A 57,671-nucleotide genomic window follows, 5' to 3' on the forward strand; every position below is an offset into this window, starting at 1 on the left:
TCTATATATTGGGAAGAGGAGTAAAACGTAAAGGAACGCGGAGTTGAGCGCAGAGGGACGCAGAGTTTTAAAGCAGTATCCAGATTATTTTGGAACGGCGTTGTTCATTAGGAAAATGGCAGTAAACTGCATCATGAACCATTTCCTGTAGTGTTTCTATATCGTCAGCCTGAGTAAAAATTGACTCAGTTAGAGCTACTGCTGTATAACCGCTATCTGGATCATATTTAACGAGAAATACAATTTCAGTTATAGGTAATCTTTCCATAAATACTAGATTTTAAAGCCCACACTCTTCACATCGTAGTAAAATCGAACTCACTACTAATGTCATCCCAGTAATTCTAAAACATGGTAAATGACCTTTTGGAGCTTTTATAGAGAAGATAAGGTTATCAAACCATACAGGAGACATTTCTTCAAATAAATCTAGAAAAAACAATAATTTCTGTCTTCCCATTTTAAAACGCAACCATCCTACTTCCGAGCCAAAACTACACCAAGCTTCCCAATCTGGCTCCTTACTTCCCTTCATATTTTGCCAGATTTGTTTTTGTACATTGAAACCGAAGTGTCCGTTGCTATATTTATTCCAAAGGTAGTCAATAGCAAAAAGGTCTTCACAAGAAAATTTTTCGATATCTTCTAAATATAGAGAACCTTGCTTTTCTCTATCAGCTATTTTAAGCATGATATCGAAAGTTTCTTCATTAGCGTCTTGCCATCTGCCAGAAGCTAATAGCTCATTAAGTCTAGGAAAAGTTTCTGTTACCGCCTCATTTATATTATGATGGGTCGAACTTTGATAGTTTGGTTGAGTAGCTGTAGTAGTTTTTATATATTTTCTATATCTGGATTTATAAGATGTAGAATTGACAGCATTAATAGTTTTTATTACTTCCTCAGATGATTGATAGCGTTCCTTCACATAATCCTGAATTAACTTATCTAAAACTTGCCCAAAATCATGAGTAATACTTTTATCTTGTGGTAAGTATTTTCTCCATATCCAGCAACCCCTGAGCGCATCATAAAGTTCATCAGAACCATCTGCTTTTGGTAAACATTGGGTTAATAAACGAATACAAGTTACACCCAAACTATAAAGGTCACTTGCAGGGAAAACTTGACCACGCATTTGCTCTAATGGTGTATATCCAGGCGATCCTACTGTTGTACCAACACCTACAAAAGTTTTTGTAATTTGTTTAGAAACACCAAAATCAATTAATATTAACTTGCCATCCAAACGGCGCATAATGTTTTCTGGCTTGATGTCCCGGTGAATTACACCGCGTTCATGGATAAACTTTAGGATAGGCAATAAATCACTTAAAAGCTGTTTTATCTTTTCTTCGCTAAAGGCTCCCTGCTGCTGCAATTCTTGTAATAAATTCTGCCCTTCAATCAACTCTTGTACCAAATAAAGCCGCTTATCCTGTTCAAAATAAGCAATCAAACGGGGAATTTGTGGGTGTTCTCCCAAATCATACAGACGCTTCGCTTCTTGCTTAAATAACTCCGTTGCTTTCTCAAGTGCAGCCGTTCCTTCTAATTGAGGGACAAATTGCTTAATTACGCAAGGTTCATCTATCCTATCTGCATCCCTGGCTTCATAAGTTCTGCTAAATCCACCCTCACCCAAAAGTCGTATTACTCGGAAACGGTTTCTAAATAATGGTGTAAGTGTTTGTCCACACTTAATGCAAAACTTATTGTCATCAGGGTTAAACGGATTTGAACAACTGAAATTAGAACAGTAAAGCATATTTAGGAATAAGCAGATGGTGTCTATGTTCAGTTTTCCCAATTTATGCTTACTGGGTTTCATGAGTCTTGACATTTTTGAGCGGATTTACTTCTAGTGGCGGCTACAGTCTCAAGTTACTTTTGCTAGCGTAGTGATATAAGATTTATCGCTCCCCAGTATGCGGCTGGAAGCAAAAGGATTAATATGGCTCATTTAAATCAGCGTCGTCCCCAAAATGTCAACGGCGATTTTTATGTAGATACTACCTGTATTGATTGCGATACCTGTCGCTGGATGGCTCCTGAAGTATTTTATGATGTTGATGATCAATCGGCTGTTTATCATCAACCAACGAATGAGGCGGAAAGATTAGCAGCGCTGCAAGCACTTTTAGCTTGTCCTACTAGTTCTATTGGCACTGTTGAAAAACCAAAAGATATCAAATCTGTTCAACAAAGTTTTCCAATATTAGTAACAGAAAATATTTACCACTGTGGTTATCATTCTGAAAAATCTTATGGTGCTGCTAGCTATTTAATTCAGCTTCCAGAAGGTAACATTTTGGTGGATTCTCCCCGGTTTACGCCGCCTTTAGTCAAGCGTTTAGAAGAAATGGGGCCAATTCGTTATATGTACCTAACTCATAAGGATGATGTGGCAGATCATCAAAAGTTTGCCGAGCATTTTCAGTGCGATCGCATCCTTCATGTTGATGATATTACTGCGGGTACTCGCAATGTAGAAATACAGCTAACTGGTTCTGAACCATTTACCTTGACACCAGATTTATTAATTATCCCAGTTCCGGGTCACACCAAAGGACACACAGTTTTACTTTATAAAAATAAGTTCCTCTTCACTGGCGATCATCTCGCTTGGTCAGAAAGCTTCCACCAACTAGCTGCATTCCACAATGCCTGCTGGTATTCTTGGTCAGAACAGACTAAATCAATGCGTAACTTGGCTAATTATTCTTTTGAATGGGTGCTACCAGGTCATGGGCGAAGGTTTCATGCTGATAAGGAAACCATACGCCAGCAGATGCACAAGTGTATTGGGTGGATGGAATCTTTGGATTGACCGAATAATTAATAATTATTTAGTCATCTGAAAAAAGCCACGAAAAATCTAACCCCCTTAGCTCGACTTTATCCAATTACGAGTCGTGATGCGTAAAGCCCCGGTGGTTCAGCCGGGGGATACAAGCGAATGAGCCAAATAAATTTGGCTTTAAAAACAGATAAATTCTTTTTAAGATATCATAGGTATGTGCTAAATCTAACTTATATCTATCGCCTAAAACTTTTGCAGTAACAGTCCCAGACCTACGACGCATGGCTAGAAACATCTCGCAGGGTTTGGGATTTTGCGTTAGCACAAAGGAAGGATTGGTATAACTCAAGGTCATGCAGAATCGATGCTTGTAGGATCAATTGTGAATACATGATTCCGGCTGATGCACCGCGAGCAACATTTGCATCTCAATGTAAGGCTTTAACCCAAGCTCGAAAAACTAATCCCGATCTGAATGCAGCACATTCTTAAATGCTGCAACAGGTATTGAGACGATTAGAAAAAGTGTTTATTGGGATGTGGGAATAACGTGAGTTCGATGAACCTCTCCCTCCCAGCCTCCCTCTTCAAAACGCAAAGGGAGGAGCAACGAAAAATTCAGCTTTTTGCCCCCCTCTCCGACACGGAGAGGGGTTGGGGGAGAGGCCAAATAAGACTTGTCGAACTTACGTTAAATGTAATGTTTTTTGGAGTTGGGGTTGCAGTGGGCGATCGCTTTGCAAAACTATACCAGGATGTTCCCAATTGATTACCTCTTGTTCTGCTGGTGAGGAAATATTTGACCACAAAACCCAGCGACTGCCTTGAGGAAGAGTAGCAAGGCTCTGGGGGTTTTGAGTCAGCCAAATCAAAGGATAGCTTTTAGGAACTACTGAACTGGCATCTTCTAATGCTCTGGTTGCTGCTAGGGTTTCTAAAACATAGGCATCGCCTTTGATTAAATCTGTCAATGCTGTCCATAGTTGCACCTGTAATTGCTGTTGCTGTGCATAAAAGTACAGTGATGCTGCGGCAATTACTGCTTGTTCAAAGTTTTCTTCTTCCCAATTACTAGCGCTGTCAAGGGCAATAACTATCTCTTGTCCACCTGTCACCATTTCTAACTCCCGCACCCTTAATTCTCCATAGCGGGCGCTAGTCCGCCAGTGAATCAGACGAGTGGGATCTCCTAGACGATAAGGACGGAGCGATCGCACCAGTCCCGTTGTCGCTGTCTGCAAGGGTCTACCACGAGGATCGCCCCTTTTGCTCTCTTCTTGTCCCATTTCGTCTACCAGGGGGCAGGTAGCCAAGGGTAACACTGTAGGATAGACGATCGCTGTAGCAGCACAATCACGCTGACGGCGACACCAAAACAACCCCAAAGGCGCACCAGAACCTAGTTCGACTGTATGCCAACGATAAACCCCCCGGCGCTGGGTAGGGTGGTAATATATCCAACGGTAACTACCTTGGCTAGGAATCGTTTCGATTGCTTTTTGTACTGGTTTACCTAAGATGAAAGGTAATATATCTTCGATTTGCAACAAGCTTACAGGCTGCTGTGTCTGATTGCGGATTTCTAATTCCACAGTTAGATCATCACCGACTGACACAGGTTGCATGGGACGACGGGTGATGGATAGACCTGTAAGCGATCGCGGCGGTAAGATAGCTGCTACACCCAAAAGGGCAAAACTAATGCCGCTAATGGCGTACAGCCAACCAGCCATCGTATTAATACCTGCTCCAAAAAAACAAATAGCCGTAGCTGCTAGTACCCAACCGCCGTATGCAGGGGCACAAGCACGGGTTTCTAACCAATTGGTGATGGGTTTGATAATTTTCATGTTTCTTTTTTAACCCAACACCACCCGAAATTCACAGTATTTCAGGAGTTTACCAAAAAGCCATAATACTACTATTTACAAAGCTTCAAGCAATTTGAAGGGTGCTAGGTTCAGGTATAGATGAGCCTTCTTGTTATTATACAGCCCAATAATTTTTGCCTTCTGGAAGAGTAAGAATTTCAACGCCATCTTCAGTTACAGCTAAGGTATGCTCACATTGAGCAGAAAGCTTGCGATCGCGCGTTACAGCAGTCCACTTATCGGCCAGAACCTCGACTTCGTAAGTGCCTTCGTTAATCATTGGCTCAATAGTAAAAACCATTCCTGGTCTGAGGCGCTTGCCCTTACCGCGTGTGCCATAGTGGGGAACATCCGGCGCAGTATGGAAAATATTACTAATACCGTGTCCAACGAAATCTCGCACTACAGAAAAGCCTTGTCCTTCAGCATACTCTTGAATAGCTGCACCAATATCTCCAATACGTGCCCCAGGTTTAACTTCAGCAATACCCAAGCGCAAACACTCTTCTGTTACCTCTACCAGCTTTCTCGTTTTTGGGGAAGGGGTACCGACAAAGAATGTCTTAGATGTATCACCGTGATAGCCTTCAAGAATAGGCGTTACATCAATATTAATAATGTCACCTTCCTTAAGGATTTGCTTGGCATTGGGAATGCCATGACAAATTACCTCATTTACACTGGTGCAAATCGATTTAGGATAGCCCTTATAGCCAAGGGGTGCGCTTTTCGCTCCATGCGCTTGCGTCCAACGTTCGGCTTCATCATTTAGTTCAAGAGTGCTAACCCCTGGCTTCACAAACGGTTCGAGATGCTGGAGAAGTTTAGCTGCTAAACGTCCAGCTTGCCGCATTTTGTCTAATTCTCGTTGGGATAAAATAACAATTAGTTCGGTTTTCATTAACTTTTATCTAGATATTTTTCATAAACATAGTTAACCCTGTCTTTGCAGCTCTTTGTGCAGCTTCAGCAACCTTTAGGGTATACAAGCTCTCCTCTGGGGTAACGTATAAAGGAGTACCATCAAAAAGATGGTCTAACACCATACTCGTATCTTTGGCGAACAAACCCCGGCGAGGGCCAACTTCTATAGGTGTTGTTTCCCCTGGCTGGATGAAAATTCCTGTGTCACCATCAAAAATTAAACCACCTTTTTCACCGTGAACTTCAAACTTGCGTTCTGATTTCCAAAGACTTTCACCTTTGCCGTAGACTACTTGAGCTAAAAGCCCACTGTCAAAGGAGAGTTCACTAGTGCAAAAACAGCTTTGGTAGTATTCTGGTTCTATTTGTCCATATCGTTGGTGACAGTTAACTGTAAATACTTTACCAAATAAATCTGTAAGACGATGTATGCGAGACAAGGCACCAATTAAGGGAAAACCGAATAAATCGTGGTTATAAGTCCATTTACGGGGTGCAGGGTTCTGGGGATTGATGGTGCTGTAACGAACATAAAACACTTCACCAATTTTGGCTAAGTTTTGCTTCAAGGCTTGATGCAAACCACCCAAAAGTTCCAGGTGTTCAACGTGCAGGAGTTTTTGTTGTGCTTTGGCTAAGGCAATCAATTCTTCAGCTTCGACTACATCCAAGGAAAGAGGATACTCTACAATCACATCTTTGCCGTTGGTAAGTGCTGCACGAGCGATCGCACCATGATCTCGATTAATAGTGCAAATCACGACTAGGTCTATATCTTGCCGTTCTACTAGCTCTTGCCAAGAACTCAATGCCTCAATCTCGTACTCTTTGGCAAAGGTTTCTGTTTTTTCTGCGGTATGACCAACAGCTGCTATTAACTGTGATCGCGATCGCTCATCATGGAGCAATGCTTTAGCTCGAAACTTTGCCGCATACCCAGTACCCACCAAACCTACACGCACTCTTGCTTTTTCCAAAGCTGCTTCTGAATTATACATGATCCTGACTAGTTCTGTTTTTGATTCTTTCACGCTTCTAGTGGTGAAGTTTTCTCTTTATGGGGAATCGAATGACTTCACCAGTTTAGACTCTACAACATTGGTACTAGAGCGTGTTTTCAAAACTCTAATCACGAAAGCATGAAGGCGTTCATAATCATAAATGTATAATTTGCAACCAGCTTTTCAGATTGGTTAGATGACGGTTGCATTTAAATTTACGGAGTTGCTACGGTATTTTTTAGATTACCAACTCAAAGCTTATTTCTCGCTCATGATATTGAGAAAATCTCTACTTGAGCGAATGAAGCAGCCATGATTTTAAAGGGAAGTCAACGATCTCTTCTGCGTAAGTGCTATAAAAATCGGTGGCATTAATACTATTCATATTTTTTATCTATTAAGATAAGTTTTTCTAATTACATCCCCACTAGGGCAGTAAATAATATAAATAAAACTTATCAGGATTAAGTAACTAAATTTCATTACTAATCGGGTTCAATTTCCAGTTACATAATTTAATTTTTCTCGTAGTATCAGAATTGAAGCAAATTTGAACCAACGGCTACTCCCATAGAATAGCCGTAACCTTTGCCTAAAGATAACTTATACTACCGTTTGCAAAAGAGAGGATTACTCAATGCCAAGTTATAAAGTAACGCTAATCAACGAGGCCGAAGGACTAAACACAACCCTTGACGTTGATGACGATACTTATATTCTAGACGCTGCCGAAGAAGCTGGTCTTGACCTGCCCTATTCTTGCCGCGCTGGTGCTTGCTCGACCTGTGCAGGTAAACTCGTAAAGGGTACTGTTGATCAGGGTGACCAGTCATTCTTAGATGACGATCAAATAGAAGCTGGATATGTACTCACCTGTGTCGCCTACCCTACCTCTGACCTTACAATTGAAACTCACAAAGAAGAAGAACTCTACTAAGAGTTAAGAACCTCAACAATAAATCTCTTGCAAGAGTTACTAACGTTGAAAAAATAGAAGCACCGCATATTGTGTCAACGCCCTTTCAATGCAGTGTCTATAAAGCGACTTTGACAAAAAGCCTAATTTCATGTTGAGCAAGAACACAGGAAATTTTGTGTTCCTGCTTGATTTTTTGATCATGGAGTTTCCCCACTGCGAGGGCCGTGCAGCAGGAAAACACACCAGCTTCTTACGACCGGCTATTTTGCGTTGGAAGAAGACCGCGCTGCCTCCCCTTGACTTTTTGTTGACTCCCGATTCTTAACTGAAAATAGATACACCTTAAATATTGATTATCTCAAAGTTTAGTCTCTTTGCTGAGAGTCTGGATCTGAGTACCAGGATAGTAGAATTGGAGAATTTTTGGACTTGACCAACCTAATTTAGCTAAATTTTGAGCGCCAGTTTGACTCAAGCCGACTCCATGTCCTAATCCACCACCAATAAAGGCGTATCCCCACAGTTCAGGTTTGCCTTTGTTTAAGGGTTCTATGTAAAATAACGTACTTCTAGGGGCAGCAAAGGCACTCCGAACTTCGTCTTTCTGGAGAACAAAGGTACTGTTATCAGTTTTAACGGCAAGTTCAAGGATGCGTCCACTCTGGCTTCGCTTCACTACTGCCATAGCCTGAATTGTCTTAAATTTGGCATGGGGACTGTTTTTCACCTGCAAAAATTTCTGCAAGTCCTTGGTAATATCCTCTAAAGAGGTTTCCTTGTGCCAACGAAACATATCCCACTTGCTTTCATTAAATCCTTGTTGGATATTAATAAATTTTTGGAAATTCTTTTCATCTGCTAAACTCTGCTTAGACAAATTCCAAAAATTAGTTGCAGCATCCAGTACAGGGCGCAGATAGGCACGATCATCGCCATTCCAGACATCACTGAAGGAAGCAGTAACGCCGCCAGTGGTGGAAGAATAAAGGGCATCTACTAGTTCGTTTTTATAGGTTACTACCTTACCCCTGGTTGAGGCGATCGCTTGGTCTGTTTTAGCAGCTGCTCCATTCAGCCCATAATAAACTTGACAGTGAGTATCAGCACACAATTGATAGTTATCTGCGGCGAACCTGCGTAAATTTCTTAAAGCATAAGTCCGAGCGAGAATTGCTTGGGCTTCCAGCGCTGCTGTTGGTGCATCTGTACCTATCTCGTAAGGCACAACCCCACGCAAATAAGTTTCTAAAGGCACTTGGTTAACTAAAGTGTATGTGCCATAAGCATTGGGCTGCAAATTCAGTCGCCCGGCATAAAGACGAGCAGTCTCTGGTTTTTCGCTTTTATTCACCCGAATCAAGTTTTTATCGGTAGTGATTTCTAAATCATTCGGGCTATAGCGGTTATCATCCACCACCCAACTAACTCGCGGCACTTGTTTTAAAATTTTAGTATCAAGATATACTTTTTCATTGGTAGAAGCTTGGATGTTTTGCAATAGTAAGCGTCGCAGTAAAGGAGTGCTATAAACATCTCGTTTTGCCCAAACCTGCCAGCGTTCTGGCTGGGCTATTTCCACTTCTATTCCTTGAGAACGCCATTTATTAGCACTGTCTTCCGCAGTTTCAAAGGTGCGAAATATGCCCAAAACTACTACTTCCTCAACCGTTGGCTGAGGTAAAGCCTGCATGACTGTTTCCAGCTTTACAGGGTTCTTGGTAACTAGGGTTTGTTGTTTGTTGCCCGCTTTAAATTTTAGCTTTAAGCGATCGCCTTTTGTGGGTTCGAGTTGCAGCTTGCCTGTGGGTTGTGAGCCAAATCGCTGCACAATCCCAATTTTCAGCTCCATATCCTGGATGTTACTCTCAGGCCCTGATGCAGCACTCAGTCCCAATAGACAAAATGCGGCCAGCACAGTGTGGGAAAAACGCCAAAATGAAAATTTCATGGCTACCTGATAGCGTTCGCGAAGCGTCTCGGAGAGAAGCGTTAGCGAGTATTCGTTCGTGCAGCGTCTCGTAGAGAGCGTCTTTTGCCCCTTAATGTAGTGTTGGAGCTGATTTTCCAATTGTTTTATAGCGCGGTTTTTTTGTCGCATGAGTGCTCCAATGATACCATTACCAGTTTTGCCCCAAATACTAGTTGCAAAACGAAGTCATAACGATTATGATTTATTTAGAGACACAAAACAGAACTAGTTGGATAAACTCCTTATGGTTAGAGTCCAAGAAATTCCATTAAATCAAATAAAACGGCCATTGCCCCGTGCAAACGATCCTAATAAAGTACAAGCCTTAATGGAATCGATTGCGGAGATTGGGCAGCAAGAACCTATTGATGTCCTAGAAGTAGATGGACAATATTATGGCTTTTCTGGTTGCCATCGGTATGAGGCTTGCCAGCGTTTAGGCAAAGAAACCGTATTAGCCAGAGTCCGTAAAGCACCCCGCAGTGTTTTAAAGATGCACTTGGCATAGAGAATGGGAGTAGGGAGTAAGGAGCAGGGGGAGCAGGGGAGGCAGGGGGAGCAGAGGGAGAATAATAATTACTAACTCCTGACTAATGCCCGATGCCCAATGCCCAATGCCCAATTCCCAATTCCTAATCCCCAATTACATATAACCTAATTAGGAGAAAATTATGTCATCGAAAGTAACAGTCAATAATGTAAATATAGGCATTGACGAGGTGAGTAGGGCTAAAATTGCCGAGGGTTTATCTCGGCTGTTGGCTGACACTTATACACTTTATCTGAAGACTCATAACTTCCATTGGAATGTAACGGGGCCGATGTTCCAAACATTGCATTTGATGTTTGAAACCCAGTATACAGAATTAGCTTTAGCAGTTGATTTAATAGCCGAGAGAATTAGAGCGCTTGGGTATCCCGCACCGGGAACCTACAGCGAATATGCCAAACTGAGTTCGATTCCAGAAACTCCCGGGGTTCCTAAAGCTGTGGAAATGATCGGTTTACTAGTGGAAGGACAAGAAGCCGTAGTCCGAACTGCACGGTCTATTTTTCCTGTGGTAGAGGAAGTTAACGACGAACCTACTGCCGATTTATTAACTCAACGGATGCAAGTACACGAAAAGACAGCTTGGATGTTGAGAAGTTTACTGGAAGAATAGAGATGGGGCATAGGGAATAACGAATAGTGAATAAACTTAATCACCAATTCCCAATGCCCAATTCCCAATTCCCAATTTCCAATGCCCAATTCCCAATGCCCAATGCCCAATTCCCAAAAGTTGCAAGATTTAATGCAACAGGCGGGTATTTCTAGTTTTAAAGCACTGAGTCGCGCTGCTGACGTATCAGAGCGTCAACTTTTGCGGTTACGCCAAGGCAAGCTAGAGCAGATGCGCCTAGATGTACTGCTCAAGCTGTCGCCAGTGCTACAAATTTCATTGAATGAATTAATCGCAACTTTTTCAACTGTAGAGTTTTTAAAAGAGAAAGCGCCGCCCACTGAGGAATTATTAGAAGAAATTACAGATTTAAGAAAAGAGTACCAGCGATCGCAGCAACAAATAGAACAGCAGCGAGAGATAGTACTACAAGAACTCCAGCAGTCGAGTTTGCAATTGCTGGAGTCTTTATTATTGCAATGGCCAACAGCAGCACAGAAAGCGCAGGAGAATCCTCAGCTAGCAGCAGTCAAAATAGTACCATTGGTGCAAAAACCCCTAGAAAAGCTTTTACAAGCGTGGGGAGTGGAAGCGATCGCACCCGTGGGAGCAGAATTACCTTATGATCCCCAACTACACCAATTAATGGAGGGAACTTCACAACCTGGAGCAATAGTGAAGGTACGCTACACTGGCTACCTTCAAGGTGAGAAGCTGCTTTATCGAGCGAAAGTCAGTCCTGTTTAAGGGAGCTAGAAGGCAATTTTTTGCTTTCCTCTAACGCCCCTAAAACTCACTTTTTTGCAATTGCTTGATATTAAAACTTTTCATCCGCCAATGATGATTATTTTAATAATGCTTATTGGACGAATTTCAGTTTTGCAAATAATATGAAAAGCTGGAACTTTTGCTTGTATAAGACTCATATTTCATCTTTTAAAATTTAGGTTATTTTTACTTTGCTATTTACTAGTAATTATGTAATTTTTAGTTAAATAATAGAATAAGCACTAACACAAAAATATTTATAGTTTATTTTTATTTTCTTTGATATTAATTATCAATAACTATTTAGTAATAAACTATGATTTTTCCTTGTAAGCATTTTTAAATTTTATAGTATGGGTATATAATAGCAAAATCAGAGCATTTTTTACAAAAATTCAGTGCAACATAATTATGAAAGAACAAGTAAAAGTTATTAAGCTCAGTGGTAATTTAAATGCCACAACTTCACAAAACCTCCGACAAAATATTACTGAAACTTTAGAAGATGGTACAAAAATTGTGTTAGTTGATTTTCAAGATGTCACATTTATGGATAGTTCAGGTTTGGGAGCTTTAGTATTAGCTTTCAAAACTTTGCGGGCCGCGGATAGTCAGCTTTTTCTCTGCTCAATTAATGAACAAGTCAGAATATTGTTTGAACTAACTAATATGGATAAAGTATTTGAAATATTTCCTAGCCAAGAGGAATTTAATCAGGTATTAGTCTCAAAGACTTAATTAATCAAAGTTCATTTGCAAGATAGATAAATCATCATCAAAAGCATCTTTGGAGTTCAGAGCGATTAAATAACTCAGTATGTGATCAAGTTGGCAATCAACAGGATGTTGTAAGCTAACAAGTAGCTGAATAAAAGCATCCAAACTCCAAAGTGTGCCATCTGATTTAGTGATTTCATAAGCACCATCACTAAAAATATAAAGGGTACTAAATTCTTCAATATTGCAAAATCCATCAACATATTTTGCTTCTGGAAACATCCCAACTGGCATACCGGGAGTTTTCAAGAGTTTAACTTCAGATTTTCTTGGAGATATACCAGTTACTAAAATTGCTGGTGGATGACCTGCACTAGCATAAACTAACTGGCGGTTGGTTAAGTTGTAAACTCCGTACCAAATTGTAAAGTATTTGTCATTTTGATAATTCATCTGAAAGGTATCATTCAAAGCCTTCAAAACATCGCTAGGTTGATAATAATTTAGGCCTTTGAGCGCACGGGAACGCAGCAGGTTCAGCACTGAAATAGAGGGAAGAGTAGCTTTGAGTCCATGTCCTGCAGTATCAAGTAAGTAAATTGCTAAATAATTATCATCGAGCCAATAGTAATCAAAACAGTCACCGCCGAGTTGCCGTGAGGGAATGAATCGGAAATTTATATTGAAGGGTTCAGTCATGGGAAAAGGCAGTAGCGATCGCACATATTCTGCGGCTTCTGACATTTCTGATTCTAAAAGTAACTTTTGAGCCTGCAAATCTCTACTCAATTGATGCAGACGTAATCCAGCTCTTACTCGTGCTTGTAATTCGTTATGCTCGATAGGTTTAGAGATAAAATCATCAGCACCAGCATCTAGACCTTTGACGCAATCGGCAACGGAATCTAAAGATGTTAATAAAATAAAAAATGTGGTAAAAAATTTAGGATCTGTCTTAATGTGGTGGCAAACTTCCAGACCATTCAACCCTGGCATAATCCAATCACAAATAATTAGTGCTGGACGGTAAGCCAGTGCCTTTTCTATGCCTTCCTCACCGCTACTAGCAGTAACTACCTCATAACCCTGTTTTTCCAACATCCTTTTCAAGAGTGTTTTTATTGAATAATCATCATCAATTATTAATATTTGAAACATAGAAAGTTGTAGTAAACAGTAATTAATAAATTTCTGTAAAAATAAATAAAAAAAATGATATGGGCTAATGAGTTAGTAGTATTAATAAATAAATACTACTAACTCATTTTTATTTTTCGTCGACTTCAGGATTTTTTAAGAGTCATAAAACATTATGGGGGTGCAACAGGGTTCACCCACAAGAGGATGGTATTTTTTAGCTGGTTCAAGTCGCGGTATGCTTCTTGTTTGAACCATTGGCCTAAAGCATCAAAGGGGGTGAAAGATGTTCCAGGTTGCCATTTAATGTCTTGACCTAAAGGTGTTGTGTGAGTTCCTGGTAACGTTTGTGTTGTCACCATCTCATTAAAGCGTTCTTGTAAGATTTTGGTTAAAGCTGCGGATTGGTCAATGGTGTCATTGCTAAATTTTATTAATAAATTGCGCCTGATGTTATAACGCTCTTGGACAAGCTGGTTGGTTTCCAATGGTGAGGGGGTAAACTCGATTTTCAAAGTAGAATTAAATTGTTCTACTAAGGGGATAGCTTCTTTAGCGGCGTAGTTGTTGAAGGATATTAAAATGTTGCCTGCGCGTTCTACTTTAAAGAGGCTACCAATCAGCAAGTGAAGTTTACAACCCATACTGTGCCCAATGCCGTAGATGGGGTAGTAAAGCTTGCGTAATGCCCCAGAATCGTGTAGGCGTTCGAGGGTGCGATCAAAGTTTAGTAGCACAGATTTTGCGATCGCAGTATGATCCAAGGTGTTGACAAAAGGCGTAGCAATTACAACATAACCTTTACTTGCCAGTTGCTCAAGTAACCAGCGATAAGTGATGTGCGGTGCAGTGGCGACAAATGCACCTCCTAAAAAATGGATGATACCTATGGGATTTCGGGGAATGATTACCCAGTTGCCTCTGACTTCTTTCCAGTCCATGCCGATAAGCGATCGCTTTCTTGTATATTCTTTATGTTAGACCGGGGATCGCAACCGTGGGAAGGATTATAGAAAAAGCCATTGAGAATGTCTGACGAATAAAGCGGAAGCCAATCCATTCAGCAACGTCTATGAGCTTACTAGGGAGCATCTACGCGTTCTCCAACTCACGTCTTTTACAGACATTGCATAAGTATCAGTTTTAACGCTGAGTCTGTAATCTTTTCATTTCGTGTTGCACATCTAATGCAATCTGCAATGCTTCATTGAGTAATCTTCCATGCTCAGTAGCCTGTTCATTTACTTGCATGGCTGTTAAAGTTGCTAAATTGTTGACAAATAGCTCTGTATTACTAAGGATAAAGCTCTTATTCTCTCTCAGAATTCTTTCTGTCTTCAAAGCGCGAACTAAATCCGATTTAGTGAGTTTTAGCGCTTCGATCACACTCGCTCTTTCCTTTATAAGCACTTCTGGATTGCCAGCTTCTTCTATTTGATCATTAATATCTATAGCTCTAATAACAGTATTATATCTTTCAACATCGCTTAACAGGATTTGCAGAGAATTTGTCATATTAAGTTTGACAATTTTGTTTTTGCTTTTCCATACTAAATATAAGATAATCTGTGTAAAACCGCTAACCCATAGCCCTAAGATAATTAATAATAGCCAGGATGGGATTATTATCCATGTTAAAAACACTTTTATAAGTATATCAAATAAAAGATAACCAAAAACAAATGTAGCAAATCCAATAAAAATTACAGTTGCGCCTTCAGAACTTTTAAGTTTTTGGATGTATAGCTTTGCTAATTTTTTTAGAGGATTTGTAATGATTAAAAGTTGATTATTGACAGGTAAACTAGTCAGATTTTGTAGTTCATCCTGACTAATCTCCAAGCCTTGTAAATCATCCCTCACAGCTTTTCAATCCTTGCCAGAATAGTTATTTAATCTAATATAGCAATCAAATTTCTGAAATGCTGGCATCTTGTTTAACTTTTTCAGGTAAATTAATAATTTTTGTACAAATAACCCAGTCAAATTAACAATTAAAAATTCAAAATTAAACCTTTATTCAGCCTTATTTACTATCCGTCAGCTCATTTTTAAATGACAAAAGTAATGAATGTTCTGAGATAGAAGAATAGGGCAATGGCAGTGATTCTGGAGTAGCTTCAACAAATGGGTACGCTGCCATGAGCCGTATCTGATAGTCTAATCTACTCTTATAGCCTTGCATTAGCTGCCATCTGTGGTCAACAGCAACGCATCAATCTTGAAACCGCACCCTTTACCTTTAAACTTGGTGAGCGATCTGGAGATGACCTTGAGCAAATACAAGATCCCCCTAGTCGTGTTTTTCATCGAGCTAGGGGGATCACATATGTGGTAGTCTATAATAGATTCGGTATAGTTCCTTACGACTCGATTCTATAGCCTAGATTTAAGTTTGGGTAGTCTTACCATTAGAATTTATAGTATTTTTACAGCTTCTTAATCAATGCTTCATCCCTGTTCTTCCTTAGGGAGGCGGTATATGTAAGTATGGCAGTACGCAATATGCGTCACTTACCATTTTTGTGGATATCTGTAAAAAATATGAAACTCAAGATTGTCGCTACCGTGGCACTGTTAGCTTGTTTCGGGTTTGCAGAGCAAGCCCTTGGATTAAATCAGTTAGATTTGGATCAGTTGAAGGCAACAAATGCCTGTCCCCGGTGTAATTTGAGTGGTGCTGACCTAACTCAACTGAATTTAACTGGAGTAAATTTGCGAGGGGCTGACTTGAGTGGTGCTACATTATCTCAAGCTAATCTCACGAATGCCGATCTTACTGGTGCAAATTTAGAAGGTGCAGTTCTCAATTCGGTTAATCTCAGTGGTGCTTCCTTAACAGGTGCAAATTTGAAATCAGCATCTCTGGAAAATGCCGATCTGTCTTATGCCGGTTTCATCAGTGCCAATTTAGAAGCAGCAAACTTAAAAGATGCGAAATTGCTGTTTACTAATTTTCGGGGGGCTAACTTCCGGCTAACAACTCAGGCTAATGGTGTCGTTACCTCCGACAAGCCTTATGGCTGGTCATTAGAGCGTCAAAATCCCAGAGAATGTAACGAGTTTCAACCCGAAAATACTCCAGGCACAATCTGCTATACAAAATAACCAGTTTTGAATTGGGGTATAGGGCATGGGGCATTGAAAAGAGGCAAAGGGGCGGGGTGCAGGGGGCAGAGGGGAAAATTCATCTCCCTTGCTCCCTGCTCCCTGCTCCCTTACTTCTTCCCTTGCCTCCCTGCTTTCTCTACCTCTTCGTTGACCTATCCTTATTGGCAAAGAGCATTTTGTTTGTTAACAGTTCTTTATCATGGGAAAAAAGCCTAGGGATTAATTGAATCGATGCTTACCCGGATTAAAGACTTAGCAACAAAACTAGCACCCCGCTTAATTGAAATTCGCCGCCACATCCACTCTCACCCAGAACTAAGCGGTCAGGAGTACCAAACAGCAGCTTTCGTGGCTGGTGTTTTATCTTCCAGTGGTTTGCACGTACAAGAGGGAGTTGGCAAAACGGGCGTGATTGGGGAATTACAAGGCACGAGCCAAAACGACCGTTTATTGGCAATTCGTACAGATATGGATGCCTTGCCAATTCAAGAAGGTACTAATTTGGAATATGCCTCTCGTACACAGGGCATTATGCACGCTTGTGGTCATGATGTCCATACCACCGTAGGGTTAGGAACAGCGATGGTTCTGTCCCAAGTGGCAGAGGAGTTGGGTGGGAAGGTGCGGTTTTTATTTCAGCCAGCCGAGGAAATTGCTCAAGGCGCAAGCTGGATGATGAAAGATGGGGCGATGGAAAACGTCTCGGCTGTGTTAGGGGTTCATGTTTTCCCTTCTATCCCCGCAGGATCTATTGGCGTGCGTTACGGGGCTTTGACTGCTGCTGCTGATGATTTAGAGATTCTAATTATGGGAGAATCTGGGCACGGGGCGCGTCCCCATGAAGCGATTGATGCGATTTGGATTGCTTCCCAAGTGATTACTGCAATGCAACAAGCCATCAGCCGGACGCAGAATCCTTTGCGTCCTGTAGTATTGAGCATAGGGAAAATTAACGGTGGCAGAGCGCCGAATGTGATTGCTGATAAAGTGCAATTATTGGGAACCGTGCGATCGCTCCATCCCGAAACCCGTGCCTATCTCCCGAACTGGATTGAAAATATTGTATCTAATGTCTGCCATACTTACGGTGCAAAGTATCAAGTTAATTATCGCCAGGGCGTACCCAGTGTTCAAAATGATTACGTTTTGACGCAATTATTGCAATCAGCCGCAGAAGAAGCTTGGAGTAGCGATCGCGTTCAAGTTTTACCCGAACCCTCCCTTGGTGCTGAAGATTTTTCTATGTATTTGGAACACGTTCCTGGTTCTATGTTTCGCTTGGGTGTAGGCTACAAAGAAAGAATCATTAACTACCCATTACACCATCCCCAATTTGAAGTCGATGAATCTGCCATTATCACCGGGGTTGTAACTATGGCTTATGCCGCTTATAAATACTGTCAGCAATGTCAGCAAAATTTTTAAACAAACAAAAACTCCCAGCATTGATGTGCTGGGAGTTTTTGCTTAACTAACCTTTGTTAGCCGATATAGAAAGCTCGAAAGCATCTTAGGCATTGGATTCACTAACAACACCCAATTTCTCTTGAATTCGGGTCTTAGCGGCTTTGAATTCAGTAGCTAGTTGCTCACTTTGGTCGCTGCTCAAGTTGTTACGAATAGCAGCAAACATTGTGCTTTCTTCTTGACGAATATGGTCACCAACAGCTTCCATAAGCTGTCTAATTTGATCTTTGAATTCGGGTGAAGAAGGATTGACAGCCTTAATTCGGTCTAACACCTGCTTCATTTCAGCTTGTTCGTTAAACAATTCTTGGGTATTATCTTGACCGTAGAAAGGACGTACTCTTGGATAGACTACTTCTTCTTCTGCTTCAGCGTGAGCGCTTAGATCCTTGTAAATTTGACCAAAGTACTCTTGGATTTTCTGTGGATTGTCGCTTTGCAGGAGTTCGGTAAATAGAGTATTTACCTTGTTGTGATCGAGGCGGATGACATCTTGGATATTCAGATCGCTTTTGTCACTGGTTTGGGTAACAGCACTACCTACCACACCACTGACTGCGGCCATAGCGTCTTGAACACGCGCCCAAATTCCTTGATCTGCATCTTGTCCAGTGAGTTCACGGACACCCAGAATTTCCAAAACACCTTTGAGTTGTTCTTGATGAGCGCGATTCTCAAAGTTAATGGTATTCAAAGGCCCGATCGCTAACAAAACGTCAGCACCAACTTTTTGAGCAGCCTTGTGAACTATCAAGCCACTCATTACTATTTGATGTTTCAGCAACTCATGTTGAGATACTTTTTCATACAGGCTTAACTCAGAACCCTTGAACAATTCACGAGCTTTCTCAATGAATTCGGTAACATTTTTTTTAGGTTCAGCCTGAATGCCATACTGACCAATTACAGTTTCCAGAACGCCAAGATTTTTTTCGTCATCATTAAGGAAGTTGCGGATACGATCAGCAATCTCAGCATCGAGTCCTTGGCTCAAAAGCAATTGCTCATTTTCGATAGCCAACTGTTGGAGTGCTTTAATACTTGCCAATTTTATAGCAATAGCATTGCGTTTCGTATCATCTAAAGTAGCTACCATCCGTTGTTCTCCTCGGCAAAGTGTTCATAATTATTACTTGATATAAGGTTGACATAGACATTTGGGGTATTTCATCTTTCTTTTGAGCGATTGCGTTCACAACTCAGGGTAGAAAAACATCTAGTTTGGCTTTGTGAAAATATAAAGATGAATGAAAGCGATGGCTTCGATTTATTCATAGTTAGTAATCAGGGCAACCTATTCAGCATTACATTCAACTTGAATAGATTACCCTTCTGCAAGAAAGTATGTCTCTTGGATGACAATCAATCTCAAAAAATTAATTCTTATTCAAGAGGGTAAAATGGTAGTCAGTGTTAGAACAACCCTCACAACGCTCAATTTTGACTAGTAAAGCTTCTCCTTGGCGCTCACCTGAAGGCGAAAACTTAATCGTTCCTGTAACTCCAGAAGTTGAAAAATTAGGATTAGACAGTACTTTTTGCAATCCTTCGCGGGTGTCGTCTTGTTTCAAGCCAGCGATAATTACTTGCATTGCATCATAAGCTCCTGCTGTTCTCTGATTTACGTCACCTTTCCAAAGCTTGGAGGCATCTTTTGCAAATGTTTTTGCAAATGGATTATCTTTATTAGCATCACGATGCCAATATACAGGTAGTACCATTCCTTCTAGATCCTTGCCATTTTCTAAAGTTTTTGGATTGTACATAATTTCAGAAGCAAAGAGTGGTTTTCTATTTCCAACCTCTTGTGCGACTTTGGTGGCAAAAGGTATATTGTCGATTGAAGGTATTAGTAAAAAACCACTAGCATTTTCTGTTTCTATGGCTTTCTTCACAAAAGCTCTATAGTCAAAATTTGTGCCTGACAAATTGCATGGTGTACTAATAACTTTCGTTCCATAGTATTGAATAGCTTGAGTGTACTGTTTTACAAGACTCTGATTCAATGAGAAGGCTGAATTACTTCTTGAGCTAGGGACATCGCCACAAATAGCAATATTCCTTAATCGTTGAGCAATGTATCTAGCATGAATATCTACTAAATTGCTATATGGTGGATTTACATGAAATAAATAATTATTTTTAGAAGTATTAAGCTGACCAATTACTGTTTGCTCGGATTTTTCTCTATTTTCAGCTTGACTTGGAAGCTCAACAGGAAAGACTAACACCAACCCTTTTTCATTATAAATTTTTGGATTAGGTCTAACACCCACTACGGCTACAAGATTCTTCTCTTGAACTAATGTCTCATCTAATAGTCTCGAATCTTCTGGATTATCAACACTTGCAATCAAAATTTGTAATTTCTTACCGTTAATTCCGCCTTGATTATTAACTTCATTTTGAGCTTGAGCTACACCACGCAAAATTTCTTTTGCTAAATTAATATCAAAGTTAATTGGTGCTATGATAGCAACTTTTAGACTTTCTGAATTATCTTGGGCAATTTTGGCATTATTTAAATAAATTAAAGTTTCCGGATCATTGGGATTATTTTTCAAAGACGCGGTAAATTTTTCCACCGCAGTGGTGAAATCGTTTTCACTAAAAGCTTTCACTCCATCTATTTTTTCAGGATATGCTTGTAATGTCACTAAAATCCTTGTGCCCAAATTCATGAATGAAGGCTTATTTGGTAGTGAATATAAAGTTGATGTAGGGTTAGGTGATGGTATGATAGTAGAAGAAAGTTTGTTAATTAACCACAAAATAGCTGCTACCATTATTCCAGCTAGCCCCAGAGAAATAAGCAGTCTCAAGTTTTCTTTTTTATTTGTCATCAATAATTCTCCAAACTATATATAACTTATCAAAAATCAAAATTTCATTATAAATTTACCGGAACTAAAAAGCTAAAAATATTTAGAAGTAAGTTTGTTTATTATTTCCCATAGACCTATAAGAATAACTGTCAATAGACCGGCAAGAGTAACTAGTAATACCACAAGTAACAGTCCTTTTATACCAGATTGTAAAAGGTTATTAATTAACAAATTTTTAAAAGTCAAGATAATTAGTAAATTTGCTATTATGGCAATTACAATTAAATAACTTTTTTCTATAATTGAACGAGATTGAATAAAGACTAACCCCCCTAAAATTAGCAACCATAATCCAGAGCTAATCCAAGTAGTTCCGAGAAAGCTGATAAGTGCGATCGCTAAAAAAGAACTACCTGAGCTAGTAATTATTGCTCCAGAGAATAATTTACTATTAAATAATTGCGGTAAATATCGAGTTGTTGTTTGTTGAAGTGGTTGTGCTTCTAATAATTGAGAAGGCGAAATGAATGTAGCAGGTAATGTCTGCTTTAATTTTGGGAGATTATTTAAGTCTTGTAATACAGCCTGTGCAGACTGATAACGCTGCTGATGATTTTCTTGGAGTAACTTATCCAGAATCAATTCTAATTCTTGACTTATGGGTTGTATCAAATGCTGTCGCCAACTAGAAGTCCAACTATATCCTTGTTTAAGCCAAAAATTTGAAGGAGAAATATTTGTTAGCAAATGAAAGCAAGTTATCCCTAAACTGTACAGATCACTGGAAGGAAAAACTTTACCAAATTGCATTTGCTCAATTGGTGCATAACCTAATGAACCAATAATCGTCCCAAGTGCAGTGTTTGAACTTTCCGCCTTTTGCTTAGAAACCCCAAAATCAATTAGTACTAATTTATGATCGCTCTGACGACGAATAATATTTTCTGGCTTAATATCTCTATGAATTATTTGCTGTTGATGTATGGCTACCAGCACAGATAATAAATCATTTAAAAAAGATCGAATTTTACTTTCATCAAAAACTCCGTGCTGTTTTAACTCCTGCAACAAATTTTGACCTTCAATAAACTGCTGCACCAAATACAGATATTCACCTTCTTTAAAATATGCATACAAATTGGGAATTTGCAGATGTTCCCCTAGTTCTTGTAAACGTTTGGCCTCTCGCTCAAACAATTCAGTTGCTTTTTGATGTGCCTTAGTACCGTGACTGAGATAAAATTCACTCAAAACCAGTTGCTTAACAACACATCGTTCATTTAGCTTATCTATATCCTCTGCCACATATGTGCGTGCAAACCCTCCTCTCCCTAATGGTGCGGTTATGCGGTAACGATTTCTCAGTAGCGATACTAACTGTGTCCCGCAACTGAGGCAGTAATTTGTCTCGTCAGGATTTTGGGGATTTTCGCAATTGGGATTTAGGCAGCAGACCATATAATTATCGCTGTCATTTTTATTAATTTTTAAAATATACCTTAAATCTCAGTAGAGAATTTGCGCTGTAAAGTCTCGACATGAATTATTATGGGTCGTTAACTGTTGACGGTTAACGGTTATCAGCCACAGTCATCAGCCTTAATGTAAATGTTCTAGTTAAATGCGTAACAGCTTAATCAGCCGAGAAATAAAACTACTTTTAGGGAAAAATAAGGGATTGCGATCGCAATTGCAAAATCAGGTTATTTTATATATCAGGAAGGGTGCGATCGCCTTTATCACCAAAGTAAAGTATCTCAACTAATTAGGTGCAATTCTCAAATGCGATAACGTGCTTCACTCCACACCTGTTTGTAACAAAAGCTTTTTTTATCCTATCAACGCGGTAATTACCACACATCTCCATTGCCGGGTTTACAAAACTCCCCGGAATTGTGACGATTACGCTAGAATTGTTAAAGGTTCTTTACAGAATTTGCTGATCATACCCAATTCTGTTAAAACAGCCTAGCATTCAAATGTAAATCTTATAAACACCCTCTAGAGTTCACCAAAAGTTTCTATGACGCTCCCAATTCGCAACGTCGCCATTATCGCCCACGTTGACCACGGCAAAACCACGCTGGTTGACGCACTCCTCAAACAATCCGGCATTTTCCGCGAAGGCGAAGACGTTCCGGATTGCGTTATGGACTCCAACGCCCTAGAACGGGAACGGGGTATTACTATCCTGTCCAAAAATACGGCGGTTCGCTACAAAGAAACACTAATCAATATTGTTGATACTCCTGGACACGCTGACTTTGGTGGCGAAGTTGAACGCGTACTCGGCATGGTTGATGGATGTCTTTTGATTGTCGATGCCAATGAAGGCCCCATGCCCCAAACACGCTTTGTTCTTAAAAAAGCTTTAGAAAAAGGGCTGCGCCCCATCGTTGTAATCAATAAAATCGACCGTGGACAAACTGACCCCCACGTTGCTGTTGATAAAGTTTTGGATCTGTTCTTAGAATTAGGGGCAGATGAAGACCAGTGTGATTTTACCTATCTGTTTGCCTCTGGTATGGGAGGTTTCGCCAAAGAAAGCTTGGAAGCAGAATCGGTAGATATGCAACCCCTGTTTAATGCGATTCTGCAACACGTTCCACCACCAGTAGGCGACAGCAATAAGCCTCTGCAATTGCAAGTTACAACCCTAGATTATTCTGAATATCTGGGACGGATTGTGATTGGCAGAATTCACAACGGTACTATCCGCTCAGGACAACAAGCAGCTTTAGTTACAGAAAATGGTACTATTGTCAAGGGCAAAATTACCAAGTTGATGGGCTTTGATGGACTGAAGCGCGTAGAGATGGAAGAAGCAACCGCAGGTTATATTGTGGCGGTGGCTGGTTTCGCTGATGCTTATATTGGGGAAACGATTACTGACCCCAATGAACCGCAAGCTTTACCACTAATTAAAGTGGATGAACCAACCTTGCAAATGGCCTTCTGGGTAAATGATTCGCCCTTTGCAGGTCAAGAAGGCAAGTTGGTGACATCAAGACAAGTGCGCGATCGCCTATTCCGTGAACTCGAAACCAACGTTGCTTTGCGTGTCGAAGAAACCGATTCTCCCGATAAATTCCTCGTTTCCGGTCGTGGAGAACTCCACCTGGGTATCTTAATTGAAACCATGCGTCGGGAAGGCTTCGAATTTCAGGTATCTCAGCCACAGGTAATTTACCGCGAAATGAACGGTCAACCTTGCGAACCTTACGAACTCTTGGTGTTAGACATTCCTGCTGATGCTGTGGGTAGCTGTATTGAACGCCTGGGACAACGCAAAGGCGAAATGCAAGATATGCAACCAGGTAGTGGCGATCGCACCCAGTTAGAGTTTGTCATTCCCGCCCGTGGATTGATTGGTTTCCGGGGTGAGTTTATGCGGATGACTCGTGGCGAAGGCATCATGAACCACAGCTTCTTAGATTACCGTCCAATCAGTGGTGATATTGAAGCCCGTAACAAAGGCGTTTTAATCTCCTTTGAAGAGGGTGTTTCTACCTTCTACGCTATGAGAAACGCCGAAGATAGAGGAGCATTCTTTATTACTCCCGGCACAAAGGTTTACAGAGGCATGATTGTGGGAGAACACAATCGTTCCCAAGATTTGGAATTGAATATCTGTAAGACCAAGCAGTTGACCAACCACCGCGCGGCTGGTGGCGATGAATTGGTGCAACTGCAAGCACCGATAGACATGAGCCTAGAGCGTGCTTTGGAATACATTGGCCCCGATGAATTGGTGGAAGTTACACCCCAATCAATTCGTCTGCGGAAGATGTCGAAGAAGTTGGCGAAACGGTAAGTAAAGCAATAACTTAATTGATTTAGAAAGCCCACTAATGTGGGCTTTTTGTTTTGTTGCTTACATCTGTTGTATGTCTTTTTTAAGTTGCTCAACTCCTCGAAACTCTCTAGTGTTGTTTGCCGTATTTATATCCAAAAAGACAAATTTGTTTTCTATGAAGATTTATACAAATGTTCGTTATGTTCATTACAGAATAAGGTTTTTACTGGTATAAAGAAATATAATTGTCAGTCTTTATAAAAAAACTAACTAAGCTTTTATTAGTACAGCATGACCGCAAATAGCATTAAATTTACGATCGCCTTCAACGACCCTGACTTGGACGCGGAAGAAAGGGACGAACAGGTTCAACGGCTAATGACTGAACTCAAGCAAATTGACGAGGTAGATGCAGTTGTTGGTCGTGTTCTTGACCCCAAGCCACCAGAGGGCAACAAAGCATTAGGCGGGTTTCTGGTGGGTTTGTTAATGGCTGAGGTGAATGCAGCTAATGCAAAAAAGTTGATGGGATTTTTGGGCGATCGCCTCGGTGGTAAACCGATTGAACTGTCGGTAGAAGCCAACGGCAAGAAGCTAACAGTAAAAGCCCACAGTCGAGAAGAACTGGAAGCCGCCATCAAAGCAGCCCAAGATTTTATTGCAGCATAGAGAGGAAAACATGGCAAAGGTAGCGTTACTGATTGGGGTCAGTGAGTATGAGCCAGGGCTAAATCCATTACCTGCGGCTGTAAAAGATATTGAGGCCTTGCAACGGGTCTTGAAAGATTCGGAGATGGGGGGATTTGATGAGGTAAAAGCACTTCCTAATCCTGACCGACAGGCAATGGAATCTGAGATTGAAACCTTGTTTTCCGGTCGTGATAAAGAGGATTTGGTGTTGCTATTTTTCTCTGGGCATGGCATTAAGGATGATGGTGGCAAGCTATATTTTGCGACTCGGATCACACGCAAGAATCTCAAAGGCGAGTTGATTCGGTCAACTGCTGTACCTGCCAACTTTGTTCAAGAAATTATGAACAATAGCCGTGCTAGACGGCAGACAATTATTTTAGACTGTTGCTTTAGCGGAGCGTTCGATCCGGCATTACAAGCTAAAGATGATGGCTCAGTTGATTTGCAGACCCAACTGGGGGCTGAGGGGCGGGTGGTACTTACTTCTTCCAGTTCAACCCAGTATTCCTTTGAGCAGCAGGGATCGGACTTATCGATTTACACCCGATATCTAGTCGAGGGGATTGAAACCGGAGCAGGTGATCGCAATGAAGATGGGTTTGTTTCGGTGCTGGAATTGCATGAGTATGCTGTCAGCAAGGTGCAGGAAACTGCTCCCAACATGACCCCGAAGATCATCGTTCTTAAAGACAAGGGGTTTGAAATTGTTCTCTCTAAGGCACGAGTTACTGACCCTAAGCTGAGATATCGGAAAGCCGCTTCACGTTATGCAAATGCAGGCAAAATTCGTCCAGCAGGTCGGGCTCTTCTAAATACACTGAGGCAGCAGTTAGGCTTGACCTTTGAAGAAGCTGCTGAAATTGAAACTGAGGTATTACGCCCTTATCAGGAGCGATTAGCGAATTTACAAACCTATCAAGAAACTTTAATTGCAGAAGCAGAACATGAATATCCTTTAAGTGAGGAAGCTTATAAAGAAGTAAATATGCTGCAAGAGCTTCTGGGGTTAAGAGACGCTGATATTTTGCCAATTAAGCAAGAAGTTGAAGCGCAGTTTGCCCAGAAATCAGAGTTATACCAACAGAATTTAGCTCAATACAAGCAGGTATTCACAGAAACAATTCAACGAGAATTTCCTTTAAACCAGCAAGCTCGTCAAGACTTAGAGAACTTACAGAAGTCTCTAAGACTAAGAGATGAAGATATTACAGGTATTGAACAACCTCTTCTTCAGCAAGCAGAAATCAGATATCAAGCAAAGCTGAGACAAGAAGCAGAGCAACAACGGCAAAAACAGGAAAAAGTAGAATATGATGATAAACTTCGACGCTATGAGCAGGAATTTTCTAGGGCAATCCAGGCAGGATATCCTCTGAATCAGCACGTTTTAGAGGGACTGACAACTTTTCAACAGCAGTTGGGACTTAAAAATGAAGATGTTGCACGCATTGAGCGACTGATTGGTGAACCAGCAGAGTCAAAATATCGAGAAAAGCTCAGACAACAAGAGGAAGCCGAACAGCAGCGACAGGTAGAACTGGAGCGAAAGCGCCAAAAGGCAGATTATGAAAACAAACTGCGACGCTATGAGCAAGAGTTTGCAAAGGCAATCCAGGCAGGATATCCTCTGAATCAACACGTTCTAGAGGGACTGAAAACTTTTCAACAGCAGTTGGGACTTAAGGATGAAGATGTTGTACGCATTGAACGCACAATTCGTGAACCAGCCGAAGCAAAGCTACTAGAGAAACGGAAGCAACAAGAGAACGACATAATTGAAGCTGACTTCACTATTAATCCTGATGATGCAATTACTCACTACGGCTTAGGGGTTGCTCTCTATGATCAAGGAAAGTTAGATGAGGCGATCGCAGCTTACCGTAAAGCTATTCAAATTGACTCTAACTATGTAGATGCTCACGTCAACTTGGGGGTTGCTCTACAGGCTCAAGGAAAATTGGATGAGGCGATCGCAGCTTACCGTAAAGCTATTCAAATTGACCCTAACTATGTAAATGCTCACGTCAACTTGGGGGTTGCTCTACAGGCTCAAGGAAAATTGGATGAGGCGATCGCAGCATTCCGTAAAGCTATTCAAATTGACCCTAACTATGTAGATGCTCACTACAACTTAGGAAATACTCTAAGAGTTCAAGGAAAGTTGGATGAGGCGATCGCAGCTTACCGTAAAGCTATTCAAATTGACCCTAACTATGTAAATGCTCACTTCAACCTGGGAATTACTCTAAAGGCTCAAGGAAAGTTAGATGAGGCGATCGCAGCGTACCGTAAAGCTATTCAAATTGATCCTAACTATGTAGATGCTCATAACAATCTGGGGGATGCTCTCGATGATCAAGGAAAGTTGGATGAGGCGATCGTGATCGCAGCGTACCGTCAAGCTATTCAAATTAATTCTAACTATGTAGATGCTCATAACAATCTGGGGGATGCTCTCGATGATCAAGGAAAGTTGGATGAGGCGATCGCCGCTTTCCGTAAAGCTATTCAAATTGACCCTAACTTTGCACTTACTCACTACGGCTTAGGGGTTGCTCTCTATGATCAAGGAAAATTGGATGAGGCGATCGCCGCTTTCCGTAAAGCTATTCAAATTGACCCTAACTATGTAGATGCTCACGTCACCTTGGGGGTTGCTCTAAAGGCTCAAGGAAAATTGGATGAGGCGATCGCCGCTTACCGTAAAGCTATTCAAATTCACCCTCACTATGTAAATGCTCACGTCAACTTGGGGGTTGCTCTACAGGCTCAAGGAAAATTGGATGAGGCGATCGTAGCTTACCGTAAAGCTATTCAAATTGACCCTAACTTTGCACTTGCTCATAACAATTTGGAGGCTGCTTTGAAGGCTCAAGGACAGAAGAAAAAGTTCTTAGGGCTTTTCTGATATATAAGTTTGAAAACAGTATTCACAAGAGTCATCAATAATTAAATCACGATTACCTATTAGACAAAGTTTACCAACGCGCTAAACACTTTGTTCGGTTAGACAACCGCGATGTTGTCAGCATTATGTTAAAAATGAAGATGACTGAAAAAGGCAATTATCGTGACTATTCCTGAAACTGCGTCACCGAATAGCCCGTCGTAGATATCGCCAATTAGCAGCATAGATTTACAGTGCGACGCCGAATAGCCCGTCGTAGACATCGCCTCTCGGTACTGCTTTCATTTCACACAAATTCGACACGTCCCACCATCTCTTCAGGTGTCATCACCTCATACATCAAAACCAAAGTTTCAATGATTTCACCAATTGAACGAGTTCCTTTCTTGCAGTAGGTAATACCAGGATGATCGAGCCTAGAACTTGCAATAATCAAAAAATCTGCATCTTGGGTGAATAGTACTCGCTGTGTTTCCTGAATAAATGCTAACTGGACTTCATCGCTTTGAGTACGTAATTCCACATCATTGGTTGTTGTGACATCAATTCCATAACGGCGCAAGCCAAGCGCGATGTCTACGACAAGCCGCTTCGCGTCTACGCAGGATCGATATTTTCATCTAGATGAAAGCGAATTCGCTTACTCATTCCTCAACTGTCTGAGTTTCTCTTGAAGATGCGACGGATGATTTTGCTTTAGTACCTCAACTAACTCATCCTCTTCTGCTGTGCGGCGATCAATTTCGTCTCGGCGATCAAAGTAATAAGCCATTGCTGCATAAACAGATGCCAGTGACAGGTCATATTTACCAGCAATCTCTACCAAAGAATATCCTAGCTTTAAATGCATCATTGCCACATCTTCTACAGCAATGCGAGTACCGACAATGCGGGGCTTTCCACTCCGCACATCAGAAGAGATTTCAATATGCTCCTGACTGACTAACTGCATTAATGAATCTTCCACCTCCATTTTATAATTTCATAATACACAGCAGTCCTGGCTCTTACAAAATTAGATAAACATTCGCCTGTTGCGATTGTTGGACGTTTCGCCAGCAACGGACGTTATCTGATTATCACTGTTTATGAAATTACTGAAGCTCAAGGCTAGCCTTATGTATGGATATACATGCGAATATTGCGAAGGAACTATTCAACCTCGAATTGTAAAGCGCGAGGCATTTAAACATAAAGATGGATTCGTCATCCTCGAAGATGTGACGATTGGTGTTTGTGATACCTGTGGCAATCGGTACTATTCTGCCGATATTCTTCATGCGGTTCATGCTGTTGCAACTGAAGCGAAACCCCCTGAAAGAACCGAACAAATTCCAGTCACTCATCTAGAATCAGCATAATCAACGCCGCGTAACGTTAGATCCTCAAGTTGTTGATAAAGACAGATCCCTAGCCAGCAGGGATTATTGCAGAAAGCGATGTCTACGACGGGCTATTCGGCGTCGCCCTTGCCATTTTTAGTGGTTGTTGATGCAAGTCGCAATGATGAACAAAGAGATGCTGTTATTGGCTTAGACAAACGGTGGAATCTTTTGTATGTCGTCTACATTGAACGTGAAAACGAAATAATTCGGATCATTTCAGCACGCACAACGCAACACGCAAGGAGCGAGAATATTATGAAGGCTGAAGCACTGAAAAAGCGACTCGATAAAAATCGTCCAATGACTACAATCACAATTCGCATTCCCGAAGATGTCATTGAAGATTTGAAAAGAATAGCACCATTACTAGGATTTTCTGGCTATCAGCCGTTAATGCTTGCCTATATTGGGCAAGGGCTAAGAGTTGATCTGGAACGGCTGGAAGGTGATACTATCTCAGCACTGATTGCTAGCTTGAAGCGTCACGGTGTTAGCGATGAGGTTATCCATGAAGCCCTCACTGAAGTTACTCAAAAATAGTGCAATTGCGATCGCCCTTGCCGTACATTTAGTCAAATCCTTGAGTCAAAATAAGGAAGACTGGAAAAGGATTATTCTCATGACTATTCGTGAAACTGCGATCCCAAAACCATAGCAGAGATATAACCAAATTATGAGAAATATTGGATTGACACAAGGAAAAATTACAGTTTTAGAAAGCACGAATCTAGAAGAGTTCTTAAAACTTCCATACATTGAGGAGTCACCGACTTGCGAATATATTAACGGAGAGGTAATTCAGAAACCTATGGGAGGAGCTAAACACAGTTTATTGCAAAAACGTTTAATTGCAGTAATTGATGCGTTGGGCAGTAACTATGAAGCTTTTCCTAAATTGCGCTGTACCTGCGGTAATCGCTCAGTAGTTCCTGATGTGGTTGTGATCTCTACTAATCAACTACCACTGGACGAAAACGGCGAAATTATTAGCAGTGGTATTGATTTTGCACCCGCTTGGGTTATCGAAATACTTTCCCCTACTCAAAGTCAAACCAAAGTAACTGGCAATATTTTACACTGTTTGAGAAATGGTAGTCAGCTAGGATGGTTGATTGATCCAAGTGAACGCTGTATTTTAGTTTATCAGCCTAATTCTTTACCAGATTTGTTAGCAGGACAAGATATATTACCAGTGTTAGAAGATTTGAATTTGACGCTGTCTGTTGATGAAATTTTTGCTTGGTTACAACGGAAAGTTTAACAGCATTGATGGAACTGATCAAGGATTATTCCGGTTCTGCCAAAAAGCATTTTCAGGGCATTGAATTTTTGACTCGCGTAATTACCTATCCCTCTATAAAGCGGGCAATTACACAAATTAATTAAAGGTAATCCAAAATTGGTATAACTATTTTCCCAACTTATTAGGAATGCCTTCACAACCACCAGGGATAGTACCTCTGGTTTTTTCACCACCCCAAGCGCAACAGTAGTTACGTGCAGACTCAGACATACGCTGTACATTCGTGAAATCGGCATTTTCCACTACAGCGCCAGTGTGTTCGCCTGTTTGGTAATTTGGTGGTTGAGTGCGACTGCGGGGTGATGCTTTATCCACTACACCATAGAATAGGCGAATCCCGTTGATGTCGGCACGACTGAGATTAGCACTATATAAAATTGTGCGGGAAAGGTTGGCTTTTACTAAATCACAACCGCTCAGATTAGCGCGGACAAGATTAGCTTCGCTGAGGTCAGTCCAACGCAAATCAGTATCAGAAAGGTCTGCTGCGGCTAATGTTACGCCTAAATCTATGACACGTACACCTTCCAGGCGGTCTTCTGCATATCCGCCACTCCCGTCGAGAATGGCTCGACCTAATAGGCGATCGCGTTTTAGAGGTGACAGCAACTTGGAACGTGAGAGAAAACGGAGAATTTTAGCTTTACCACTGCCATCTACACTACTTAAAATTGCCGCGGTGCGTCCTTCAGCGATCGCTCTCTCTTGGGGCCAATCTTCTAATAATCCTTCTTGATCTAATACTAAGTCTGAAACGCCTTGGAAATAGGAATCAATTGTCTGCTGCTGGGTGATGATATTTTGCTGAACTGTCAGCAGATTTTGCTGAATTGTTAAGTCTTTGGAAATAACATATTGTCGCCACGCTACGTAAACGGCGATGATGGCGATCAGAATTTGCCCCAAAGCGCCAAACCATTCTGCTAGGGTTCCAGCAATGTCCCAGTTAATCTGGCGTCCCCAAAGCATTAAGCGATCGCCCACACCTGTAAACTTGATCAAGCCGATGATGGCTACTATTAGTCCCAAAATGGCAACAAACAGGGTGCGTTCTTGGGGTGAAAACCACTCGTATAACGCTTTTTGCAACCAAGGCAATAATATGGCTAGGGATAATAGCAAAGTCATCAGTGTTCCGACAATGCCGATAATCCAGTTATTGAGGATAACTCCAATGAAGGTGATGGCGATCGCTATTAGAGTAATTAGCAATGCCCTCGGCTTAACTATAAATTGAAATTGCTTGCTAGTGGGTTGCTGAAAGTCAGAACGGGCTTGTTTGAGAGCAGTTGTATGTTGCGGAGATTGCAAAGACCCAATCGCCGCTAGGGCTTGTTGTGTTGCTAGTGCTTGTGAGCTTAGGTTCTTCTCAGTTACACCATCGTCAAAGTCATCCGGTTGCAAATCGTTTTCGGTGACTAGTTCTGGGGTTGGTAGATTAGAGGAATCGGATTCAATCGTCATGTTTTCTATTTTGCCCCAGTAGATTCAGTTCAACATCTGTTTTATCAGAAATTGCACGAAACCAAAAACGAAAGAACTGTATTTGATGCAGTTGAGAAAGGCTAAATTTAACAGCTTTTACTTGCGTAAAGTACAGACAATTTGTAGAAGCAGCAACTTCCAAATAGAAAAAGTTCTAACATATAGCGGTTCTCACTTGGGTGCAGTACATTTTTGACCTCACTTCCATTCCTCTCTCCTTTTAGGAGAGATGCTTTGAATCTGACTCCCCAAAGCTAGTAGGGAAAGGGTTAGGCGTTAGGTCTGTACCGCACTCAAATGAGAACCACTATATATGTTGTGGGGTGGGCTTCTTGCCCGCCCTGAATGATGAGCGTGCAGGATGTCCACCCCACAAAATTGGGTAATTTATTTGTTGGAATTCCCAGTCCTTTACACGCAATTAAGGTGCAAGGGCATTACCCCGAATTAGACTACCAATGGTTTTGGCAGTGATTTTCAATTGGGTGATGGGATTAGCTGGGACAACCGTCTTATACAAATAGCTATCGAATGTTAGCCGTTGTACATCTAGGTCATCACACATTTCCACAAACGCCTCGCGGGTAGCGTCAGAACGATAGAACACGGTTTGCAGAATATCCAACACCTTGTAAGTGAGTCCGTATCTTTTATCCCAACGCTTCAGGTAAACCTTAAGGTCGCCTTCTGTAGGAATACGGCTGCCACTGTTAGACGTTTCTACAATGGTTTCGGCACACATCCGCCCAGATTTAGCGGCAAAATAAATACCTTCACCAGAGGACTTAGTAACGTAACCAGCAGCATCTCCCACCAAAGCGATGCGACCAACAACACGACGGGGACGGGGATGTTCAGGAATGGGATGTGCTTCAACTTTGATGATTTTACCGCCTGCCAATTTCTCGGAAGCACGAGCGCGGATACCAGCTTGTAACTGTTTGATGCTGGCTTTATTGATGTGCATCGTGCCAGTACCGACAGCTACGTGGTCATATTTGGGGAAAACCCAAGCGTAGAAGTCAGTAGAAACGTCATCACCGACATACATTTCGGCGAGGTCGTTGTAATAGGCCATTTTGTCTTCGGGTAAGCGAATTCGCTCTTGGAAGGCGATCGCATAATTGTAATCCCCAGCGTCCATTTCTTTAGCAACGCGAGAATTAGCCCCATCTGCCCCAATTATTAAATCCACTTTTAGGGTTTTAGCAATACCCTGTGATATCCCATCTGTATGGTCAACGTAATGGATGGTATAGGGATCAGTATTGTTTCCTGGTATATCAAGTTTATGAACAGTAGCATTAATTAAATTTGCGCCGACTTTTGCCGCGCGATCGCGCAAAAAGCCATCAAGCACTTCCCGGCGGCACATTCCTATATATTCTTCTTCATTTACCAGATTAATATCAACCTCACGATTGGAAGGCGAAATCATTTTCATCTTCCGTACCCGGCGATCGATAATCTCTGGTGGTAAGTCAAATTCACTCACCATACAGAGGGGAATTGCACCCCCACAAGGCTTTGCATTGTCCAGCTTCCGCTCAAACAGGTAGGTTTCAATCCCAGAGGCTGCCAGTGTTTCTGCGGCAGATGAACCAGCAGGGCCTGACCCAATAACAGCAACCCGTAGTGTCAAAGGTCTTTCTCCCAAATCTTCACATTTACCGAGAGCATACTACCACGGTCTTTCTAGTGATTTGGCGCTTTACCTTCAGGTTTCTGCACAAATGCAATATTCCTTAATGTTTCGATACGAATTGGGCATTGGGAAGAATAAAGAATATTGCCTAATCTCCAGTCTTCAATATGCAGATTTTCTTAACAGACAAGTCAGCTGGTTCCCTATATTGCAGTGGTGCTGCCTGTAGCTTCTTTGATTGTGGTAGCTAAAGATTGTTATTCAAAAATAACTATGTATGGTATATGTAAGACACGGTAATCCTAGCAGGGAACTGTAGATTAGTTGCAGAGGTAAAGCGGCAGTGGGTATAGTAGTTGAGAATGTCTCCAAACAATTTGGGAGTTTCCAGGCAGTTGATCAAGTCAGCCTGGAAATTAAGAGTGGTTCGCTAGTTGCGTTGCTTGGGCCATCGGGATCAGGTAAATCTACGCTACTACGATTAATTTCAGGTTTAGAAATGCCAGATAGTGGCAAAATCTTGCTTACTGGTAAGGATGCTACATATCAAAGCGTACAACAGCGCAATATTGGATTTGTGTTTCAGCACTACGCCCTATTTAAGCATCTAACCGTCAGGCAGAATATTGCCTTTGGCTTAGAAATTCGTAAGGCACAGCCAAAGAAAATTAAAGGGCGGGTAGAACAATTACTGGAATTAGTGCAATTAAGTGGACTAGGCGATCGCTATCCATCACAACTTTCTGGTGGTCAAAGACAACGGGTAGCATTAGCAAGGGCACTGGCAGTAGAACCCGAAGTATTACTGCTAGATGAACCTTTTGGCGCACTTGATGCTAAAGTCCGCAAAGATTTACGGGCATGGTTACGCAACCTCCATGATGAGGTTCATGTTACCACGGTTTTCGTTACCCACGACCAAGAAGAAGCAATGGAAGTTTCTGATGAAGTTGTGGTCATGAATAAAGGACGTGTAGAACAGGTGGGGACACCAGCAGAAATTTACGATAATCCTGCCAGCGCATTTGTGATGAGCTTCATTGGCCCGGTGAACGTGTTACCCAGCAACTCGAAGATTTTTCAAAGTAGCGGATTTGATGCGCCACACCCACAAGTATTTTTGCGTCCACAAGATGTGATTTTGGAAAAGGTCGCCAACGGTGCAACTACGGCTGCTACAGTAAGCCGATTGATACATTTGGGTTGGGAAATTCAGGTAGAATTAACTTTCGATGATGGGCAAGTAGTGATGGCGCATTTAACACGCGATCGCTTCAACCAATTAGAGTTAGAACCAAAACAGCGGGTATATGTGAAGCCAAAGGATGCCAAGTCCTTCCCACTGTCTTATTCAATTTAGTTGTCAATGTGGAAGTATTTATGCTTGCTGCTTTAGGTTGCAGCAGAAAAAAGTTGCCAGAATATTTGCCAAATCCCTCAATAGCCTGTGTAATAGGAGATGCTGATCAGATAGTTGCACAAAGATATACAGAAGCACCAGCTCAGTATGATACTGAGCTGGTGCGCTGGCTTTTTACACATTTATAGCGTTTTTCGTTTACATGAGGTACACCCGTAGGGGCACGGCACTGCCGTGACCTTAGACTTCGGAGTATAAGGTTGTACCACATATGAATGGGAACTGCTATTAAAGTCCTTACTAAAAACCATCAAAACTAGCTTGACAGACTACTACTAACAAGGAGTCAAATTAAACCTAATTCTATAAATCCCATTGAATCCAATTTGAGTTCGCTGCCCCGCAGCTACATTTGTAGCACGCGCTATCAAAGTTGTGTTGATGCCGAAAACCGAATTCACTGGGTTAGCACACGCGTTTACTGTATCTCCTGTAATAGCTACATCTTTTAGCCATCCACCTGAAGAGCCAGCCGAGAAGTTTGCGTTTAGATCACTACTAGATGGAATTACTCTCCCTTGAAACACTGGTCTAACTCTTAGGGCAGCAGTCCCCCCCTGAGGCACATTTGTAAAACCAGAATACCTAAGGTTAATGGGCTGAACTCGATAGCCTCTAGGTATATTAAGCCCAATTCTGAGATTGCAAGATTGTGATACAACTCTAGGAGATACAGCTACAGCCTGAAATCGAGGGAAAGTTACAGACAGAGTATTTCCTACCAAACTTACTAGGGCATTTCCCGACGCGCAGCCATTTCCGAAAACAGTTACTGGGATACTTTCAAACTGAAATGCTGGTGTTTGAGCCTGTGCCTCAGATAAACCCACAACATTTAAACTCAGTAGCGTCAAACTGGAAATAAGAGCAGTTAAAACTTTCATATCTTTCATCTCAAATAAGAAGAGCTTCTCAGGTTTGTTGTCAATAACTATGTCTCAAGACACAGAGTCAAAAATTTCTTCAGAGCGATTGAAAGAAATATTTTGATAACTTGGTAAAGCCGCTTTTGATAGTTCAGCTTATGGGGTAAATTCAATGCAAAACTGACCATGCATTTAAAAAACCTAACAAGGATTAAAAGCGAACTTTATTTGGAACAATACAGGGCCGATTGCTGTATCTATTTTATCAATTCGGATTTTGGTTTCTTGATTTGCAGGTATATCTCTAGCTCTTGCCGTCAGATTTGTATTGATACCAAAAATCGAACTTACTGGATTTTCACATACATTTATTGTGCCTAATACAATATTTACATCTTTACTCCAAGTAGCTGAGAAACCAGGCGCAAACGTTGCATTTGGATCGTCGATAGTTGGAAGTTCTTGACCTTGAAAGAGTATTTTCACATTCAGGTCAGCGCTGCCTCCTGTAGGCACATCTGCAAAGCCAAGATACTTGACTTGAATCGGCTGAACGTTAAATCCAGAAGGTACATTCAGACCGATCCGCAGATTACAGGATGCTGATACAACCTTAGGGGGTGAAGCTTTAGCTTCAAACTCAGAAATTGTTATCGAAAGAGTATCTGCATCCAAAATTCCCTTTGCTGTTCCGTTTGGGCAGCCATTTCCGAAAAGAGTTACTGGAACTTCTTGAAGCTCAAATCCTGGTGTTTGAGCCTGTACCTGAGATAAACCCACAAGATTTAAACTCAGTAGCGTCAAACTGGAAATCATACCAGTTAAAACTTTCATTTAATAACTCCGCGAAAATCTGTAACCTCCCATAAATATTACATATAATGTCAATCTCCTAATATACTTCTAGACAGAAAAACTTTACCTGGCAAACTCTTTGAATTTTGGGCATATCTATTAATCATGAAACTTATGGAATACGCTCTGGTTAAAAAAGACAGAAATATGATAAAACAATCAATTTCTGACAGGTAAATTGTTTACCAGCGTATTTAACTTATCAGAAAATAATTCAGGAGTCAGGATTTAGAATTCAAAATTGAATTCTGCACGACTTGCGGTAGCGAGTCTACCAGCGAATGAATAAGTAACTTTAAGACCCTAACTAAATTCTCCTTTGGATACGTGCTCGCGTTCGATTTATCGTTAAAGAATAAAATGGCGGTATTGAACCCCCACTAATTGATTCTGACTCCTGAATTCTTACTTCTGAATTCTTCTTTAATTAAGAATTGCCCTCACAAGAAGTTTTAAAAATATTATATCATCAAACTATCAAATAAAAATATATTTTACCTATCCAAAGACATATTTTTTGCAAATTGTGATTTCGTTAGATTTATCCACTACTTTGGCTTGACCTAGCTATTTATCAAGACAGAAAGTCAAAGATTTCTTTAGAGTGATTGAATAAATCTTTCGATAAGTTGGTAAAGATGCTTTACGAACAGCAGGTTTTCTAAAACATTAAATGCAACTGGAAATCAGACCAGTTAAAACTTTCATCTAATAACTCCGTGAAAATGTGTAATCTTCTGTGAATATTAGAGGATGTTGAAAAAGGATTTTTTGTAATATCAAAGCCTCGAAAAGTTTTGTAAAGAATTAAATGCAAAACTGACTATATATTTAAAAAACCTAACAAGGCTTAAAAGCAAACTTTATTTGGAACAATACATCCTTGATTGTTGTGTCAATTGTATTAATTCTGATTTGAGTTTCTTGATTTGCAGGTATACCTCTAGCTTTTGCAGTCAGAGTTGAATTGATACCAAAAACCGAACTGACTGGTCTACTACATGCATTTATTGTGTTTGCTACAATATCTATATTTTTGTTCCAAGTATCTGAAAAACCAGCCGGAAACGTTTGGTTTGGATTATTGATAGTTGCAACATTTGCACCTTGAAATGATATTTCAACCCTCAAATCAGCACTGCCTCCGGTAGGCACATCTGCAAAGCCAAGATACCTGACGCTAATCGGCTGAACGTTAGAGCCAGAAGGTATATCAATACCGAACCGCAGATTACAGGATGCTGATACAACTTTAGGAGGTGAAGCTAAAGCTTCAAACTGAGAAAATGTTACTGAAGCAGTATCTCCATTCAAAACTAGCTGTGCTGTTCCGTTTGGGCAACCATTTCCGAAAAAAGTTCCATCAACTTTTTGAAACTTAAATCCTGTCGGTGTTTGAGCCTGTACCTGAGATAAACCGACAACATTTAAACTTAGTAGCATCAAACTGGAAATCAAACCAGTTAAAACTTTCATATAATAACTCCACGAAAATTATGTAATCTCCTATGCGTATTAGCTGCAATGCCAAACTCCTAACATACTTTTAAAAAAACAAATTTTACCCCAGTAGCATTTTCCAGGTTGGAGGATTCTCTAGCAGTTCTTAATTGTCTGCAACACGCTCTACTTAAAAGAGACAGAAATAGGATAAAATAATCAATTTATGACTCGGAAATTATTTATCAACGTATTTCACTTCTCAGAAAATAATTCAGGAGTCAGGACTTAGAATTCAGAATTCAATTCTGTATAACTGGCGGATAGCGCAGCAGTAGGTAGTTTCCCCGCAGAATGAATAAATGGGTTTAATACCCTCACGAAATCTTCTCTTTTGGAGACGCACTCGCGTTCGATTTATTGTTCAAGAATAAAATGGTAGGTCTGGCCCCACTAAATTGATTCTGAATCCTGAATTCTTACTTCTGAATTATTCTCCAGTTCACAATTGCCGCCATAATAATCCTTGAAAAAATTCAAAATTACAGATAAATATATTTTATCTATCCAAAGACGTATGTTTGGCAAATTGTGATTTTGATAGATTTATCAGCTAGCTTGACCTAATTATTTATCAAGAGTATAGAATTCAAGATTTCTTCCAATTGCTTTGAAGAAATCTTTCGATAAGTTGGTAAAGCAACTTTTGAGAGTTAAGCTTTTGGGAAAAATTAAATGCAAAATTAACTATGCATTTAAAAAACCTAACAAGGATTATACTCAAACTTGATTTGGAACAATACATCGTCGATTGTTGTGTCGATTGTATCAATTCGGATTTGGGTTTCTTGACCTGTAGGTATATTTGTACCTCTTGCCGTCACAGTTGAATTGATACCAAAAACCGAACTCACTGGGTTCTTACATGCATTTATTGTATTTAATGTAATAGGCACAATTTTGCTGTAAACATCTGAAAAGCCGGCCGGAAAGGTTCGGTTTGGATTAACGTCAGTTGGAACTTCTCTACCTTGAAAGAGTATTCTCACGTTCAGGTCAGCACTGCCTCCTGTAGGCACATCTGCAAAGCCAAGATAGTTGACGCTAACTGGTTGAATGTTAAATCCAGAAGGTACAGTCAGACCGATCCGCAGATTGCAGGATTTTGATATAACCCTGGGACGTGGAGCTTTAGCTTCAAATTCAGAAAATGTTACTGAAAGGGTATCTCCATTTAAAACTCCCTCTATTTTTCCCGGGGGGCAACCAGTTCCCGAAAAACTTACTGGAACCTTTTGATCAAATATAAGTCCTGTTTGCGTTTGAGCCTGTACCTGAGATAAACCCACAACATTTAAACTCAGTAGGGTCAAGCTGGAAATAATGCTAGTTAAAATTTTCATATTGTTTAGACTCCGCGAAAACATTTAACTTCCTGTACAAATTAACTGCAACTTAAAATTCCCTAAGACTCTTCCTTCTACACAAAAGAATTTTAACCACTAACCTCTTTGGTGTTTGGGGACTTATAGCAGTTCTTAATTATCTGTAATACGCTCTGGCTAAAGCAAATAAAAATAGGATAAAACAACCAATTTCTGGCTTTGAAATGCTTTAGATCAGCGTATTTCATTCATTTAAGAATTGCCAATACTATTTTCCCAAACAGAGAACCAAAGATTTCTTCAGAGCGATTGTAAGAAATCTTTGGATAAGTTTGGTAAAGCAACTTTAGAGGATGTTTTAAAACGGTATTTTGCTCTCATGATAAAGCACGGTGAAGCATCTCAGTATATGGCTGAAATCGTATTTTTTATCGCACTTGACTTGAGCCAGAATGGTAAAACTATTCTGAGAGTTTTAAAACATCCTCGTTAGAGGCATCAGCTTTTGTGAAAAATTAAATGCAGATTATGCATTTAAAACCTAGCAAGGATTAAAAGCAAACTTGATTTGAAATAATACAGGCCCGATTGTTGTGTCGATTGTATCAATTCGGATTTGGGTTTCTTGATTTGCAGCTACAGTTGTAGCTCTTGCCGTCAGATTTGTATTAATACCAAAAATCGAACTCACTGGCTTTTTACATGCATTTATTGTACCTAATGTAATACCTACATTTTTATCCCAGACATCTGAGAAGCCAGCGTTAAACGTTGCGTTTGGATTATTGTTAGTTGGAACTATTTGACCTTGAAATAGTATTCTAACGTTTAGGTTAGCACTGCCTCCTTTAGGCACATCCGCAAAGCCAAGATAGTTGACGTTAACCGGCTGAACGTTCAATCCAGAAGGTACATTAAGACCGATCCGCAGATTGCAGGCTGCTGATACAACCTTAGGAGGTGCAGCTTTAGCTTCAAACTCAGAAAATGTTACTGAGAGAGTATCTCCATTCAAAATTCCCTCTGCTGTTCCTTTTGGGCAACCATTTCCGAAAAGAGTTACTGGAACTTTTTGAAACGTAAATCCTTCTTGTGTTTGAGCCTGTACCTGAGATAAACCCACAACATTTAAACTCAGTAGCGTCAAGCTGGAAATAAGACCAGTTAAAATCTTCATATTTTTTGACTCCGCAAAAACGTGTAATTTACTCTGTGCACATTTAGCTGCAACTTAAAATTCCTAAGATACTTCTACACAAAGAAATTCTACCCAGCAGCTTCTGTGGGGTTTAGGGACTTATAGAAATTATTAATTGTGTGCAATACGCTCTGCTTAAGACAGGCAGAAATACAATCAAACAATCGATTTCTGACTCTGAAATTATTTCAACGTATTTCACTTATCAGACAATAATTCAGGAGTTAAAATTCAAAATTTAGAATTGAATTCTTTACGATGGTTACTGAGCCTGTCGAAAGTATTGGCGCATAGCGCAGCGAAAAACCTTGTCTAAGAGAGGCTTGTCTTACGACACGCTACGCGTAGCTTGCCTCTCTCTAGGAGTACGCCAACGGCATAGCTTCTCTACGAGACGCTACGCCAACACTTAGAACGAGTTCACAGCGTCTCAATAAATGAGTTTAAGACCAAAACTAAATCGTTAACGTAGTGTCTCCAAAGGAGAAAGTTTAATAGTCAAATAGAAACCTGCGGGTCTTAATTCCCCACTAATTGATTTTGACTCCTGAATTCTGATTTCTGAATTTTTCTATTGAGAATTGCCCTAACAAGCAGTCTCGATGAAATAGTAAGCCATCTGAGAAAGATATTATATCTATCTAAAGACATAGATCATGTAAAATTTGACAAATTGTTGCGGGAAAGTACGTAGGCACGTAGCGGTGAAACTGCGCTCTTGGCAAAGGTTTCCCACGTTGTAGGTGTTGTAGTAACTGCTGTCAAGTGGGGCCAGGCGATCGCAAACCTAATAGCGAGTCAGAGGCTGCTATGTCAGGAACACAGCCCTTACGAGCATCAGTGCTTGTTGTCATACATCGCTTTTACCTAAGATCCTCTCAACAGCTTATTTAGCGTCGTCAAAGGTAAACTAATCTTTTAAAATTTGGATTTCATCAAGTAAATTAATTACCACATCCGCACCTCGGACATTATCAGACTTATCCACCCAAGTGATACCAATACAACCTGCGGCTTTAGCATTACGCGCCATTTGCATATCACCAACGGAATCACCCACCATCAATGTAGCGCTTGGTTCGACTCCTAAAGCTTGGCAAGCTTGCAAAAATAGTACTGGATCTGGTTTACTTGGCCCCTCATCTACTCCCATTTCCAACTGGATATAATCACTTAATTGGTGATTCTCTACAAAGTTATGTACTTCTTCAGTTGTTGCAGCCGAGAGTATACCAAGTTTCAAGCCTCCTTGCTGTAGATATTTCAATAAGTCTAAGCTACCCACAAACAGCGGCGAAGGAGTTTGTTCAATGTATTTTTCCGCTTCATCCAAAGCTTGACGGGCTATTTTTAAGGACTCAAACCATCCTCTTCCCGTTTCGGCAATATATGCCGCAGCTGCAACTTCTGTTTCACGGCGACTCGCTACCGATATCAAACCTGCGGGATCTAGAATATTCCCATTGATCCCAAATGCCATTAATAGCGGTTCGCCAATACCGGGAATTTGCGCGTCTATCAATCTTGCTGCTTTTTGTGCAAGCGATCGCAAATACGTTTCTGAATCTTCTAGAGTACCGTTTTTGTCAAACAAAATTGCCTGGATATTATCAAAGGTGATGTTTCTACATTTAATAGTTGCCACAATATTTCATTCCATTTGTTTAGTTAAAATTGAAGAGTTATGAGTTTTTATGCTTAACTCCTAACCGTTCCCAATTCTCAACATAAAAAAAGAGGGGAAAACCCTCTTTATCCAATGATTTAATACTCTTACTTAAAAATAAGTAAAACTATAAATGTATTATTCTTCAATAGCTGCTGGAATTTCTTCTTCAGTTTCCGTAGCTGCTGGAATCTCTTCTTCAGTTTCCGCAACTACTGGAATTGCTTCTTCAATTTCCGTAGCTGGTGGAATATCTTCTTCAAGTTCTGCTGCTGGTGGAATATCTTCTTCTGCTAAAACTTCCGTGGGTGCAGCAGTCGCGCCTTGTTGCTTGGCTAACATTTGTTCACGATATTTAGCAGCCATTTCTTCTGCCTTATCGTAGACCAAATCCCGGTTTTTAATCATATCGCCGGGTTCTGGTTCTAGTTGCTTGGTAGATAAGGAAATCCGACCCCTTTCTGCATCCAAGTCAATGATCATAACTTTTACTTCATCATTGACATTGAACACGCTATGAGGGGTATCAATATGTTCGTGAGAAATCTCAGAAATGTGCAGTAGACCACTCACACCACCAATGTCGATGAAAGCACCGTAAGGTTTGATACCACGAACTGTACCAATTACTACTTCGCCGACTTCTAGGCGGTTCATCTTACGCTCAACCAGTGCCCGACGGTGAGATAGAACTAAGCGGTTACGTTCTTCGTCCACCTCTAGGAATTTTAATGGTAAATCTTCGCCTACCAATTCTTCTTTAGGTTTGCGGGTACTAATATGAGAACCGGGGATAAAGCCACGTAATCCCTCAATCCGTACCAATGCTCCGCCGCGATTGGTTGCAAACACGCCAGAACGAACAGTAGCATCTTCTGCTTGCAGCTGTCGCACGCGCTCCCAAGCCCGCATATATTCAATACGGCGAATGGAAAGGGTTAATTGACCGTCTTCGTTTTCATCGGTAAGGATGAAAAATTCCCGTGTTTCGTTTGACTGTAAGACTTCTTCCGGGCTATCTACCCGGTTAATAGACATTTCTTGTATAGGAATATATGCTGCGGTTTTAGCACCAATGTCAATCAGAGCGCCGCGCGGCTCTATACTGAAAACTGTTCCTGGGACAACATCACCAGGGCTAAAATGATAATCGTATTTGTCAAGTAGAGCAGCGAAATCTTCGTGAGTGAATCCAATTTCTGTAGCGGTTAAATTCTGATTGACCATGCTGATTTGTTCCTGGTTCTAGTCTCCGTAAAGGTTGTGCGACAAGCGTGATGTGTAATGTAAACAGTTTTGTGGCAGCTTAACACTTAACATCCTTTTTCATCCTAGCGCAGAAAAGCTAGTATTAACACATATCTACTCCCAAGATTGGAAATTATATCACAATATAAAAATGATTGGTTATTTACTTAGTAGTGAAAAAGTAGTGAAAACCAACAAAGGACATACACAATAATATCCGTTGCTACGGTGCGTCGTAGCAACGGATACTAAGATTCAATCTGCTTAAAAGTCTGGTAAATAGGATCTACTTATCTTTTGGTTTTTCAAAGCGAGGGGGTTCGCGAAATGCGATCGCAAAAAAGATAGTACCTATACACAGAGTAAAAATCAAGATGTAAGCAACGCTTTCCATATTACGATTTCCTGCTTATCTAGCTAGTAATGAGGGATTAGGATTAGGTACTGGGTATTAAGGACTGGGAAAAGTTTTCCCAGTCTCCAGTTTCCTGTCCTTTAAAGGGCTTCCTTCCGGCGGGTTGACTTGTCACCCACTTTCTGGAATAGACCCCACTCAACTTGCTCTTCTAGATCCGCATCAACACCAGCAAATACGTCTCGGTAGATTGTCCGAGAGCCATGCCAGAGGTGACCAAAGAAGAACAAGAGAGCAAATACAGCATGTCCAAAGGTAAACCAACCTCTAGGACTGGTGCGGAATACACCATCAGAGTTTAAGGTTTCCCGGTCAAATTCAAAGATTTCACCGCCTTGAGCTTTACGAGCATACTTCTTCACATCAGCTGGCTCTGTAAAGGTTTTACCATTTAGATCGCCACCATAGAAACTGACGGTGACACCAGATTGCTCGAAGCTATACTTAGATTCTGCCCGACGGAAGGGAATGTCAGCGCGGACAATTCCATCTGCATCGGTCAAAATTACTGGGAAGGTTTCAAAGAAGTTGGGCAGACGACGCACGGTCAATTCGCGTCCTTCAGAATCTTTGAATACGGCGTGACCTTGCCAAGACTGAGCAATACCATCACCCTTGACCATAGGCCCTGTACGGAATAGACCGCCTTTAGCGGGGCTATTACCGACGTAATCATAGAAAGCCAGCTTTTCGGGAATCTGCGACCAAGCTTGCTCAAGGGTTGCACCTTGGGCAACACTTGTTTGGACGCGTTGCTGAATTTCTTGACGGAAGTAGCCTTGATCCCATTGATAACGGGTTGGGCCAAACAATTCTATGGGAGTGGCGGCATTACCGTACCACATAGTACCAGCAACAACGAAAGCAGCAAAGAAAACTGCTGCAATACTGCTAGAAAGTACTGTTTCAATGTTCCCCATCCGTAGGGCTTTGTAAAGCCGTTCGGGGGGTCTTACTGTGAGGTGGAATAAGCCTGCAATAATACCAACAACACCAGCAGCAATGTGGTGAGCCACAATGCCACCAGGGTTATATGGGTTAAAACCATCTGGGCCCCATTCTGGTGCTACTGCTTGCGCGGCTCCAGTTATACCGTAGGGGTCAGTAACCCACATTCCTGGGCCAAATAGTCCGGTGAGGTGAAAAGCACCAAATCCAAAACAAAGTAGACCAGATAAGAACAGGTGAATGCCAAACATTTTTGGCAAGTCTAGAGCAGGTTCACCAGTGCGGGGATCTCTAAAAAGTTCCAAATCCCAGTAAACCCAATGCCAAACGGCAGCTAGGAACAAAAGACCAGAAAGAACGATGTGAGCCGCAGCAACGCCTTCAAATGACCAGAAGCCAGGATCAGTTGCTGGGCCACCAGTCACGCTCCAACCACCCCAAGATTGGGTAACGCCCAAACGCGACATGAAGGGTAGAACGAACATCCCTTGACGCCACATGGGATTGAGAACCGGATCGCTAGGGTCAAAAACAGCCAGTTCGTAGAGTGCCATCGAACCAGCCCAGCCTGCTACTAAGGCTGTGTGCATTAAGTGTACAGAAATCAGCCGCCCTGGATCATTCAGAACGACTGTATGTACTCGGTACCAGGGTAGTCCCATCGACTACGCTCCTCCTCGATGAGTTAGTTTACAAAGCAATTTTCTTACTGAGATTCTAAGGAACGAAACTCGCCACTCAGAAAACTCTCTCTTGTTTTTTGTTATTGCCACAGCCAAAACCTTACCACACCTTAGTCTTATAAGTTAGACAGTGTGGGTACTTTGGCAATGCTTACTCGCTCCCTTGAGATTTACCCTGTAGGGTAGCCATCACTAAGCAAAAATGAGAATGTTTTAAAAAGTGTAACTATTGATGGAATTGTTTGCAAGCGTGTAAATTGATGCGATCGCGTAGCATCTCCAAGTTTTTTCGCTACCAATCGTTGTCGGGGATTAAATTTTCTTATCTTTTCTTTATGAGGGGAGTGGGGAGTGGGGAACAGGGGGGAAAGAGATAAATTCTCATCTCATTCTCCCCCTTGCACCCTGCCCCCTGCCCCTCTGCCTCTTTGATCCACTAGTATCTACTGAACCACCAATTGGATATTTTGCAGTTGACACTTCGTCTCAGCCGTACCCAGGCGTTCAATTACCTGTTCAGCACTCATCAAACGCTTGAGTACTACTTGACCTATAGTCTTACTGGCAATTACTGGTGTTGTTGGCTGCACTTCCACGGTTAAAACAGCTTCTTCAACTCGATAAAGCCATAGCAATTCGTTTTGTTCTACTAAACAAATATTCATTCGCTGAATATCTGGTTGTCGTCGCCATGCGGTTATTTGCCAGAGTCCATCGGATGCCCAAACTCTAGCAACTGTCCATCCCTCAGATAGAAAGAAATACTTCACGCTCTTAGTCTCACTATTTAGACTTTCAATCTGTTGTTTACGATATCGCGATCGCTATTCACTAATAGTTATGAATTTACGACAATTTTAGTCAATGTTTAAAATCTTAATTAAATAAAAACTTTTCATTACTTAACTAATACTAAAATTTATCATTTCGTCAATATTTGTTTGTAACAAATAGTGCAATTGCACAATAGCAATCAAATTAACTATGAAGTTTAGTATTCGTTACAAAATTTTGAGTTGGTTGCAAACTAAGTCACAATATCGAGCAAGTTTTTTCATATTTGCTGCAAGTTATGTTTATTTATACAAGTATATTTAGTCACAAAAAGTGCCGTAACTAATTGTAAAAATCAAGCACAATAGTCACAAATGTAGTAAAATTGCTGACCGCTGATATTAAATATTTTATTGCTATGACCTGGATTTCCTTGTCCGTGAAACGGTGGGGTCGGATTACACAATTCCTATCTTTGTTTTGTCTATGTTTATTTTTAGTTGTTAGTTGCGCTCCTCGTCCTAACCCAAATACGCTACCATCAGGTTCTGTGAATAGCCCTACAGGTGATGGTCGTATTACTATAGGTACAACGGCAAAGCCAAGAACTCTTGATCCGGCTGATACTTATGAGTTAGCGGCCTTAGGTTTGGTGTTTAATATGAGCGATCGCCTTTACACCTACGAACCAGGAAGCACAGAAATTAAGCCCCAGCTAGCTACAGCATTACCTAAAGTTAGCCAAGATGCTTTAACTTATACCATCCCCTTACGTCAGGGAGTGGTTTTTCATGATGGGACTCCCTTCAATGCCCAAGCAATGGCGTTTACTATTAACCGCTTCATTCAAAATAAAGGAAAACCCTCTTTTTTGCTGGGAGATATAGTAGATTCGGTAAAAACCACAAGTGAGTATGAATTAACCATTAGGCTGAAAAAACCCTTTGCAGCGTTTCCGTCACTGCTGGCGTTTCCTGGGGTGTGTGCACTTTCACCAAAAGCTTACGAACTTGGTGCAGGTAAATTTAAACCGAATATTTTTGTAGGAACTGGCCCTTACAAGTTGGCACAGTATGGTACTGATTCAATCCGATTTGATGCGTTTGATAAATATTGGGGAGAAAAACCAGTTAACAAGGGTGTTAACCTCCAAATTCAAACTAGTCCGGTTAATTTGTTTAATGCTTTCCGTACACGTGCAATCGATGTAGCTTATTTGTCCCTACAGCCAGATCAAAATCGTAGTTTGGAAGAAGGTGCTAAAAAAGGGGATTGGCAAGCGATCGCATCTCAAGGTAGCGTAGTAAGTTATCTGGTATTAAACCGGAATCAGCAGCCCTTAGATAAATTAGAGGTAAGACAAGCTATCGCGTCAATAATTGACCGTCCACTTTTAAATGAGCGCGCGTTACTTGGTCAAGCAGATCCGCTTTATAGCATGATTCCCACGACATTTAATGTTTCCCAGCCACTATTTAAAGATAAATATGGCGATGCTAACTTTGATCAAGCTAAAAAATTATTAAGTACTGCTGGTTTTTCTAAAGAGAATCCGGCAAAAGTACAAATTTGGTATCCTTCTAGTTCACCTACTCGTAGTTTGGCAGCACAGACGCTCAAATCTCTTGTTGATGCCAAGATGGATGGAATCTTGCAATTTGAAGTCACTCAGGCAGAAGGTCCAGCCTTCTTTAAAGACATTTCCAAAGGATTATATCCAGGAGCTTTACTCGATTGGTATCCAGACTTTTTAGATCCAGATAATTACGTTCAGCCGTTTTTATCTTGTGATAAAGGTTCAGTTGCGAAAGGATGCGAAGATGGAGGCAGTCAAACTCAGGGTTCGTTTTACTATAGTGAAGCCATCAACAAATTGATTGATCAGCAACGCAAAGAATTAAATCCTGAAGCGCGTCAGAAAATTTTTACAGAAATTCAAACGCAAGTAGCTACTGATGTACCTTACGTTCCCTTATGGCAAAGCAAAGACTATGTGTTTGCCCAAAAAGGTGTTAGCGGCGTACAACTAAATCCCACCCAAATTCTGGTTTACCAGACAATTAAAAAGTAGTTATTAGTCATTGAGCATAAGTCATACAGAAGAATTCAGGAGACAGAATTTAGAATTGAAACAACCTTTAAACTTAGCTTTGAGAGTAAAGTAGACAAGTTTATTAACTTGAAATTCTCTGTATTCACAAATGACCAATGACAAATGACAAATGACCAATGACCAATGACTAAAATATGTCTCGTTCTAAAGCTTTACAATATTACATCGTTTCCCGGTTGCTTCTTGCGCCACTTCAGCTATTAACAATCATCACGATTGTATTTCTTTTACTAAGAGCGACACCAGGAGATCCGGCAGATGCAATTCTTGGCGGGCGTGCGCCAGAAGCTGCTAAAGAAGAATTGCGAAAACAACTAGGTTTAAACCTTCCTCTGTGGCTACAGTACCTCAATTATTTGGGAAGCATACTGCGTTTTGATCTGGGAACGTCTTTAATGAGTCGCGGACAAAACGTTTGGGACATAATTGGGCAATATTTCCCGGCGACAGTGGAGTTAGCAGTATGTAGTATGGCGGTTGCACTCATCGTTGGAATTTTAGTTGGTACTTTTTCAGCTTCTCGTCCTGGGACATATTTTGATGTCGGTGGGCGCTTATTTGGGATCATCACCTACGCACTCCCTATGTTTTGGGCGGGAATGCTTTTGCAGTTGATTTTCTCAGTCCAACTGGGTTGGTTTCCCAATTCCAACCGTTTTCCGCCTAATCTTCCGGCTCCCACTACTGTCACTGGATTGTATACAATTGATAGCTTACTCGGTGGAAATTTTACCCAGCTTTTCACAGCTTTGCACCATCTTGCTCTACCGAGTCTCACTTTGGGAATTTTGCTGAGTGGGATTTTTGAGCGAATTGTGCGAGTGAATTTAAAGCAAACTTTGCAAGCAGATTATGTAGAAGCAGCTAGAGCCAGAGGTATTGGTGAAAATAAAATTTTAACCTCCCATGCCTTAAAAAATGCATTAATTCCAGTGATTACAGTCTTAGGATTAACCTTTGCTTCTCTGTTAGGTGGAGCGATTTTGACAGAGGTAACATTTTCTTGGCCTGGGTTAGCTAATCGGCTGTATCAAGCGATCGCCGATCGCGATTATCCCACAGTCCAGGGAGTGTTGGTGTTTTTTGGTGCGATCGTTGTCAGTGCCAGCATTTTGATTGATATTTTAAATGCTTATGTAGATCCTAGAATTCGATATTAAAAAATCTTATGATGAGTGGATTTTCCCAATTTGATTTCTCTTACTTATCACAATTTCAGCTAGTTCAATTTTCTGTTTGACTACTATCCCTACGCCTACGTTCTTGTAATTGAAGGTGATGGCATGAACCCGCTATGGAATATTCGGTTGCCACTGACACTCCTTGTCTGCCACCAGATGCGGGTTTTAATTTCCAGTTACGCGCTTGTCTTAAAGTTTCTTCATCCAAGTTACGGTTTCCACTGGAGCGGATAAGGCGCACATTGGTGACATTACCTTGAGCATCAGTATCTACAGCTATTTGTACTCTGCCTTCTATACGTTTTCCTATTGCTGACTCTGGATACTTACTACGGCATTCTTGGCAAACTGCGCGATGATTATCTGAAGTGTTAGTTTTTGGGGGTGTTGGCGCTGTCACTACTGTTGAAGGGTTTTCTGGTTGATTTCCACTCTTTAAATCGAGAGCAGTGTTAGAGCCAGAGCCACCAAGGTTATTTGATGGCAGTACATTACCGCTAACGGTACTGCTCTGGCTGGCTCTAGAATCTCTTACTATGCTCAAACATTGTGTTAATTTTTTCTGAGGAGATTGTACTGTCGGAAACTGTTGAGTCTGCATCTCAACTGGCTTAAGTTGTTTAACTTGCTTAGACTTCTCACTTGCTTTTATAAAATGGCCTATATCTGAGAACAGTACGGGAATATGCAACACTAGCGAATTCATTGTACTGTAAGCAAAAAAACCGACAGCAATGCTAGAAAAGCTCATCATCTAAGTCACCCAATTATTACCGCAAGTTACTAATGATTTGTGAGAGAGAAAAAAGCTGAAAAGCTTATAAATACGTATTTTTGATTACCGTATTTTCTCACAATTCAATTCGGATTACTATAGTTAAATGATATTGCAAATCTTTTGACAAACCTATCTTCTCAAACTACGAGGATCAAGTGCATCTCTCAGCCCATCACCGAGTAAGTTGAATGCTAACACTGTAAGGATAATTAACACAGCAGGCGGCCAAATTAACCAAGGTTGCAATACCAAAATTGAAGCATTACTAGCCAGAGAAAGCATATTCCCCCAAGATGGGTCTGGTTGTTGAATACCCAAGCCGATGAGACTCAGTATCGCTTCTGCGCCAATAAAGCTGGGAATTGCAAGAGTAGCAGAGATAATTACATAACTAGCCGTTTGCGGTAAAACGTGGCGGAGGATAATATAAAGTGGGTTCCCACCCATTGCACGCGAGGCTTGAACAAATTCTCGCTCTTTAATTGATAGTACCTGTCCGCGAATGACTCGTGCTAAACCAGCCCAGCTAATAACCGAAGTAATCACCACAATTAGTAAAAAGCGCTGAGTACTGCTTAAACCAGGTGGTAAGACTGCTCCCAAAGTCACTAAAAGATAAATACTAGGAAAAGTCATTAGCACTTCTGCCAAGCGCATAATGACGCTATCAGTCACACCGCCAAAATAGCCAGAAATTCCCCCGATGAGCAAACCGAGGGGATAGGTAATGATAATGCCAAAAATCCCAATAAACATACTGATGCGACCGCCATGCAAGAGGCGACTAAATTGGTCGCGGCCTTGGTCATCAGTACCCAATATATTGACTTTTGCGCCAGTTGTTGTACCAAATAAATGCCAATTTAAAGGAATACCAGGAAAGATTGTAACTTCATCCCACTTCGGGGGTAGTGGCAAACTCATCTGCAACAATCGGTATTCTGGGCCAGAAACAAATAGACGCAGGGGTGATGGCTTTTTGAAGTCTACAATAAGTTCGCGATCGCCTGTTTCTAAATTCGTGTCTCCCTGAGTTGTTGGATAAACATGGGGCCCGATAAACTGCCCTGACTGAGAAACCCAGTGTATTTTAGTTGGTGGGAGCAGTGAACCATTGGGCTGTGAGGCGTAAGGGTCATAAGGAGCCACGAAATCAGCTGCAATTACTGCTATGTAGAAAATTAACAGCAAAATTGCCCCAAATCGTGCCAAAGGATTTTTCTTTAGTCGTCGCCACCAATCCATAGTAGTTAGGAGTTATAAATTAGGAGTTATGAGTTATTAAAGTTTTATCTTAATTCATAACTCATGATTAATAATTTTCAACTCCTAACTCTCAACTTCTAATTCCCCACTCCTAACTTCTCTAAATATCGCTGCTGTTCTTGCTGTTGTTTTTCGTGTTCTACAACAAACACATTTGAGTAGAGATTAGCCAGAATTTGTTTTCCCTGCTGTGTGAGTGATAGATAATGCAGTCCCTCTTGGATATAGGGAAAGACACCATTCCAGTAAAACTTAGCGTAGTTATTCCGTAAATCAGCAGGAGTTTGATAGCCCAAAACTTTATTTACACCAGTTTCTTCAAACTCGTAAAATAAAGAAGTAATTTTTTTCAGATAACGCGGGTCGCTTAGTTGCCCAATCAAATCAGCAGCCCGGACTAACCCGGCAAAGCACTTTGTATCTTGATGATCTTCTGCCGCAGGCACAGGAAAGCGGGTCAATTCAATATTGCTCTTAATAGCCTCAGCATCTATTAACTTGTGACCTCCAAAACGCTCATCAATAAAAAGCTTGGCTCTATCAACATGATACGGCGTAAGACTCGCATCAGAAGCGCCAGGAGCTAAAGAAATCATTTTGCCATTTTTACCTGTGGCATATAAGCCTGCGGCTTCTCGGTCTTGTCGGCAAACTCCTTTAACATAGCCAATATCATGACTCAGTAAGGAAATAATACAATGCAACCAATCTTCACTGGAAACACCGCCTTCCCGAATGTGTTTGCCACGTAAGATTTCTTGCCCCACCAGGGTAACAAGGACTGTGTGTTCAACATTGTGATAAAGGGCGTCACTATTGGCAATGTTTTCCAAAGCCATGTTACCAGCCCAGGCGATAATGTCCTGATAATCATTTTTGAAGCAACCGTAGGTGCGACGGTAACCTTCTCGAATTTCATTTACAAAGGCATCAATTAAAATTTCAGTGGCATTGAACATATCTGGTTTCTCTGGTAAATACCAATTATTTATTGATTGATTTTAAAATTCCATAATCAGGGCCAACCTTGCTGGAATTTCGGGCAATGGATTTGCTCCTTTGTAACTCACGTGTAGCTGTGAACGCTAGCTTGATCTATTCCTAAATTGCGTAGTAAAGAATGGTTTCCTGGCAATACAAAGGAGTCAGAGGAATTATTGATGCTGTACAGACATTTTTATCAATATAATTTTATACATAAAGTTTGGATTTAAAATTAGATAAATCTAGATTACTTCACTAGTTTTTCATATCTAACCATTGGTTGACGGTGATCTAAATCCATGTACTGTGTGACCTTGAGTAGCTAGATGAGATGAGATAATTATTTGTATCACAACTTACCTAAAATCCCCAAGATTTTTTTAGTAGTAATTACTCTTACCAAAATTGTTTGATTATATACAGTTATATTAAAGGCATTTACTATGTTAAAGGCATTATTCCTGGGTGCTGGTTTAGGAATCGCGATCGCTCGAACTGCATCATTGCCACCATCGGTGACAATGATGCAGCGCCGGCAAAATTTAATTTAAGCGATCGCCAAATCCCTATATAAGAAAATAAAAGCCAGTGTTAGGCACTCATAGAATCGGGCGTGTTATGTCTGCGTCCGATTTTAATGATTTCTCTGGCAACGATCGCAGTTACTCTACTCTTGCCTATTGTGCGATCGCATTTACCAATGGGAATCATAACAAACAGATTCACCACGGTAAATATTCAATGGCTTACCAAAACATCACCGCTTCCCTTTCTCCAGCAGATATCCAAGAAATTAAAGCAGCCTTTGCCACTATCCAAACAAAGATGCCGTTTCTGGTGACTCTAAGTGTGGAAGAACGACGCAAGTTATTTAAGATGGGCGATAAAAGCCTAGCCTTTGTCAACACCAGCCTAACTGCTGCTCAATCTAACCGAGAAATTCTACCAGCCAGCTTTGATGTAGACGAATTTGTGCGGGATTATCAACTAGCAGCGACGCTTACCGAACTTTTGATTGGATTGCGACAACTGACAGAACAGGTAGATGATACCCTAATGGCAGTCGGCAGCGAGGCAATGGGCAGCAGTTTGACAGTTTACGACTACGTGAAGACAGCCGCTAAGAAAACTCCAGGGTTAAAAACTATTGCTGAACAGTTAGGCGATCGTTTTAAAGCTATTAAAAATAAACCTAGCAAAGCTGCTTCTGATTCATAGGCATAATATTGCCATTCTGTTTATAGCCGTTCTCGCTTGCGTTAAATACAAGCATTCGTAGGGGCACAGCAATGCTGTGCCCTTACCGCGTATCTGGTGTACTGCATTCAAACAATAAGTGCTGTAGTCTTTGAACTCCGTGAATGAGTAGTTAAACCTCATTAATAAGTCTTTGATACTCGTCGGCGAGTCTTTTATACTCGTGGACGAGTCTTTTATACTCGTGAGCGAGTCTTTTATACTCGTGGACGAGTCTTTTATACTCGTGGACGAGTCTTTTATACTCGTGAGCGAGTCTTTTATACTCGTGAGCGAGTCTTTTATACTCGTGGACGAGTCTTTTATACTCGTGGACGAGTCTTTTATACTCGTGAGCGAGTTTTTTATACTCGTGGACGAGTTTTTTATACTCGTGGACGAGTCTTTTATACTCGTGAGCGAGTTTTTTATACTCGTGAGCGAGTCTTTTATACTCGTGAGTAAAGATTAACATTAAGTTTGTTATCTTACTTCGCGTTTTCTCTCTGCCCCTAATCCCCAGTTCCCAGTACCTACTCCCGCGATCGCTTTCAGTTAAAAATCAAAGGTTGTACGAAGCACACCCACATACTGCGTATCATTTCTACTGTCGTTTTCTGGGTTGAAAATCACCCAAAAACCAGGAGTTACTGAGATATTATCGTTCAGGCGGTAGCGATAGAATGCTTCAATATGGTAGGCGGTGTCTCGATCTTGACGAACATCACTGTTAGAAACACGCGGTGGTATACCAAAGAGAATTCCTGGCAAGTTACCCCTACCCCCTACATCAGGGAACGACACACCAATTGCCCCAAACCAGACGTTGGCATTGTCACCACTGTTCACAAATAGAGAATCTGTTCCACCCCTGCCATTAGAAATATCACTCAAACCGGAGTTCTTGGCATTTGCCCAAATATATCCACCCCAACCGTGGACTTGGAAATTCGGGGAGAAGCGATAGAATCCCTGTGCGCCGACAATATCGTTGGAAGTAGCAATGTTGTTGCCAAAGGGAGCGTTTGACAAGGTGCTACCCGTCCCAGCTGTGACATCAACTACTCCACCAGGGCTATAGCCATGAGAGTAGGCAATACCAATAGCTCCTTGCTCACCATAATAGGCTAAGTGCGCCAGGGCATTGTAGCCGCCATCAAACAAGCCGTTACTAGCCGATGGCACATTGGGACTGCTGGCTAAATAGCCCAACGTGAGAGTCAAGTCTTTGGTAATATTCCAGTTAGCGGCTGCACCCCCGCCACCTCGTCGGAATAAAGGACTGTATGACCCAAAAAGTGAGGGAACCCCATTGCCGTCGTCAGCGATTGTGGCGGGAGTGACGGTGGTTGAAATATCGGTGTAACCAATACCTGTGGGCCCAACAACAAAGTTAAGAGATTCACTAACTGGGAAGTAATAACGAACGTGGGGAATTATCAGTGTATTGTTGCTGTCGTTGTCGAAGTTTAGGCGTGTCATGCCTGTACCTGTGGCTGCGGCAATTTGGCTTGTACCATTAGAATTGGCAAAGTTGCCAAACTCCAGCCGGACTCGCAACAAATCTTTCCCTGTGAAACTACTCTCAAAGTTGAGACGACCCCGGTTTGCAAAGTAGATACGGGAGTCATCATCTTCGCCACCTACTCTATTACCAAACGTATCACTAATGGCGGTAATAATTTGAGCATTCAGCCTAGTAGTAGTGGAAAACTGCTGCGCCTCCAGTGTTGCTGTACGTGCCTCTAGGGTATCAACTCGTCCGCGCAGAGTTGCCAGTTCGGTTGCAAAGTCTGACTGCAACTTTTGCAATACTGCCAAGTCCTGCTTATTAACTAAATCACTAGTAGCTGTGGCAATCAACTCATTAATACGATCTAAACAAGCATTTAAACCTGCGGCAAATTCATAACGGGTTAAGGCACGGTTACCACGATAGGTGGAATTGGGATAACCTGCAATACAGCCGTAGCGTTCGACCAGCGATTGTAATGCACCAAATGCCCAATCGGTTGGTTGTACATCAGAAAACTGTGAAACAGAATTGACTTGTCCCTGCAAATTTCTATTAGTATCTGTTGCATTAGAATCATCTTCTGGAGGTGCTGCCCAAACTGCTGGGATTGCCAAAAATAGGAGAAAAAAGCTATGAAAAATAATTTTTAGCATTGACTTATTAGTTGAAATGGTTAAATTCTGACTTCGTAGTTAAGGAATCGCTCAGAAACAAATTACTTATTTGCTGAGAGGTAATAAAGATTCAAATCATTTTGAAGTGTGATCTGATGGTTCCATTTCCTATGGAACTCAAACTTCTCTAAGTAGACGTTTTACTAGCCGAGTCCTACCAGATTAGCCTTACATTTATCAACTTATCAGGTAATTTATTCTGGTGCGATTTTTTAATACAATTTTTAGCGTAAACGTAGCTTAACTTAATCTAGCTACCGCACTTATTTTGTCGATTCCCACTAATATTGTCAGAAATACTTAGCAAAGAATTTTCCACAAGCGATCGCAAGGGTTTTGAGATTGCTTATCTACAAGATGCTACCCTAAAGAAGTATGTAATTAACTTACATTAAAAGCTAGCTATCCCTCGTCTAAGACTTTTGTCAGTACATTTTAGAAACTAAGCTTTTTGTAATCAATACTTAAGTACCCAATCAATAACTGACCTTTGAATTTTGACCTTATGTATATAGTTATTTGAGTAATATTCCTGATGAGCAGAATATTCTAAGCACTAAAGATCAGTAAATTATTATTGATAAATGGAAAAAAGTTTTTAAACAGTGTTGCAGTAGAAATCGAATTAATTAACAGCGTACTTCATCGTTAAATTCAGCTTGCTGTGACTAAAAGGAGGTTTGAAAAGTATTATGCAAAACATCAAACTCATCAAAGACTTAACCCCCTGCCTCTCTTTTGGGGACTTGATTGCTTATTAAACTCGAAGAACCTCACCCTGCCAAAACTACGCTTTGTCTTCCCTCCCCGCAAGCGGGGAGAGAATTAAGACGAGCCAACGTGGTCTTCTTTTAAGAAATCGGGGATATGACTTTTCCCGAATGATTTAGCTCAGAATTACGAATTACGCCACAGCAGTACTAGATGGATGCAAATTACATATCTTCTAACTCAATTCCTTTGGTTTCTTTAATAAAAAAGAGGATGAAAAAGAATGAGGTAGCTGCCGCAATTGTATAGAGTCCATAGGCAGAACCTAGACCGAAATATTGCAGTATGGGAGGAAATGTTGTGGAAACGAGGAAATTCGCAACCCATTGCATGGCAGCAGCAATAGAAAGTGCTGCGGCTCTAA

Annotated in this window: 54 protein-coding genes and 1 pseudogene (2 of these 55 cut by a window edge); 23 read left to right on the forward strand and 32 right to left on the reverse strand. The window is 41.1% G+C overall.

Going from position 1 to position 57,671, the window contains the following annotated elements; all coding sequences use genetic code 11:
• Positions 1-47, forward strand: partial view of a type II toxin-antitoxin system HicB family antitoxin gene (locus H6G96_RS11740; RefSeq protein WP_190911622.1) — the final stretch only. 217 nt of this gene lie to the left of the window's left edge; only the last 47 of its 264 coding nucleotides appear in the window; the start codon falls outside the window, past its left edge; it ends in the stop codon at positions 45-47.
• Between the two features lie 20 nt (positions 48-67).
• On the opposite strand, the gene H6G96_RS11745 is transcribed toward H6G96_RS11740, so the two are convergent.
• Both H6G96_RS11745 and H6G96_RS11750 read right to left on the reverse strand, forming a co-directional pair.
• The gene (locus H6G96_RS11745) at positions 68-268 is read right to left on the reverse strand and encodes a 2-oxoisovalerate dehydrogenase E1 subunit beta (protein ID WP_190911623.1); all 201 of its coding nucleotides are present in this window, start codon (positions 266-268) and stop codon (positions 68-70) included.
• A gap of 12 nt (positions 269-280) precedes the next feature.
• On the reverse strand, positions 281-1,831 hold the full coding sequence (locus H6G96_RS11750) for a serine/threonine-protein kinase (protein ID WP_199339505.1): 1,551 nt from the start codon (positions 1,829-1,831) through the stop codon (positions 281-283).
• 123 nt (positions 1,832-1,954) lie between these two features.
• Between H6G96_RS11750 and H6G96_RS11755 the strand changes: the two genes are divergently transcribed.
• The gene (locus H6G96_RS11755) at positions 1,955-2,830 is read left to right on the forward strand and encodes an MBL fold metallo-hydrolase (RefSeq protein ID WP_190911624.1); all 876 of its coding nucleotides are present in this window, start codon (positions 1,955-1,957) and stop codon (positions 2,828-2,830) included.
• Positions 2,831-3,489: 659 nt separating this feature from the next.
• On the opposite strand, the gene H6G96_RS11760 is transcribed toward H6G96_RS11755, so the two are convergent.
• From H6G96_RS11760 to H6G96_RS11770, 3 genes are all read right to left on the reverse strand, one after another.
• The gene (locus H6G96_RS11760; protein WP_190911625.1) at positions 3,490-4,653 is read right to left on the reverse strand and encodes a DUF58 domain-containing protein; all 1,164 of its coding nucleotides are present in this window, start codon (positions 4,651-4,653) and stop codon (positions 3,490-3,492) included.
• Between the two features lie 136 nt (positions 4,654-4,789).
• Positions 4,790-5,575, reverse strand: a complete 786-nt coding sequence (map, locus tag H6G96_RS11765) for a type I methionyl aminopeptidase (protein WP_190729922.1) — start codon at positions 5,573-5,575, stop codon at positions 4,790-4,792.
• Positions 5,576-5,585: 10 nt separating this feature from the next.
• Positions 5,586-6,596: a Gfo/Idh/MocA family oxidoreductase gene (locus H6G96_RS11770; RefSeq protein WP_190911801.1), complete on the reverse strand. Its 1,011-nt coding sequence runs from the start codon at positions 6,594-6,596 to the stop codon at positions 5,586-5,588.
• Between the two features lie 640 nt (positions 6,597-7,236).
• Between H6G96_RS11770 and H6G96_RS11775 the strand changes: the two genes are divergently transcribed.
• On the forward strand, positions 7,237-7,536 hold the full coding sequence (locus tag H6G96_RS11775) for a ferredoxin (protein WP_190729920.1): 300 nt from the start codon (positions 7,237-7,239) through the stop codon (positions 7,534-7,536).
• 340 nt (positions 7,537-7,876) lie between these two features.
• Here the strand turns inward: H6G96_RS11775 and H6G96_RS11780 are convergent, their stop codons facing one another.
• On the reverse strand, positions 7,877-9,466 hold the full coding sequence (locus H6G96_RS11780; RefSeq protein ID WP_242063255.1) for a SpoIID/LytB domain-containing protein: 1,590 nt from the start codon (positions 9,464-9,466) through the stop codon (positions 7,877-7,879).
• Between the two features lie 265 nt (positions 9,467-9,731).
• Here H6G96_RS11780 and H6G96_RS11785 point away from each other — a divergent pair, with 265 nt between their 5' ends.
• The 4 genes from H6G96_RS11785 (at position 9,732) to H6G96_RS11800 (ending at position 12,156) form a co-directional block, all read left to right on the forward strand.
• On the forward strand, positions 9,732-9,995 hold the full coding sequence (locus H6G96_RS11785) for a sulfiredoxin (RefSeq protein ID WP_012410090.1): 264 nt from the start codon (positions 9,732-9,734) through the stop codon (positions 9,993-9,995).
• A 163-nt stretch (positions 9,996-10,158) separates the two neighbouring features.
• A complete protein-coding gene (locus H6G96_RS11790; protein WP_190911627.1) occupies positions 10,159-10,650 on the forward strand; it encodes a Dps family protein in 492 nt (163 codons plus the stop codon).
• Between the two features lie 81 nt (positions 10,651-10,731).
• Entirely contained in the window at positions 10,732-11,397 is a 666-nt protein-coding gene (gene grpE, locus H6G96_RS11795) for a nucleotide exchange factor GrpE (protein WP_242063256.1), read from the forward strand.
• A gap of 432 nt (positions 11,398-11,829) precedes the next feature.
• Positions 11,830-12,156 (forward strand): STAS domain-containing protein, encoded by a 327-nt coding sequence (locus H6G96_RS11800; RefSeq protein WP_190911628.1) that lies wholly within the window; start codon positions 11,830-11,832, stop codon positions 12,154-12,156.
• Here the strand turns inward: H6G96_RS11800 and H6G96_RS11805 are convergent, their stop codons facing one another.
• The 4 genes from H6G96_RS11805 to H6G96_RS11820 form a co-directional block, all read right to left on the reverse strand.
• Positions 12,157-13,293: a SpoIIE family protein phosphatase gene (locus H6G96_RS11805; protein ID WP_190911629.1), complete on the reverse strand. Its 1,137-nt coding sequence runs from the start codon at positions 13,291-13,293 to the stop codon at positions 12,157-12,159.
• 152 nt (positions 13,294-13,445) lie between these two features.
• The gene (locus H6G96_RS11810; RefSeq protein WP_190911630.1) at positions 13,446-14,213 is read right to left on the reverse strand and encodes a DUF1350 family protein; all 768 of its coding nucleotides are present in this window, start codon (positions 14,211-14,213) and stop codon (positions 13,446-13,448) included.
• Complete coding sequence (locus H6G96_RS11815; protein ID WP_190911631.1) at positions 14,180-14,332, reverse strand: hypothetical protein; 153 nt, start codon at positions 14,330-14,332, stop codon at positions 14,180-14,182. Before H6G96_RS11815 ends, H6G96_RS11810 begins: the two co-directional genes overlap by 34 nt.
• Before the next feature lie 83 nt (positions 14,333-14,415).
• The gene (locus tag H6G96_RS11820; protein ID WP_190911632.1) at positions 14,416-15,135 is read right to left on the reverse strand and encodes a hypothetical protein; all 720 of its coding nucleotides are present in this window, start codon (positions 15,133-15,135) and stop codon (positions 14,416-14,418) included.
• A gap of 681 nt (positions 15,136-15,816) precedes the next feature.
• Between H6G96_RS11820 and H6G96_RS11825 the strand changes: the two genes are divergently transcribed.
• Positions 15,817-16,380 carry a pentapeptide repeat-containing protein gene (locus H6G96_RS11825; protein WP_190911803.1) on the forward strand — a complete coding sequence of 188 codons (564 nt, stop codon included), beginning with the start codon at positions 15,817-15,819 and terminating at the stop codon, positions 16,378-16,380.
• A 234-nt stretch (positions 16,381-16,614) separates the two neighbouring features.
• Entirely contained in the window at positions 16,615-17,808 is a 1,194-nt protein-coding gene (locus H6G96_RS11830; protein WP_190911633.1) for a M20 family metallopeptidase, read from the forward strand.
• An 85-nt stretch (positions 17,809-17,893) separates the two neighbouring features.
• Here the strand turns inward: H6G96_RS11830 and H6G96_RS11835 are convergent, their stop codons facing one another.
• The 3 genes from H6G96_RS11835 to H6G96_RS11845 all read right to left on the reverse strand — a co-directional run bounded on the left by H6G96_RS11835 (position 17,894) and on the right by H6G96_RS11845 (position 22,133).
• Positions 17,894-18,946: a hemerythrin domain-containing protein gene (locus H6G96_RS11835; protein ID WP_190911634.1), complete on the reverse strand. Its 1,053-nt coding sequence runs from the start codon at positions 18,944-18,946 to the stop codon at positions 17,894-17,896.
• Positions 18,947-19,226: 280 nt separating this feature from the next.
• Complete coding sequence (locus tag H6G96_RS11840; RefSeq protein ID WP_190911635.1) at positions 19,227-20,693, reverse strand: ABC transporter substrate-binding protein; 1,467 nt, start codon at positions 20,691-20,693, stop codon at positions 19,227-19,229.
• 72 nt (positions 20,694-20,765) lie between these two features.
• Positions 20,766-22,133 carry a serine/threonine-protein kinase gene (locus H6G96_RS11845; RefSeq protein ID WP_190911636.1) on the reverse strand — a complete coding sequence of 456 codons (1,368 nt, stop codon included), beginning with the start codon at positions 22,131-22,133 and terminating at the stop codon, positions 20,766-20,768.
• Positions 22,134-22,296: 163 nt separating this feature from the next.
• On the opposite strand from H6G96_RS11845, the gene H6G96_RS11850 reads away from it, so the two are divergent.
• The 4 genes from H6G96_RS11850 to H6G96_RS11865 all read left to right on the forward strand — a co-directional run bounded on the left by H6G96_RS11850 (position 22,297) and on the right by H6G96_RS11865 (position 28,072).
• A complete protein-coding gene (locus H6G96_RS11850) occupies positions 22,297-22,440 on the forward strand; it encodes a hypothetical protein (protein WP_190911637.1) in 144 nt (47 codons plus the stop codon).
• A gap of 258 nt (positions 22,441-22,698) precedes the next feature.
• Positions 22,699-24,489, forward strand: a complete 1,791-nt coding sequence (gene typA, locus H6G96_RS11855) for a translational GTPase TypA (protein ID WP_190911638.1) — start codon at positions 22,699-22,701, stop codon at positions 24,487-24,489.
• Between the two features lie 273 nt (positions 24,490-24,762).
• A complete protein-coding gene (locus tag H6G96_RS11860) occupies positions 24,763-25,140 on the forward strand; it encodes a hypothetical protein (protein WP_190911639.1) in 378 nt (125 codons plus the stop codon).
• A gap of 10 nt (positions 25,141-25,150) precedes the next feature.
• The gene (locus H6G96_RS11865) at positions 25,151-28,072 is read left to right on the forward strand and encodes a tetratricopeptide repeat protein (protein WP_190911640.1); all 2,922 of its coding nucleotides are present in this window, start codon (positions 25,151-25,153) and stop codon (positions 28,070-28,072) included.
• 286 nt (positions 28,073-28,358) lie between these two features.
• On the opposite strand, the gene H6G96_RS11870 is transcribed toward H6G96_RS11865, so the two are convergent.
• On the reverse strand, positions 28,359-28,634 hold the full coding sequence (locus tag H6G96_RS11870; protein WP_242063257.1) for a DUF5615 family PIN-like protein: 276 nt from the start codon (positions 28,632-28,634) through the stop codon (positions 28,359-28,361).
• Between the two features lie 78 nt (positions 28,635-28,712).
• Positions 28,713-29,039: a DUF433 domain-containing protein gene (locus H6G96_RS11875; protein WP_347242218.1), complete on the reverse strand. Its 327-nt coding sequence runs from the start codon at positions 29,037-29,039 to the stop codon at positions 28,713-28,715.
• A 151-nt stretch (positions 29,040-29,190) separates the two neighbouring features.
• On the opposite strand from H6G96_RS11875, the gene H6G96_RS11880 reads away from it, so the two are divergent.
• From H6G96_RS11880 to H6G96_RS11900, 5 genes and pseudogenes are all read left to right on the forward strand, one after another.
• Positions 29,191-29,433: a YgiT-type zinc finger protein gene (locus tag H6G96_RS11880; RefSeq protein ID WP_190911641.1), complete on the forward strand. Its 243-nt coding sequence runs from the start codon at positions 29,191-29,193 to the stop codon at positions 29,431-29,433.
• 78 nt (positions 29,434-29,511) lie between these two features.
• A pseudogene (locus H6G96_RS41285) lies at positions 29,512-29,628 on the forward strand (hypothetical protein); the annotation flags it as partial.
• Between the two features lie 84 nt (positions 29,629-29,712).
• Entirely contained in the window at positions 29,713-29,997 is a 285-nt protein-coding gene (locus H6G96_RS11890) for a hypothetical protein (RefSeq protein ID WP_190911642.1), read from the forward strand.
• Positions 29,966-30,112, forward strand: coding sequence for a hypothetical protein (locus tag H6G96_RS11895; protein WP_190911643.1), 147 nt, complete (start codon positions 29,966-29,968; stop codon positions 30,110-30,112). Before H6G96_RS11890 ends, H6G96_RS11895 begins: the two co-directional genes overlap by 32 nt.
• 18 nt (positions 30,113-30,130) lie before the next feature.
• A complete protein-coding gene (locus tag H6G96_RS11900; protein WP_190911644.1) occupies positions 30,131-30,718 on the forward strand; it encodes a Uma2 family endonuclease in 588 nt (195 codons plus the stop codon).
• A gap of 147 nt (positions 30,719-30,865) precedes the next feature.
• Here the strand turns inward: H6G96_RS11900 and H6G96_RS11905 are convergent, their stop codons facing one another.
• Positions 30,866-32,224: a pentapeptide repeat-containing protein gene (locus tag H6G96_RS11905; protein WP_190911645.1), complete on the reverse strand. Its 1,359-nt coding sequence runs from the start codon at positions 32,222-32,224 to the stop codon at positions 30,866-30,868.
• 442 nt (positions 32,225-32,666) lie between these two features.
• Complete coding sequence (chlP, locus tag H6G96_RS11910) at positions 32,667-33,887, reverse strand: geranylgeranyl reductase (RefSeq protein ID WP_190911646.1); 1,221 nt, start codon at positions 33,885-33,887, stop codon at positions 32,667-32,669.
• Positions 33,888-34,233: 346 nt separating this feature from the next.
• On the opposite strand from chlP, the gene H6G96_RS11915 reads away from it, so the two are divergent.
• The gene (locus tag H6G96_RS11915; RefSeq protein ID WP_190911647.1) at positions 34,234-35,250 is read left to right on the forward strand and encodes a TOBE-like domain-containing protein; all 1,017 of its coding nucleotides are present in this window, start codon (positions 34,234-34,236) and stop codon (positions 35,248-35,250) included.
• A gap of 20 nt (positions 35,251-35,270) precedes the next feature.
• Complete coding sequence (locus tag H6G96_RS11920; protein ID WP_190911648.1) at positions 35,271-35,438, forward strand: hypothetical protein; 168 nt, start codon at positions 35,271-35,273, stop codon at positions 35,436-35,438.
• A 147-nt stretch (positions 35,439-35,585) separates the two neighbouring features.
• Here the strand turns inward: H6G96_RS11920 and H6G96_RS11925 are convergent, their stop codons facing one another.
• The 10 genes from H6G96_RS11925 to H6G96_RS11970 form a co-directional block, all read right to left on the reverse strand.
• Positions 35,586-36,194: a DUF4360 domain-containing protein gene (locus H6G96_RS11925; RefSeq protein WP_190911649.1), complete on the reverse strand. Its 609-nt coding sequence runs from the start codon at positions 36,192-36,194 to the stop codon at positions 35,586-35,588.
• 183 nt (positions 36,195-36,377) lie between these two features.
• Positions 36,378-37,010 (reverse strand): DUF4360 domain-containing protein, encoded by a 633-nt coding sequence (locus H6G96_RS11930; RefSeq protein ID WP_190911650.1) that lies wholly within the window; start codon positions 37,008-37,010, stop codon positions 36,378-36,380.
• A gap of 861 nt (positions 37,011-37,871) precedes the next feature.
• Entirely contained in the window at positions 37,872-38,507 is a 636-nt protein-coding gene (locus tag H6G96_RS11935; RefSeq protein WP_190911651.1) for a DUF4360 domain-containing protein, read from the reverse strand.
• Between the two features lie 728 nt (positions 38,508-39,235).
• Positions 39,236-39,874 (reverse strand): DUF4360 domain-containing protein, encoded by a 639-nt coding sequence (locus H6G96_RS11940; protein ID WP_190911652.1) that lies wholly within the window; start codon positions 39,872-39,874, stop codon positions 39,236-39,238.
• A 523-nt stretch (positions 39,875-40,397) separates the two neighbouring features.
• Positions 40,398-41,033, reverse strand: a complete 636-nt coding sequence (locus H6G96_RS11945; RefSeq protein ID WP_190911653.1) for a DUF4360 domain-containing protein — start codon at positions 41,031-41,033, stop codon at positions 40,398-40,400.
• 931 nt (positions 41,034-41,964) lie between these two features.
• Positions 41,965-42,699 carry an HAD-IA family hydrolase gene (locus H6G96_RS11950; protein ID WP_190911654.1) on the reverse strand — a complete coding sequence of 245 codons (735 nt, stop codon included), beginning with the start codon at positions 42,697-42,699 and terminating at the stop codon, positions 41,965-41,967.
• A gap of 159 nt (positions 42,700-42,858) precedes the next feature.
• The gene (locus H6G96_RS11955) at positions 42,859-43,947 is read right to left on the reverse strand and encodes a 30S ribosomal protein S1 (protein WP_190911655.1); all 1,089 of its coding nucleotides are present in this window, start codon (positions 43,945-43,947) and stop codon (positions 42,859-42,861) included.
• A gap of 307 nt (positions 43,948-44,254) precedes the next feature.
• Entirely contained in the window at positions 44,255-44,362 is a 108-nt protein-coding gene (locus H6G96_RS11960) for a photosystem II reaction center protein T (RefSeq protein WP_012409025.1), read from the reverse strand.
• Positions 44,363-44,463: 101 nt separating this feature from the next.
• Positions 44,464-45,993 (reverse strand): photosystem II chlorophyll-binding protein CP47, encoded by a 1,530-nt coding sequence (gene psbB / locus H6G96_RS11965; RefSeq protein ID WP_190911656.1) that lies wholly within the window; start codon positions 45,991-45,993, stop codon positions 44,464-44,466.
• 464 nt (positions 45,994-46,457) lie between these two features.
• Positions 46,458-46,784 carry a hypothetical protein gene (locus H6G96_RS11970; RefSeq protein ID WP_190729889.1) on the reverse strand — a complete coding sequence of 109 codons (327 nt, stop codon included), beginning with the start codon at positions 46,782-46,784 and terminating at the stop codon, positions 46,458-46,460.
• Between the two features lie 422 nt (positions 46,785-47,206).
• Between H6G96_RS11970 and H6G96_RS11975 the strand changes: the two genes are divergently transcribed.
• Positions 47,207-48,859, forward strand: a complete 1,653-nt coding sequence (locus H6G96_RS11975; protein ID WP_190911657.1) for an ABC transporter substrate-binding protein — start codon at positions 47,207-47,209, stop codon at positions 48,857-48,859.
• A gap of 176 nt (positions 48,860-49,035) precedes the next feature.
• A complete protein-coding gene (locus H6G96_RS11980; protein WP_190911658.1) occupies positions 49,036-50,061 on the forward strand; it encodes an ABC transporter permease in 1,026 nt (341 codons plus the stop codon).
• 64 nt (positions 50,062-50,125) lie between these two features.
• Here H6G96_RS11980 and H6G96_RS11985 read toward each other — a convergent pair whose 3' ends face one another.
• The 3 genes from H6G96_RS11985 to H6G96_RS11995 form a co-directional block, all read right to left on the reverse strand.
• On the reverse strand, positions 50,126-50,836 hold the full coding sequence (locus H6G96_RS11985) for an energy transducer TonB (protein WP_190911659.1): 711 nt from the start codon (positions 50,834-50,836) through the stop codon (positions 50,126-50,128).
• Positions 50,837-50,989: 153 nt separating this feature from the next.
• Entirely contained in the window at positions 50,990-52,105 is a 1,116-nt protein-coding gene (locus H6G96_RS11990; protein ID WP_190911660.1) for an ABC transporter permease, read from the reverse strand.
• A gap of 98 nt (positions 52,106-52,203) precedes the next feature.
• Positions 52,204-53,085: an Npun_R2479 family HD domain-containing metalloprotein gene (locus H6G96_RS11995; protein WP_190911661.1), complete on the reverse strand. Its 882-nt coding sequence runs from the start codon at positions 53,083-53,085 to the stop codon at positions 52,204-52,206.
• Between the two features lie 766 nt (positions 53,086-53,851).
• Here H6G96_RS11995 and H6G96_RS12000 point away from each other — a divergent pair.
• Positions 53,852-54,328, forward strand: coding sequence for a hypothetical protein (locus H6G96_RS12000; protein WP_190911805.1), 477 nt, complete (start codon positions 53,852-53,854; stop codon positions 54,326-54,328).
• 573 nt (positions 54,329-54,901) lie between these two features.
• Here the strand turns inward: H6G96_RS12000 and H6G96_RS12005 are convergent.
• Together H6G96_RS12005 and H6G96_RS12010 are read right to left on the reverse strand one after the other, a co-directional pair.
• Positions 54,902-56,515, reverse strand: a complete 1,614-nt coding sequence (locus H6G96_RS12005; protein ID WP_190911662.1) for an iron uptake porin — start codon at positions 56,513-56,515, stop codon at positions 54,902-54,904.
• A 956-nt stretch (positions 56,516-57,471) separates the two neighbouring features.
• On the reverse strand, positions 57,472-57,671 hold the 3' portion of the coding sequence (locus H6G96_RS12010) for a sugar porter family MFS transporter (protein WP_190911663.1). 1,201 nt of this gene lie beyond the right edge of the window; only the last 200 of its 1,401 coding nucleotides appear in the window; the start codon falls outside the window, past its right edge; its stop codon occupies positions 57,472-57,474.

It is taken from the genome of Nostoc sp. FACHB-892 (assembly GCF_014698795.1).
Taxonomy (GTDB): Bacteria; Cyanobacteriota; Cyanobacteriia; order Cyanobacteriales; family Nostocaceae; genus Nostoc.

Coding starts and splice junctions, on each gene's coding strand:
- H6G96_RS11745 (WP_190911623.1), bottom strand. CDS start 268: ATGGAAAGATTACCTATAACTGAAATTGTATTTCTCGTTAAATATGAT.
- H6G96_RS11750 (WP_199339505.1), bottom strand. CDS start 1,831: ATGAAACCCAGTAAGCATAAATTGGGAAAACTGAACATAGACACCATC.
- H6G96_RS11755 (WP_190911624.1), top strand. CDS start 1,955: ATGGCTCATTTAAATCAGCGTCGTCCCCAAAATGTCAACGGCGATTTT.
- H6G96_RS11760 (WP_190911625.1), bottom strand. CDS start 4,653: ATGAAAATTATCAAACCCATCACCAATTGGTTAGAAACCCGTGCTTGT.
- map (WP_190729922.1), bottom strand. CDS start 5,575: ATGAAAACCGAACTAATTGTTATTTTATCCCAACGAGAATTAGACAAA.
- H6G96_RS11770 (WP_190911801.1), bottom strand. CDS start 6,596: ATGTATAATTCAGAAGCAGCTTTGGAAAAAGCAAGAGTGCGTGTAGGT.
- H6G96_RS11775 (WP_190729920.1), top strand. CDS start 7,237: ATGCCAAGTTATAAAGTAACGCTAATCAACGAGGCCGAAGGACTAAAC.
- H6G96_RS11780 (WP_242063255.1), bottom strand. CDS start 9,466: ATGAAATTTTCATTTTGGCGTTTTTCCCACACTGTGCTGGCCGCATTT.
- H6G96_RS11785 (WP_012410090.1), top strand. CDS start 9,732: ATGGTTAGAGTCCAAGAAATTCCATTAAATCAAATAAAACGGCCATTG.
- H6G96_RS11790 (WP_190911627.1), top strand. CDS start 10,159: ATGTCATCGAAAGTAACAGTCAATAATGTAAATATAGGCATTGACGAG.
- grpE (WP_242063256.1), top strand. CDS start 10,732: ATGCCCAATTCCCAATGCCCAATGCCCAATTCCCAAAAGTTGCAAGAT.
- H6G96_RS11800 (WP_190911628.1), top strand. CDS start 11,830: ATGAAAGAACAAGTAAAAGTTATTAAGCTCAGTGGTAATTTAAATGCC.
- H6G96_RS11805 (WP_190911629.1), bottom strand. CDS start 13,293: ATGTTTCAAATATTAATAATTGATGATGATTATTCAATAAAAACACTC.
- H6G96_RS11810 (WP_190911630.1), bottom strand. CDS start 14,213: ATGGACTGGAAAGAAGTCAGAGGCAACTGGGTAATCATTCCCCGAAAT.
- H6G96_RS11815 (WP_190911631.1), bottom strand. CDS start 14,332: ATGGATTGGCTTCCGCTTTATTCGTCAGACATTCTCAATGGCTTTTTC.
- H6G96_RS11825 (WP_190911803.1), top strand. CDS start 15,817: ATGAAACTCAAGATTGTCGCTACCGTGGCACTGTTAGCTTGTTTCGGG.
- H6G96_RS11830 (WP_190911633.1), top strand. CDS start 16,615: ATGCTTACCCGGATTAAAGACTTAGCAACAAAACTAGCACCCCGCTTA.
- H6G96_RS11835 (WP_190911634.1), bottom strand. CDS start 18,946: ATGGTAGCTACTTTAGATGATACGAAACGCAATGCTATTGCTATAAAA.
- H6G96_RS11840 (WP_190911635.1), bottom strand. CDS start 20,693: ATGACAAATAAAAAAGAAAACTTGAGACTGCTTATTTCTCTGGGGCTA.
- H6G96_RS11845 (WP_190911636.1), bottom strand. CDS start 22,133: ATGGTCTGCTGCCTAAATCCCAATTGCGAAAATCCCCAAAATCCTGAC.
- H6G96_RS11850 (WP_190911637.1), top strand. CDS start 22,297: ATGCGTAACAGCTTAATCAGCCGAGAAATAAAACTACTTTTAGGGAAA.
- typA (WP_190911638.1), top strand. CDS start 22,699: ATGACGCTCCCAATTCGCAACGTCGCCATTATCGCCCACGTTGACCAC.
- H6G96_RS11860 (WP_190911639.1), top strand. CDS start 24,763: ATGACCGCAAATAGCATTAAATTTACGATCGCCTTCAACGACCCTGAC.
- H6G96_RS11865 (WP_190911640.1), top strand. CDS start 25,151: ATGGCAAAGGTAGCGTTACTGATTGGGGTCAGTGAGTATGAGCCAGGG.
- H6G96_RS11880 (WP_190911641.1), top strand. CDS start 29,191: ATGTATGGATATACATGCGAATATTGCGAAGGAACTATTCAACCTCGA.
- H6G96_RS11890 (WP_190911642.1), top strand. CDS start 29,713: ATGAAGGCTGAAGCACTGAAAAAGCGACTCGATAAAAATCGTCCAATG.
- H6G96_RS11895 (WP_190911643.1), top strand. CDS start 29,966: ATGAAGCCCTCACTGAAGTTACTCAAAAATAGTGCAATTGCGATCGCC.
- H6G96_RS11900 (WP_190911644.1), top strand. CDS start 30,131: ATGAGAAATATTGGATTGACACAAGGAAAAATTACAGTTTTAGAAAGC.
- H6G96_RS11905 (WP_190911645.1), bottom strand. CDS start 32,224: ATGACGATTGAATCCGATTCCTCTAATCTACCAACCCCAGAACTAGTC.
- H6G96_RS11920 (WP_190911648.1), top strand. CDS start 35,271: ATGCTTGCTGCTTTAGGTTGCAGCAGAAAAAAGTTGCCAGAATATTTG.
- H6G96_RS11925 (WP_190911649.1), bottom strand. CDS start 36,194: ATGAAAGTTTTAACTGCTCTTATTTCCAGTTTGACGCTACTGAGTTTA.
- H6G96_RS11930 (WP_190911650.1), bottom strand. CDS start 37,010: ATGAAAGTTTTAACTGGTATGATTTCCAGTTTGACGCTACTGAGTTTA.
- H6G96_RS11935 (WP_190911651.1), bottom strand. CDS start 38,507: ATGAAAGTTTTAACTGGTTTGATTTCCAGTTTGATGCTACTAAGTTTA.
- H6G96_RS11940 (WP_190911652.1), bottom strand. CDS start 39,874: ATGAAAATTTTAACTAGCATTATTTCCAGCTTGACCCTACTGAGTTTA.
- H6G96_RS11945 (WP_190911653.1), bottom strand. CDS start 41,033: ATGAAGATTTTAACTGGTCTTATTTCCAGCTTGACGCTACTGAGTTTA.
- H6G96_RS11955 (WP_190911655.1), bottom strand. CDS start 43,947: ATGGTCAATCAGAATTTAACCGCTACAGAAATTGGATTCACTCACGAA.
- H6G96_RS11960 (WP_012409025.1), bottom strand. CDS start 44,362: ATGGAAAGCGTTGCTTACATCTTGATTTTTACTCTGTGTATAGGTACT.
- psbB (WP_190911656.1), bottom strand. CDS start 45,993: ATGGGACTACCCTGGTACCGAGTACATACAGTCGTTCTGAATGATCCA.
- H6G96_RS11975 (WP_190911657.1), top strand. CDS start 47,207: ATGACCTGGATTTCCTTGTCCGTGAAACGGTGGGGTCGGATTACACAA.
- H6G96_RS11980 (WP_190911658.1), top strand. CDS start 49,036: ATGTCTCGTTCTAAAGCTTTACAATATTACATCGTTTCCCGGTTGCTT.
- H6G96_RS11985 (WP_190911659.1), bottom strand. CDS start 50,836: ATGATGAGCTTTTCTAGCATTGCTGTCGGTTTTTTTGCTTACAGTACA.
- H6G96_RS11990 (WP_190911660.1), bottom strand. CDS start 52,105: ATGGATTGGTGGCGACGACTAAAGAAAAATCCTTTGGCACGATTTGGG.
- H6G96_RS11995 (WP_190911661.1), bottom strand. CDS start 53,085: ATGTTCAATGCCACTGAAATTTTAATTGATGCCTTTGTAAATGAAATT.
- H6G96_RS12000 (WP_190911805.1), top strand. CDS start 53,852: ATGGCTTACCAAAACATCACCGCTTCCCTTTCTCCAGCAGATATCCAA.
- H6G96_RS12005 (WP_190911662.1), bottom strand. CDS start 56,515: ATGCTAAAAATTATTTTTCATAGCTTTTTTCTCCTATTTTTGGCAATC.